This window comes from Haladaptatus sp. T7 (genome assembly GCF_026008575.1).
Lineage (GTDB): Archaea > Halobacteriota > Halobacteria > Halobacteriales > Haladaptataceae > Haladaptatus > Haladaptatus paucihalophilus.
The window spans coordinates 235,027-288,333 of sequence record NZ_BROP01000001.1 but is presented as its reverse complement, the minus strand read 5'-3'; the positions used below and the strand labels follow the sequence as shown (position 1 = coordinate 288,333).

Genomic DNA, 53,307 nt, shown 5'->3' with positions numbered 1-53,307 from the left:
TGTTGAACGAGATGGGGATACCGAGGACGATTGCGAGTTGGGCGATGAGGAAGGCGGGGATGAGCGCGGCGATGGACCGACGCGGACCCAGCGACGCGTACTCCTGTGAGACGGCCTGAATCAGGCGCGGTGCGCGGGTCCACGCGCCGACGAGGATGCCGAGGCCGCCGAGCGCGAGGAGGTACACCGGGGACAGGTGAAGGTCCGTTTCGAAGATGGATTCGAGCGGTCCGGTCGCCAGACCGACCTGCGTCCCGCCGCTCGTGAACACGACCATGAGGCCGAGGACGACCAGAAACCGATTGATTCCCTTCTCCTCGTTACCCGTGAGTGCCCATCGCGTAGCGAGGAGGGCGAGGAGTCCGAAGCCGACGCTGATGACGACCATGCCGAGCGTGTAGCTTCCGAAAACGTGAGTCGGAAGCAGGTGCCAGTCGGTCGAGAGCGCGCGGGCGATGGACCCCGGCGCGCCGTTCGGTTTCGGCGTCACCGTCAGTTGAATGTTGGCGACGGCGTAGCCGACCAGTCCGGCCAACAGAGGGATGCCGACCGATTCCGGCACCGACTCGCTTCTGAGCGTCCGAGCGACGCTGTAGGCGATGATGGCGTTTGCGATAGGAATCGTGAACCAGAAGGCGAGGATTCTGACGTACTCGTCCGTGGCGAACCCGCCGCCGAGCGAGATGCCCGCGCCGACCATCGCCCCCGTGACGGCGAACGCCGAGGGAATCGGATAGCCGCGCGTGTTGCCGATGGTGATGAGCGTCGCGGCGGTCAGCAGGGCCGCCGCGGCCGCGACCGGCGTTATCGTCACGCCGGTCACGAGGTCTTTCCCGATTGTTTCGGAGATGCTCCCGCCCTGGACGATGGCCCCGAGTCCGGCGACGACCCCGACCAAGAGCGCGGCGCGGAGGACGGACAGCGCGTTCGCCCCGACGGCGGGTGCGACGGGCGCCGAATTGCTGTTCGCGCCCACCGTCCACGACATGAACATCGATGCCGTCAGCGCGACGGCGACGACGAGAACTAACGATGCCATTGTGCGTGTGACGACGGGTCGGGTGGTAGTTGTGTCACGATAGTACGAAAGAGATTTTTCTCCTTCATATTCATCGCTACTCCCTACCGAATACAGCGTTAAGTGGCCTTTGGTACGAATTCCGCCGAATTGGTTCGAGAAAAGTTACGGATGGCTTGTACCGATACGGACACAAATTTGAACCCGCGGTCGCGGTGCAGTCGGCATCCACAGACCCTTAACGCTTCACGTCAAAGCGGAGGTATGGTAGATACCGACTCCGTCGAAACGGAAACGTACACCATCGAAGGACCGGACGGCAACAGCGACGAGATCGAACTCCCGCCGGGACTCATCGACCTCCTCCGAGAAGAGGACGAATCCCGAGAAACGGTCGTCGGCGACATGGCTATCGTCTCGTTCGTCCAGCAGGCCCACGCGGCCGTTCACCACACGCAGGGCGAACCCAGCGAGGACATCGTTGCCATCGAGGAAAAGGCGCGAGAACTGTTCGAGGACCGAATCGGCATCACGTTCGAGCAGGCGACCGGCCACTCGCACTAACGGTCAACGCGGTCGCCGATTTCTACGATTTCGAGTGATTCGGGGTAGTCGTAACTCCGCGTGTGGTCGTAGAGCGCGGTCGGGTCCGCCGTCAGTCCTTTCCACATGTCCCAGTGGGTCGGAAGCAGGCAGTCCAGTTGCAGGGCGTCCGCGGCGGCGGCGATTTCGTTTTCGTCGCTGTACCATTTCGTGTACTTCGGCTCGCGGGTTTCCTTGTCGGGAATCCAGCCGTCGGAGCCGAACGCCAACACGCCGAGGTCGATGTCGTACTCCTCGCCGATGGCGGCGAGTTCGTCGCCGGGTTTGGTGTCGCCGCCGTGGAAGAACGTGGCCGACTCGTGTTCGATGACGTAGGAGACGGGGTGGGTTGCGTCGTCGTCGTGAGCGGGTTCGACGTGGACGGTGAACTCGCCGACTTCGAAGGTGTCGCCCTCCTCGACCGCTTCGAATTGGTCGGGAGAAACGTCCCACTCCTCGGTCCACTTCTCGTCGTCGCGCGCGACAGCGAGGCTGTCGTCCGGCGCGTAGAACGTCGCGCCCGTCGATTCGAGGATGGGGGCTTGACTCGGCCCGTGAACGTGGTCGGTGTGTTCGTGGGTCGCCAGCACCGCGTCCGCCTCCGTCACATCGTCCGGGTCGAACGGAACGGGGATCATTCGCACCGTTCGCGGTGGGTCGCCGGTCCCGACGTAGGGGTCGATGAACAGCGTCGTTCCGTCGCTCCCCTTCAGGATGAATCCGTTACAGCCGAGATACCAGAGCGAAAAACCCTCCGGCGTCGCGTCTTCGACCGCGCGTGGCAGCCAGTCTCCCCAGTCGCTGTGAATCGCCATACCGAACACTGCTCGACAAGTGCGCCTAAACCTTGCGTTCGTTCCCCCGTCGGGTCGCTTATATGTCCGAAGAAATACAGTATAAATCGACAACTCCGAATTATTAACCAAAGACATATATCCTACCAGTCACATTCCGAGAACGCCTGCGGACGGTGTTTTCACTGTCACAGCAGGCAGTCGGTACTGCAATGTGTCTCTGACGGGTGCGGCCTCTACCGCCGCACCTCACATTCACCCGAATGTACCAGTAGCACGTTCGAAGGCGGTTTTGAGCGTCGGGTCGTCGAACGCGCGCTCCACGGTGTTCGTGTCGATATCGTACTCGATGCAGCCATGGCAGTCGAGTCGCGGCAGGTGATTGTGGTGCAGTTCGATGGACACGCATCGTCTGTCGTCAGTGCAGACGGCTTCGTGTTCGACGACGAACGTGGCGAGTTCGTCCAACGAAACCGGACACTCGTGGTCCAACAGATAACGGAGGGCGATACGTCGCCGATGGTGTCCGTAGATCGAGAACAGTTCCGATGTCGATGGAACGCGTGTGTCGTCGTGGTGGTTCGTATGTGTGTTCGTAACCATTTCTCCCTCCTTGCAGTCAGGTAGTCCGGCGACGGGGAGTGTCGAGCCTGCACGTAGCGGGGACCGGTGTCCGAACCGAGTCCGAACGACCGAATAATTATACTATGTGATTATTACTTTAATTAATCAAACGGGGTTCGAAGTCGAAAACCCGTCTCGAAAACTAACCGATGTTTATAGTTGTTACTGTTTTTTAAAATCATCTTTTTAAGGGAGGAGAAGAATCGATGGATGAGTATGAACGATTCTGGTGAGCGTCCGGACGCGTTGCTTTCGACAGTCGTCAAGCGTGCCGGATTTCTCACCGCTCTCGCGTCGGGGCCGATACCGAAACGACATCTCAGGGACGAACTCGACGTGTCCCGCTCGACGGTTTACAAAGCGGTTCGGGAACTCCACGAGTACGAACTCGTCGAACGAACCGACGAGGGTCTCGCGTTGACCCTCGCGGGGCGGATGCTCGAATCCGAGTACGGCGCGTTTCGAAGCGTCGCCGAGGACGTCAATCGAACCCGAGAACTGCTCTCGGTTCTCCCGAACGATTCGAGGGTGTCCATCGAACTCGTCGAAGGCGCCACGACGATTTTCGCCGAACGACACGCACCGAACCATCCTCTCCGATATTTCGAGGAGATGGTTTCCGATGCCGACCGGGTGTTGGGTATCTCGCCCGTCGCACTTCCACAGTACGTCGAACTGTTTCACGACCGCACCGTCGGTGAAGGGATGGCCGCCGAACTGGTGCTCGAACGTCCGGTCGTCGAATATCTCATCACCGATTACGGCGAGCGGTTGAACGAAGCACTGGCGTCGAACCACGTCTCGATTTGGGAGCTAGACACGACGCTTCCGTTCGGTCTCATCGTCACCGAAGGGGAACGGGATGGCGTCAGCCTCGTCGTCTACGACGACCGGGGTGAACTCCGCGGTCTCCTCACGAACGACACCTCCGACGCGATGGCGTGGGCGAAAGACGTGTTCGAAACCTACCGCGAGCGAGCGACGCTCATCGGCGGGCCGTAACTACCGCTCTTGCCACTCGGGGTCGCGGTCTTCGAGGAAGGCGTCGATACCCTCGTTTTTGTCCTCGGAGGCGAACAGCAGGGCGAACAGTTCGGCCTCGTACTCGATGCCCGCCTCCAAGTCCATCCGACTGCTCGCTTTGACCGCCTTCTTCGCCAGTTCGAGCGCCGTCGGGCTTTTGTCGGCCATCCGTCCCGCGAGTTCGTACACGCGGTCCTCGAACTCGTCGTCGGCGCACACTTCGTCCACGAGCCCGATGTCGTATGCCTCCTCCGCGTCGATGATTTCCCCGGAGAGAATCAACCGCATGGCCTGCCCCTCGCCGACCAACCGCGCGAGTCGTTGCGTGCCGCCGCCGCCGGGCATGATACCGAGGTTGATCTCGGGCTGGCCGAGTTTCGCGCGTTCGTGTGCGATGCGCACGTCACAGCCCTGCGCGAGTTCGCATCCGCCGCCGAGCGCGTGACCGTTGATGGCCGCGATGACCGGCTTTTCGAGGTCGTCCACGTACTCGTAGACGCGCGGTCGCTTGCTCGCTTCGCGCTGCTCGTGTGCATCCCGCTCCCGGAGTTCCGTTACGTCGGCCCCGGCGACGAACGCCTTCGCCTCCGGTGCGCCAGTGAGCACGACGACGCGGACGTCCGAGGACGCCTCGACGGCATCGAGCACGTCCTTCAGTTCGGCGCGCAGTTGCGCATTCAGCGCGTTGCGGGCGTCGGGGCGGTTCAGCGTGACCGTCCCGACGTGCTCCTCGACGTCGAAATCGACCGTCTCGCACTCGTGTGCGACCTGTTCGGGGCTTCCGGGCGTTTCGCCGTCGGTCATCGGTTCTCGTCCTCCATTTCGCCCGAAACGCCCTCAGACCCCGACTGACGAGCCGTCCGGCTTTCGCCGGAGACTCCCACGATTTCGCCGTCCTCCCACACGTAGAATCCCTCGCCGGTCTTCTTGCCGAGCTTCCCGGCGCGCACCTTTTGCCGGAGAATCTGTGGCGGGCGGAACCGCTCGCCCAGTTCCTCGCGGAGGTGTTCGAGGATTCCGAGGCGGACGTCGAGTCCAACCACGTCGCCGAGTTCGATGGGACCCATCGGGTGGTTGTAGCCGAGTTCCATCGCCGTGTCGATGTCGCGCGGACTCGCCACGCCCTCCTGAACCATGCGAATGGCCTCGACGCCGAGCGCGACGCCCAGACGCGAGGAGGCAAACCCAGGCGAGTCGTTGACTTCGACGCCCACCTTGTCGATGCCCTCCACGAACTCCGCGGCGAAATCGACCGTCTCGCGGTCGGCCTGTTCGGGAATCACGATTTCGACCAGCTTCATGATGTGCACCGGGTTGAAAAAGTGCAGTCCGATGGCCCGCGTCGGGTCGTCCAACGCACTGGCGATTTCGGTCAGCGAGAGCGAGGAGGTGTTCGACGCGATGATGGCGTCGTCGGACGCGAACGCCTCAACGTCCTCGAACGTCTCGCGCTTGATCCCCATCTTCTCGGGCACCGCTTCGACCACCAAATCGGCGTCGCCGACGGCAGCTTCGAGGTCGGTCGTGCCGGAAATCCGGTCGAGCGCGGCGTCCTTCTCGGCTTCCGAAACCTTGTCGCGCTCGACGCCGCCTTGGAGGTTCGCCTCGATGCTCTCGATGCCGTTCTCCACGAACTCCTGTTCGATGTCGCGGAGCGTCACGTCGTGGCCCGCCATCGCCGTCACCTGTGCGATTCCGTGACCCATCGTCCCCGCTCCGAGTACGCCTACCTTCATCGTACAAAAACGCGTGCGGACCCACGAAAAGCGTTTTTCTCCGCCCTCGGTTCGGGACTCCCCGACCACGACGACGCTCAGTCCACCATCGTTCGCCTCGAACGAACGTATCCCAACGCCGACTATTTACAGAAAGCTTTTATCGTACCCGTGAAATCGGTTAATTGTCTCGGGTAGGGGTACACGAGACAGCATTTCTTTCGACGCCGCATATCGGAGACTTGAGTCTCCCTACCGCTCGAATACCTTCCCAATTTCTCCAGACGTGGCAGCTTCGTTATCAATCTGTCGAACCGATTGGTTCGCGTTCGACTGTCCGTTTCTGTATTTCATTTAAAATCTATCGCCGAGATTTCTACCCACCGTGAGTAGCGCCGTGCTTTCCCGCTCACAATCCGTCTGGTGGACGAATTTTGAATCCGTACCTCGTCACGCCTTCCTGCGTGTAGATGCGGCGCATCGTCGTCTCCACGGCGTCGCCGATTTCGAGGCTTCCGGGGGCGGTCCCCGTCACCTGCGCCGGGACGCTCGCTTCGCCGCCGTCCGGTCCCGAGAGGGCGACGACCGCCACGTCGAAGTCGCCCGACTTGGCCTGCTGTTCCGCGAACTCCGGCGGCGCACCGCCCTGCGAGATGGTCGTCACGGCTTCCACCGTCCCTTCGCCGGTGAGTGTCACCGTCTCGTACTCGACCAAGGAGTGACAGCCGTTGCACGCGCCCTCCGGCGGGAAGTTCAGCGCGCCGCAGTCGGGGCACTTCCCGGCGAGCAGTCGGTGTCGTTGGTCGAGCGTACGCCGCCACGACGGCACGCTGACGTAGGCCCCGCCGCCGCTCGGCGGACCGGAGGTGAGGTCGCCGCGCAGTCGGAGGTATTCCGCGTAGGAAACCGGTTCGTCGCCGTCGAGCGCCGTCGAGACGGGAACGTCGCCCGTCGTTTCGAGTACGAGCGCGTCTGCGCCCGCACCGCTGCCGAACGAGGCGGCGAGGATACGCTCACCGCCGTCCGCGAGGGATTTGACGAGGCTCAACGGGACGCTCGCCGCGCCGGTGTCGCCGAGTTCGTGGACGAGCGCACCCGCCCGAATCTCGTCGATACCGACGCCGAGCGCGCCCGCGGCCCGGTAGGGGAGTTTGCCGTTCGGGGCCTGTACCGCCGCGGCGTCCACGTCCCCGACGTCCGCGTCCAATCGCCCGACCGCCCCGGCGAGCGTCTCGGAGAACGCCTCCCTGTCGTAACTCGTGACGCCCAATCCCTCGACGTTCTCGTCGCCGGTGGCCCGGAAGCGCGTGCCGGGGAATTCGGCGGCGTACTCGGCCCGTTCGCGGATGCTGACGGGGCCGTCGGCGGCGAGGACGAAGGCCGCCGCGCCCGCACCCGCCGCGTGGTCTTCCGCGGAATCCGGTTCGCCGCGGGGGGCATCCGCGGCGACGACCACTCCAACGCCGTCGTCCCACGGTCCCGCCGCGAGTCCGGCGACGAGCGCCCGCGTTCCGGCGCGGGTGCTTCCCGTGAACACGTGTCGCGTCGCGTCAGACGGTACGTCGAGCATCCCGCCGAGTCGGGCGGTCACGTCCTCCTCGGCCATCGGCGGGGTGGTAGAAGCGAACGCGAGGAAGGAAACGTCCGGGTTCCCGGCGGCGTCGAGCGCGCGCGTCGCGGCCTCGTAGGCCATCGTCAGGGCGTCCTCGTCGGCGTCCGGGACGGCTTTCTCGTTCACTCCGGCGGCGTGGAACTGCCCCCACGCCTCGGCGAACTCGTCGGCCGAGATTCGGAATCGCGGGGCGTAGGCACCGACAGCGGCGATATCCGGTACCCCTTCGTCGCCCGTCATGCCTCCACCTCCGATTCCTTTTCGAGCACGTGGACGACCGCGGCACCGCCACTCCCGCCGACGTTGTGGGTCAGGCCGCGCGTCGCGCCCTCGACCTGCCGGTCGCCCGCCGTCCGGGAGAGCTGTTTGTACGCCTCGACCATCTGTCCGGCCCCGGTCGCGCCGATGGGGTGGCCCTTCGATTTGAGTCCGCCGGACGTGTTGACGGGGCGCTCGCCGCCGAGTTCGGTCGCGCCGGAGGCGACGAACTCGCCCGCTTCGCCGGGTTCACAGAAGCCGAGGTCCTCGTAGGCGAGCAGTTCCGCGATGGCGAAACAGTCGTGCACCTCGGCGAAGTCGATGTCCTCGGGCGTGACGCCTGCCATCTCGTAGGCGGACTGGGCGGCCTCGCGGGACGCCGGAACGGAGGTGTAGGTGTCGCGCTGGAAGAGTCCCACGCGGTCGCTGGCCGCGCCGACGCCCGCGATTCGGATGGGGTCGTCGGTGTACTCGTCCACCACGTCCTCGCTGGCGACGATGGCGCACGCCGCGCCGTCGGTCGTCGGACAGCAGTGATAGAGCGTCAGCGGGTCCGCGACGACTTGGGCGTTCATCGCATCCTCCAGGGAGCACTCGAAGCCGAGGTGGGCGTGCGGGTTTTTCGCGCCGTTGGCGTGGTTCTTGACCGCGACGCGGGAGAGGTGTTCGGCCGTCGTGCCGTACTTCTCCATGTGCGCGTCGGCCATCTGGGCGTAGACCCCCGCGAACGTGGTTCCCGAGAGTCGCTCCCACTCGGTTTCCCCGGAGACGCCGAGCCAGTACTTCGTCGCGTCGCTAGACGTGTCGGTCATGATTTCGACGCCGCCCGCGAGAACGACGTCCGCCATGCCGCTCTTAACGGCCTGCACGGCCTGCCGGACGGCGTAGCCGCTCGCCGCACAGGCGTTCTCGACGCGGGTACACGGGATTCCGTCGAGTCCGACGTGTTCGGTCACGGCCGGCCCGGACAGGCCGAGTTGTCGCCCGCCGACGCCGAGCGTGCCGACGACCGCCTCGTCCACGTCGTCCGGGTCGATGCCCGCCGGAACGCTGTCGCAGGCCGCCTCGAAGGCGGTGCGGAACAGCGACCGATAGCTTTCGTCGGGGAACGACCCGAAATCCGTCTGGGCCGCGCCGACCAGATACGCATCTCGCATGTCTCCAACTGGCGTTCGCGGGGAGAAATAACTGCCGTCACTTTCACGAGGTCGGTGGCGGTTCCCGCCGTCGTTTCGACCGACGCATCCAGCGGGAGATTCAAGAACCTCGGTGTCCTACGGGCGCACGTGCACGGAAACGCGGCACGAATCAAGGTGAAGAGTCGGCACGGCTGACGTGGTGGGTATCGACATCAGCGGTCGCCACGAGGAGGACGGCGAATACCTGATGGTCGCCGCCGCGGTCCACGCGACAGTCGGCACGACGCGCCTTCACAGCGTCCAAGGGATGGGGTTCGCGGTCAGCTACCACGAACCGACGCTTTCCGCGACGACGGGGGTCGTCGCCGAGGCGGTTTCTGACCTCCCCGACCCGTCGGCGGAACCCATCGTCGCCGAACGGGGCGAATTCTACGAGGAACCGGAGTGGATGGTCGAACAGTATCTCGAACCTGATTTTAAGTACGTCGAGAGCATAGCCGAACGTGAAACCGTGCAGGCCGCACACCACGCCGCGTACGCCGCCCGCAAACTACTCCTATGAAAGCGATACTTGCAAAACGGGTAGACGACGGAACAGCTTCCATCGACGAACTGGCCGAGTTGGCTCGCGCCGCGGGCTACGACGTCGCCGCGGAAGTCACGCAATCCAGAGAGGAAGACGCCGCGTACCAGTTCGGCGAAGGGAAAGTCGCGGAACTCGCGGCCACCGTCACGGAACGGGGCGCCGGGGTGGTCATCTTCGACAACCAACTCGGGCCGTATCAGACGTACAACCTCGGCCAGCGACTGCCGGACGGCACGCGGGTCATCGACCGATTCCGGCTCATCCTCGAAATCTTCGGGCAGCGCGCCCAGACGCGCAAGGCGCAGTTGCAGGTCGAGTTGGCCGAACTCCGCTACGAGTTGCCGCGCGTCGAGGCGAAGACGAGCCTCGCAAAACGCGACGAGCGGCCGGGATTCATGGGGCTCGGAGAGTACGACGAGAGCCACGAACAGGACATCAAGGACCAGATAAGCCGTATCAAGGACGAACTCGACGTCATCGCCGACAAGGAGGCCGACCGCAGACAGAAACGCCGCGAGTCGGGATTCGACCTCGTGGCGCTCGCCGGATACACGAATGCGGGGAAATCCACGCTCCTCCAGCGACTCGCGGCGGAGTTGGAAATCGGCGAGAACGACGAGTTACACCCCGACTTGGACCCCACGGCGGAGGCCGAAGACCGCCTGTTCACGACGCTCGGCACCACGACCCGGAAGGCCGACATCGAGCGGCGTGACGTGTTGGTGACGGATACGGTCGGGTTCATCAGCGACCTGCCGCATTGGTTGGTGGAGTCGTTCAAATCGACGTTGGACGCGGTGTACTACGCCGACCTCGTGTTGCTGGTCGTGGACGTGAGCGAGCCGATAGACGACATCCGGGAAAAACTCGTCACCTGCCACGACACGCTGTACGAGCGCAATCAGGCACCCATCGTCACCGTGTTGAACAAGATAGACGCCGTGAGCGACGAGGAACTCGAAGAGAAACGGCGGGCGCTGTCGGCACTCGCGCCGAGTCCGGTGGCTATCAGCGGCAAGGAAGGGGTGAACATCGAGGAACTGAAACGGCGGATCGACATCGAACTGCCCGCGTGGGAGTTCGAACGGTTGGTCATGCCGATGACCGACGAAACGATGAGCGTCGTTTCGTGGGTTCACGACCATGCTCGTGTGGAGGACGTGACGTACACCGACGACGAAGTGGTCGTGGAGTTCGAGGCCCGTCCGTCCATCGTTCAGCAGTCACGGTCGAAAGCGAGCGACCTGACCGCCGCGCCGTCGGCCTAAAGCATCGAATATAACGATACCGCGCCGTTCGAGCAAATCCATGCCGTGTGATTCTTCTGGTCGTAAATGAGGACTGCGTCGTCCTGCACTTCGAGTTCGGCGTATCGGTCGTCGTCCCGGTCCCGTCGGGGATCGTCTGCTTCGTGCGTGCTCGTGGTCATGCGATTCGGTTGTCTGTCGTTATCGACTTTCTCTCCAATACCCGGTAGCAACCGGTCAGTGATAAGTGTTACCCAGTACCATGATTCTCCACTGTTCGATAGGCGACGGTCGAACGAGAACCTTTCGATTATGCGTACATTCTCCATCCGAAACCGTTGCGTGCAGGACTCTCGCCGTGGTGCGCACGAAATCGCGTTTTCCCCGTGAAAGCCCGACCATACGGTTACCTTTGGTAAGTCGATTTCGTAACGTAACTTTTTAGCGACCGACTTCCTACCTCGCCGTATGAGCGACGAACCGGAACGATTGACGATGTGGTGTGCCGGTGAGGAGTGGTGTCCGATCACCGCGACGGCGACCCTCGTCGGGAAGAAGTGGCACCCCGTCATCGTTCATCGACTGCTGGTGAACGGTCCCCTCGGCTTCAACGCACTCAAAGAGGAGGTGGACGGAATTTCGAGCAAGGTGTTGTCCGACAGCTTGGACGATTTGGGGGAAAAGCGGCTCGTGAACCGCGAAATCGTGAACGACAAACCGGTCCGCGTCGAGTACTCGCTGACCGCGACCGGCGAATCGCTGGAACCCGTCATCCTCGCCATGCGCGACTGGGGGATGGAGTACGTTTCCCCCGCCGAGGACCCGGATTCGGCGACCGTGTGAGTCCCGTCACCCGAGGTCGACGCGCTGGAATCGGAGGTAGCCGAGCGCCGCGGGCAGGACGAACCAGAGCGCCAGAACGACCAGCCCGAACCACGCGTCGAGGTAGAAGGGCGGGTCGCCGATGACGCGCGCCGCGAACGACGTCGCTTGCGCCTTCGGGAAAAAGAGCCCCGACGCCGACGTGTAGGCATTCTTCGGATTCAGCGTCAGAACCAAGAAGTACCACGCCGGAAGCGGTCCTCCGCCCGGTATCGCTCCTTCGACGAGGTAGTAGATTCCCATCGGAACGTAATCCCAGAGAATTTGGAACGTGACGAACACCCCGACGGCGGCGGCCATCGCTCGCGCCCGGGTCGCGGTCGCCGCGGAGATTCCGACGGCGATACTGACGAACACCGCGCCGAACAGCGCGGTCAGGAGGAGCAACGAGAGGTAGTCGGTCAGCGAGACGGTGCCGTATAACGCGGCGAGAACGCCCGCTGTGACGACGAACGCGCCGCCGATGGCGACGGTGACGACGGCGGTTCGTCCGAGGAGTTTCCCGAGCAGGACCTCCAGTCGGGTGTGTGGTAGGCCGAGCAGGAGTTTGATGCTCCCCGACTCGCGCTCGCCCGCGATGGCGAGGTACGCGGCCACGAGCGCCGTGATGGGAATTATCAGCCCCGCCGGGAGGGTGAGCATCTGGAGCGCCGACGTGTTGTTCAACTCCATCACCTGGTTGAGCGCGTACACCGTTCCGCTGGTGAACAGGACGAAGAGCGCCGTTATCGCCCACAGCGTCTTGGAGCGAACCGCGTCTTCGAAGTCCTTGCGCGCGACGACGAGGATGCTCACGACGACACCTCCGCATCGACGTGCGACTCGTCGGCGTGGTTCGTGTAGACCTCGAAGAGGTCTTCGAGCGAGGATTCCTCCATCGTGACGTCGGCGACGGTGACGCCCGCCGCCTCGACGCGGTTTATCACCTTTGCCTTCGCCCTCGAATCAGTGTACGTGACCGTGACGACGGTCCCGTCTATCGTCGCGTTCGTCACGCCGTTGATGTCGTCGAACGAGACGCTCGGCGTCGCGCTCACGGTCAGTTCCATGGTCGCGCCCGAACCGACCGCCCTTCGAAGTCCGTCGATGGTATCGACGGTGACGAGTTCGCCGTCGTCCATGATGGCCACGCGGTCACAGACCGCTTCGACTTGGCTCAAGATGTGGCTGGAGAAGAACACCGCCGTGCCGCGGTCGGCCTCCCGCTGGATGATTTGGCGCATCTCGCGGACGCCGTGCGGGTCCAGACCCGACGAGGGTTCGTCGAGAATCAGCAACTCGGGGTCACCGACCAGCGCCATACCGAGCGCGAGGCGCTGGCGCATTCCCTTCGAGTAATCGCCGGCGGGACGGGCCGCATCATCCGCCGAGAGACCGACGCGTTCGAGAATGTCGTCCGCGTCCTCGCCCGTTCCCTTGGAGTCGATGGCGAACTGGACGTGTTTGCGACCGGAGAGTCGCCCGTAGAGGTCGAACGCGTCTGGAAGGATACCGATGCGTTCGTGAATCGCCTTCGGTTCCCGCTGGGCGTCGTACCCCAGCACGGTCGCACGTCCCTCCGTCGGTCGGACGTAATCCAGAACCATGTTGATGGTCGTCGATTTCCCGCACCCGTTCGGGCCGAGGAAGCCGAATATCTCGCCCTCCTCGACGGTCAAATCGAGCGCTGAGACGGCGACTACATCGCCGAACCGCTTCGTCAGTGATTCCGTTTGGATAGCAGTCATCGCGTTACCGACGGAACGGTGCTCGGACGGGGATACCTGTTCCGATTTGTCGGCCCTCTAACAACAATCCAACTAAAAATTCTTTGTGCTACCTTTATCCGTCGTGGAACTTCCGATTCGCTCGAACGGAACGAACCGGCGATGGCTCAACGAATCTTTTGCTCGCGGATTGTCACGACGTTTCGTCGTTTATAATTCGCGTCTCGACCGCGCGGACGGACGTCACCGACAGCGTTTCGTCCACCTCGACGCGGAGTTCGTCGCCGCCGACGGTCATCGTCACCCTGAATTCGTACGGGTCGGACGAGAGGCACTCCGTCCGCCATCGGTCGGAGTGGATGTACTCGAACAGTTTCCAGAAGGACTCGTCCCGGATGTCCGTCCCGTGCTCCCAGTAGAACGCGACGACCGCCGGGTGATAGACGAGACACAGTTCGACCGGGGCGGTGACACGATACCCACACTGTTCGCACGAGTGGACGCTGAGGTGGCTTTCCGGAACGGGTTCGCGTCCCGGTCGAATCCGATTCGTCATGCGTCCCAGACACTCGGAGCAAACCCCGTCGAGCGCCATCGAGTACTCGTCGCGGACGTACCGGTCGGCGCTGTGCATTATCTCCGTCGGGGTACGATTCCTGGCCTGTGCCGGGGACAACAGAAACGACAGCAGTTGCAGTTCGCACGCCGTACACCGAACCACCAGCGACTCCTCCTCGTACGTCGCGCGGAGCGTCGTCTCGTGACAACTGGGACACATTCCGTCGAGTTCGACCGGCTCGAACTCGGGGCGTTCGTGGTACGTCCCGGCGAGAATCGTTCGCACGATTTTGTCACCCGCGTACGTCAACTTGTATCCGGTTTCTGTTTCGCGGACGAACGTGTCGGTGAGCTTCTGCAAGTGATACGAGAACCGCGACGAGTTCGTCGCATCGACGCGCTCGTAGAGCTGTGAAAACGTCAGGCCGGGACCTCCAGCGACCGTCTCCTCGGACCGAGCCTCCGTGGCTAGCTCGTGGAGGATTTCCACTCGCAACTCGTTTCCGAGTATCGAAAACGCTTCCTCCGGGGTCGTTCGTTCCCGATTCTCCGACGCGTCGGAACGGGGGGCCATCAGTCACCCGTAGTGAACGAGCGGCAAAGACCCTTGCCGAATCACGTCGGTCGCTTTTCCTTTTCGACCACCCGGACGTCACGAATCGCGGTGTCGGGATACCCGCCGTCGTCGTCCTTCTCGACCGCCTTCACCATGTCCCAGACGACGTTCAGCCCCGTCGTGACGCCCTCCAGGGCCTCCATCTCGCATCCGGTCTTCCCCGTCGTCTCGACGGCCACGGATAGGACCACGCGGTCGTCGCGCACGTCGAAGTCGGTATCGACGTTCGTGATGGGTATCTGGTGGCACATCGGAATCGTCTCCCACGTGTGTTTTACCGCCTGTACCGCGCCGATTCGGGCCGTCGCCAGCACGTCGCCCTTCTTCAGGTCGTTCGCCCGAATCGCATCGACGGTCGATTGCTGAAGGTGAATCTCGCCGCGCGCAACCGCTCGACGGGCCGTGTCGGGTTTCCCGCCGACGTTCACCATCTGCACCTCGCCGGAGTCGTCCGTGTGGGTCAATTCCTCGTCCGTCGTCAGTTCCTCGTCGGTCGTCTCGTTTTCACGCATCGTCCTCACCCCACATCGCGGCCGGAATCGTTTCGAGCATGTCGGACGCGAGCAGACCCTCGTATCGCTCGTCGTAGAGCAGGTCGCCCGCCCGCCCATTGACGAACGACCCGACGCACGCGGCGTCGAAGGCCTCCGTCGTGCCGAACAGCCCCGCGACGATTCCGGCGAGCAGGTCGCCCGTGCCGCCTACTTTCATACCCGTGTTGCCCGTTCGAACGACGCGCGTTCGGTCGCCGTCCGAAATCACGTCCGTCGCGCCCTTCGCCAGCACGACGTGCCCGATGTCGTCCGCGAGGGCTTCGATTTCGTCCGTCACCTCGCGCAAGTCGTCCGCTTCCGGGCCGCCCATCTCGGCCAGTTCCTTCCGGTTCGGCGTACAGACCAGCGTCGCGTCCGTGTCGAGGCCGGGAATCGCGGGGAGCGCGTCGGCGTCCACGACCGCCCGACCCTCGAAGGATTCGAGGAAGTCCGTCGCCGCGTCGATGGTCTCGTCGGCGTTGCCGAGTCCAGGGCCGATGATAACCGTGTCGTCGTACGATTCGGCCGTCTCGACCAAGCCATCGACCTGCTCGGGCGTCAGGCGGTCGCCGTCGTAGGGTTGGACGATGAGGTCCTCCGCGTAGCCCTGAATCTCCCCCGCGACGGTGTTCGGCGCGGCGACGAACGAGAGGTCCGCGCCCGCCCGCAACGCCGATTGGGCCGCGAGCGCCGGTGCGCCGGTGAACGGCCCGCCGCCGATGACGAACACGCGCCCCCCGACGTCCCCGCGAACGCTCCGGAGGTCGCCCGGCCCGACGAACCGCTCCGCGGCGGCGGGGATGCCGATGTCGGCCACGGTCACGTCGCCGTCGTGGTCGGCGAGGCCGGGTTTCATGTCGTGGAACGTGACGACCGCATCGGCTTCGACGGCCACGCCCTCGGCCTCGCCGGAATCGGCGTTCACGCCCGAGGGAACGTCCACGGCGAGGACGGCGGCGTCGGCGTCGTTGATGGCCCGGGCGGCGGTCGCGGCGGGTTCCCGGAGCGCCCCCGTCACGCCGGTTCCGAGCATGGCGTCGATAACGAGGTCACAGTCGGGCAGTTCGAACGCGCCGGAGTCTTTCACTTCCGTCGCGTCGTACTCGGCCCGGCGGAGCGCGTCCCAGTTCTCCCGCGCGATGTCGGTTCCGATTGTTTCGGCCCGCCCGAGCAGGAGGACGGACACGTCGTACTCGTCGAGAAATCGCGCGGCGACGAAGGCGTCGCCGCCGTTATTTCCCCGTCCGGCGACGATACAGACCCGCGCGCCCGGCGACACCATCTCGCGGACCCGGCGGGCGATGGCGTTCCCGCTCGACTCCATCAACTGCTTGCGGGGCACCCCGAGGTGTTCGGCGTTCTCGTCCACGGCGGCCATCCGGTCTGCGGTGATCATGGTCGAGCGTTCGGTCGGATTCCGGGTTAACGTTACGGGCCGCGGTGCGAAGTTCGGCCGCCGCGTGGCGCGGAAACGGTCCGCGGTGTGGCGCGGAAACAGTCTGCCGTGTGGCGCGCGAATCGTTTTCAGTGTGGCGCGGAAACGCTCGGACACGACGGCCGTCCGATTCGAGACGGTACGGCGGTTCGACGGCGCGTTTCTCGGATTTCCGAGCACACCGAACCAATAGAATTAACCCACCATAGTTTGACATGTCGAACGAAGCAGACGAGGTATTCGCCGAAAGGCCAGTGGTAGAGCACTGACCTCGTGTGCTTCGACACCTATCGAAGCATGTCCGACAACGAACCTTCTTCGGAAAAGCGTATCGCCATCAAACAGGTCGGCCTCCGGTTCCGCGGCATCGACGCCGACGACGTGGACAAGGAGCTTCTCGGCTCGATTCACGCCGTTCTCGACGAGCAGGGCTTGCCCGTCAGTAGTATTTCGGTCGAACCGCGCGAGCCGTTCGTTCCGCGGCGGACGGGACCGCATCGGCCCTGAACGGGGCTCAAGTCGTCGTTTTTTCGGAAGCGGTGTTCGGGTACGGAGACGACGTTCGAACGTTTTGCGCCCATGGGTACGTCCGCTACCGATTCCACTCCGTTCGACTCCCGTCCGTTCCCCCTACCGTCCGTCACTCCTCGACCTTCTCGCGCATCCACTCGAACTGCTCGCGGAGTCTCGCTTCTCCGACGTCCGTCAGCGAGAACACGTCGTACAGCCCCTCGACGCGCTTTTCGACGTGGCCGCTCTCGACGAGTCGGTCGAGGGTGGCGTAGTAGCGCTTGGGATCGAGCTGTTTGTCGTAGTGCGATTCGAGCCGGGTCTTCAGCTTCTGGCCGCGGAGTTCCCCGGCCTCGGCGAGGAGGATACACATGTCCCGACGGGTGCCGCTCTGGTGCCAGCGAGTCATGTGCGGGTGTGGGGCGGCGGGACTCACGTGGCTTTCGGGTTGGAACCGATAGCTTCGACTGTACCCCCTCCGAAGCGCCGTTCATGACCGCTTCGGACGACATCACGGCACGATACTTCGAAACAGATCACGAACGCGTCCTCGAATTCGACCGGAAGGGACGAACCGCGGCCGTAGCCCAGAACCGCGAAGGGTACGGAATGCTGAAAGTCCGGGAGACGGCGGACAGTCCGGAACTCGAACGGTACTACGGATTCGACATGGCGCTCGACCACGCGGCGGAACTGCTTGGCGTCCGACCGAACGACTTGCCGGTTCCCGACCGCGCATCCGACATGGGTATGTAAGTGTTCGAACACGGATTGGGTCAAAATCGGACTAACATCTCCATTCAACGATGGGAGACAGGTCCGCAAAAAGAGATTTCTGGTGACATATACCCCCACAAACCTTTTCTTCGGTGATTGAGTGCCCTTCTGTAATGGCTACCCTGAGCGAACTTCTGGAGGACCTCGTCGGTGGTGTCGACGCAGTGTTTCTCTTCTCCCCGAGCGGGTCGTACTACGAACGGTTCGCGGACTTGAACGACACCGACGTGGTGGTCGTCGCGCCGGACAACAACGTCGGCGCGGACAACTTCGTGGAACTCCCGCTGGAGTTCGAGAGCGTCAAAGACCGCATCCGATTCGGCATCGAAGGGGCGATAGACCACGGACTCGCGGAGGACGGTGACGAACTGACGTGCATCGCGAACATGTTCGGCGACGGGATCGATACCGTCACCCGCGTCAGGGCCGACGAGGACGTTCACTCGGGAATCTACGACCTGTTCGCCAATTCGCGGGCCGACCCCGGCGTCATCCGCGACGTGTTCGAAGTCGCCATCGAACTCGGAAAGAAGGGACAGAAGGGCAAACCCGTCGGCGCGCTGTTCGTCGTCGGCGACGCGGGCAAGGTGATGAACAAGTCCCGTCCGCTGTCGTACAACCCCTTCGAGAAGAGTCACGTTCACGTCGGCGACCCCATCGTGAACGTCATGCTGAAGGAGTTCTCCCGCCTCGACGGCGCGTTCGTCATCTCCGACTCGGGGAAGATAGTCTCGGCGTACCGCTACCTCGAACCGTCCGCGGAGGGCGTGGACATCCCGAAAGGTCTCGGCGCACGGCACATGGCCGGCGGTGCCATCACCCGCGATACGAACGCGACGGCCATCGTCCTCTCGGAGAGTGATGGACTCGTCAGGGCGTTCAAGGGCGGTGAAATCATCCTCGAACTCGACCCGGAGGCGTACTAGATGGCGGCGGACTGGCAGGTACTCCTCCAACAGGAGTACCGCATCGTCCTCGCACTCCTCATCCTCATCGCGGGCGGCATCGCGGGATATCTGCTCGGCCGGTTGAACATGCGCATCCTCAAGGCCGCCGGCCTCCCCGAGGTCGTCGAGGGAACGCCGTTCGAACGCACCGCCCGAAGCCTCGGAACCACGACGGTCTCGCTCATCGCGCGTCTCACCTCGTGGTTCATCTACGGCGTCACGATTCTCCTCGCGCTCAACACGGCCGAACTGCCGCTGAGCACGCAACTGTTCTGGCAGATCATCCTCTTTACACCGCAGTTGTTCGTCGCGGCGCTCGTGTTCATCGTCGGGTTCGTCGTCGCGGACAAGGCGGAACTGCTGGTGAGCGAACGCCTCCGGAGCGTCAAGCTCCCGGAAGTCAACGTCATCCCCCGAATCGTCAAATACAGCATCGTCTACATCGCGTCGCTCATCGCGCTGAGCCAAATCGGTATCGCGGTGCTCACGTTGCTGGTGCTGTTCGGCGCGTACGTCCTCGCCGCCATCGTCTTCGGCGCGGTCGCGTTCTGGGACTTGCTCCGCTCCTCGGCGGCGGGCATCTACCTCCTGCTCAACCAACCGTACGGCATCGGGGACGAGATTCGCGTCGCGGGCAATCAAGGAATCGTCCAGGAGGTGGATATGTTCGTCACGCACATCGAGAACGACGGCGAGGAGTTCATCATCCCGAACCATCTCGTCTTCCGGAAGGGCGCGGTTCGGCTCCGGAACTAGCGGGTTCGCGGTCAAGGTGGCGGTCGCGGTCACGCGGGATTTTCGACGGACGGCTGAAACGTGGCAGACGAACGTCTGACGGTCTCGGGAGGTTTTATTACGAGCGACTTGCTGGTAGGATGTGTGCCGCTCCGTTCCGACCCACTGGATGAACTCTCGATTCCCGACGGGACGACCGTCGAAGAACACGACCTCGTGACCGACGGGGACATCATCGTCGGTGCACAGACGACCGTCGAGTTCGGCGTGCGCGGGAACAACGTCATCGCGGGCGAACGGGCGACTTTCGGCGGACACATCGAGGCCGAATCGGACTGCCGCCTCGACCTCTGGTGCGACGTGAATGGCGACGTGCTCGTCGGACAGGACGCCTATTTGGGCGAGCGCGTCCACGTCACGGGGCAACTGATGGTCAGCGGCGACCTCGACATCGGCGACGACGTACAGATCGACGAAGGCTTCGAAGCCAACGGGTGGATCGTCATCCGCAACCCGATGCCGACCGTCGTCTTCCTCTTCGTCTACCTCTCACAGCTTCTCCGACTCGGCGAGGAGGAAGCCGCCCAAGGCATCATCGACGAGATGGTGGACGAGAGCGAGGCGGAACCGGTGACGATTCCCCGAAGCGGCCACGTCAGCGACGACGCGTGGCGCGTCTCGACGCCCGCGACGGTCGGCGACGACTGTCGCCTTCACGGCAATATCCGGGCGGAGGAGATTACGGTCGGTGCGGGCAACGAGGTCTTCGGGAGCCTTCGAGCGCGCGGCGACATCGTTGTCGGCGAGCGAACGCGGATTCACGGCGACGTGACGACCCGCAGCGGGACCGTCGTCCTCGAAGACGGTGCGGAGGTGCTCGGCGACGTTTCGTGTACCGACCTCGAATTCCACGAGAACGCGACCGCCGACGGAACCATGCGCGCCCGCGGCGAGATGACGATGGTGCGAGCCGACACGCGAAAATCGACCGACGAGGAGGAGACGAAATCCGAGAATACCGACGAGGACGCTTCGGAAGCGGTCGAGACGACGCATCGGGACCGGAGCGGGTCCGACGGGCCCGCCCCACAAGCCTGAGTGCTGATACCTTTTCGCCGTCGTTTCCGCTGAGCACGAGCCATCAACAGACGATTGTGCCCCGGCCGTATGTCAGATTTTTGTTGACTCTCCGACAGTATAATAACGACTGGCGCAATTGGTAATGATTGACGTATGCATACTAAATACACTCACGGTAGGAGGTACCGATGCACTCGGTCGTGTTGACCAAGGGCGTCCCGGACTTCCGCGAGGGGCAGGTATCGTTCGACGAGGACGGCCACCTCGAACGTGGGAAAACCCCGACGGTGATGAACCCGAACGACCGGTTCGCACTGAACGCCGCCCTCCAGACGAAGGTGAAACACGGCGGGCACGTGAGCGCGATGAGCATGGGACCGCCCGGTTACGGCAACGTGCTGGGCGAGGCGATGGAGGTGTACGCCGACGACCTCTACCTGCTTTCCGACCGTGCGATGGCCGCCGCCGACACGTGGGCGACAGCGATCACGCTCTCGGCGGGAATCGAGAAGATCGGCGACCCCGACCTCGTGTTCGCGGGCTTCAAGACGGCGGACGGGGAGACGGGACAGACCGGTCCCCAGACGGCGTGGTGTCTCGACTATCCCATCATCACGCACGTCATCGCGTTGGAGGTGGACGAGGACGAGGGACGCGTCCGCGCCAAGCGACTCGTCGAGGGCGACGTGGACGAAATCGAGACGGTCGAATCTCCGCTCCCGGCGTTCATCGTCACCGACCCCGAGTACGAGGCGAGTTATCGCACGGCCAGACACCGCCTCCGGCGAAAACAGCTGAAAGCCGAGACGGCGGATCGCGCCGAGGAGTACGAGGAGCACCTCACGACGTGGGACCACGAGGACCTGAATCTCGACCCCGACTACATCGGACTGGACGGGTCGCCGACCATCGTGTCCTCGGTGGACCCGATTCCGAAGGCACCGGCCGAGCGCGAAGCGACGATGGCGACGTTGGACGACGAGGAGGCGATGGCGGACGTGCTCGAAACGATGCGACCATTCGCGGCGGGTGACTGATAATGACCGACACCGACCCCGGCGACCGAACCGTCGAGGAGATAGAAGACGACGTACGCACCATCGAAGACCCCGGCGCGCTGTCCGACCTCCTCACGGCCGAGGAGGAAGGAAAGGACCGCAAGACGGCCAAAGAAGCGATTCAGGCGCGAATCAACGAGGTGCGGGAAGCGACCGACGGCGGCGAGGATACGGTCGATGCGGACGAGGGCGATGGTACGGGCGACGCGGACGACGCAGAAACCGAGGGTGAGTACGAGGCGACGGAAGAAGACGTTCAAGACCCGGACGAAGGGGAGGCGACTCTCGACAAGAAACACGTCCGGGCGCTCGAAAACGGCGTCTACCAGGACATGTGGGTGTACTGCGAGACGCAGGGCGGCGAACTTCTCGACGTGTCCAAGGAGATGCTCGGCAAAGCGCGCGAGCTGATGGACGGCTACGCCGAGGACTACGGTGACGAAGAACGGGTCGTCGCAGTCCTCGTCGGCGACGACATGGAAGAACTCGCAGAGGAGTGTATCACCCTCGGCGCGGACGTGGCGGTCTATCACGACGACGAACGATTAGCACGGTTCCGCCACAAGCCGTACACCGAAATCGTGGCGGACATGGCGCGAACGAAGGCCGACTGGAAGGACTACGACAAGCCGCGATACTTCCTCTTCCCGGCGACGAACAACGGGCGCGACCTCTCGGCGCAGGTACAGGGCGAACTCGACTCCGGGCTGGCGAGCGACTGTTCCGGCCTGACCATCACGGACGAACTCATCTCGAACCCGGTGAAGACCGGCGAACCCGGCGAGAAGGTGGAGTTCGAGCGCATTCTCCACATGCAACGCCCGGACTTCTCCGGCTTCGAGTACTCGACTATCCTCTGTATCGACAACCCGGACCGGGAGTTCCACCCGCAGGGCTGTTCGGTGATTCCGGGCAGCTTCGACGCGATGGCACCCGACGGGGACCGGGAAGGCAAGGTCATCGCACACGACATCGACCTCCCGGAGGATTGGTTCCGCGTGGCGGTCACCGAGTGGGACACGCTGGACACCGGCGTCGATTTGACCGGACGAGAGGTCATCGTCGCCATCGGTCGCGGCATCGGCGACGCCCCGACGAAGGGTATCGAACTCGCGGTGGACCTCGTGGACGCTTTCGACGACGCGGACCTCGGGCTGTCCCGCGGCATCGTGACGGCCTCCTACAACGTCGAGGGACACGTCGAACGGTACGTCACCGAGGAACGCCAAATCGGCGAGACGGGACAGATAGTCCAGCCGCCGCTCTACATCGCGGCGGGTATCAGCGGCGCGATTCAGCACAAGGTGGGGATGGACGAGTCGGAAACCATCGTCGCCATCAACACCGACCCGGAGGCGGACATCCGGGATTTCAGCGACTTCTTCATCGAGGGCGACCTGTTCGACGTGCTTCCCCGCCTGACGGACGCGATAGAGGCGGGCGAACTGGATGCGGTCGTAGCGGAGGACGATGACTGAACGATGAGTGAGGAATACGAACACTACGAAGCCGTCGTGGTCGGTGCCGGTCCCGGCGGGGCCGCCGCCGCCGCGACGCTCGCACGCAACGGAATCGAAACGCTCGTCCTCGAACGCGGTGTCGAGGCCGGGTCGAAGAACGTCTCGGGCGGCCTCATCTACGCCGAGGAGTCGGCCCCCTACACCATCGACTCGCTGTTCCCCGACTTCCGCGAGGAGGCGGCGGAACGGCCGATTACGGACTACCACATCCACAACGTGGCGGGCGACAAGGTGAAATCGTTCGACATCACCCGACTCCACGACCACGACACGGAGTGGTGTGACGCGGTTCTCCGGCGCGAGATGGACTCGTGGCTGGCCGACCGAGTTCACGAGATGACCCATGAGACGGGCGGCGGATTGCTGACCGGCGTCCGGGTGAACGGCCTGCTCCGCGAGCGGGGCAAAATCGTCGGCGTCACGTGCGACGAACTCGACCCCATCAAAGCCGACTTCATCGTCGCGGCGGACGGCGTGAACAGCGAACTCGCCCGGCAAGCGGGACTGATGAACTGGGACGAACCGGACGAGTGGTTCCAAGGCGTCAAGGCCGTCATCGACATGCCCGAGGACGTCATCGGCGAGCGGTTCGACGTCGGTCCGAACACGGGCGCGGCGCATCTCTTCTCGGGCGACCTGTTCGACGGCGTTCGGGGAGGCGGCTTCCTCTACACGAACGAGGAGACGCTCTCCATCGGGTCCGTCTTCCACCTCGACAGCCTCGTCGCGGAGGAGGCGGAACCGCACCAACTGCTCGACAACCTACTCACGCACCCGCTGCTCGCCCAGTGGTTGAATGGCCAGTACGACGAAGTGGAGTACTCCGCGAAACTCGTTCCCGATTCGAAGAAGGTAGCACATCCGGCACCGCACCGGGGGCGACTCGTCCTCGTCGGAGACGCTGGCGGGCAGATGCAGGCGCAAGGCCCCATCATCAAGGGCATGAACCACGCCGTGACCGCCGGGGCGCTCGCCGCCGAGGCCTTCGCTGAATCGCGGATGCGCGGCAACCCCGAGAAGGCCGGACGTCTCTACGAGAAGAAACTCGAAGACGAGGGCGTGATGGGCAAACTCCGTCCGACCCAGTACCGGGCGACGCGCGGCGTCGCCGAGAACGACCGGGTGAGCGAACTCGTGGACGGCGTGCTCTCCTCGTCGCTCGGCCGCGCGGTGCTCAGTTCCGGCGTGATGTCGGGGCAACTCGAACGCCTGTACAGTTCGCCGTATCTCTCCTCGATGATTCCCGACACGCGGACGCCGTACGTCACGCTGCCGACGGTCATCGCGGAGGAGTTGGGAACCGAAATCACGGACGAAAACGAGGTCGAACCCAAGAGCCTCGCCGACCGCATCGGCGACCTGACCTACGACACCGACGTGGGCAATCCGCACATCGAACTGCGGGACAACTCCTACGAAGCGAGCGGTGCGGCGGTGTCGGCCTGTCCGGTCAGCGCGAAGGACTTCGGCGGCGGCTGTTACCGCGAGGAGACGGTGCGGGAGAACGGCAACGAGGAAAAGATCGTCAGCCTCGACACGCAACCCTGCGTCGAGTGCGGGACGTGTGCGCTCGTCGCCGACACGGAGTGGGAACACCCGCGCGGCGGCAAGGGCGTCGAGTTCCGAGAGGGATAACGAGCGAATGAGCGAGTACCGCGACCGAATCGCGTCCCTCGCGGAACGGGCGCGGAACGAGCGCGAATCGTTCGACGCGCCGGATACCTTCCCGGACGAGGAGCGGGCGGTGTCGTACCTCCGGGAGGGCGTCGGTGACGTCGTTTCCGTGTACATCGACGGTCGGACCGGCGAATTCGCGCGGTTCGACGCGGACGAGATGGAACGGATGGAACGGGCGCTCAACGACTGGCTGGCGCTGTACGCACGCTGTTACGGTCGCGAGATAGAAACGGAGTTCACGGTGCGCGAGGTCGCGGAACTGGTGATACAGACTCACGACCTCCGCGACACGGTGCAGTTGCTGACGCGCGTTCCCGACCCGGAAACGCGGCGCGCCCGGCGTTAGTCGAACGCGTTTTCGTTTCCGACGAGTTCGAAGAGCGGGTCGTACTCCGCGGGCAGTTGCCCGCGAATCTGTTCGAATTCGCCTTCGGGAACGACCTCTTCGACGAGCGACATCACGCCCTGCGCGTGAAAGAGCGATTTCTGTCGGTCGATGGTCTCGCGCTCGGCGACGCGGTCGACGAACTCGTCGAAGTGGAACCGCTGGCCGGACTCCGCCTGCAGGAGATACCAGTCTATCTCCATTGGGAGCGGCCCCGCGAGGTCTTTGGCTTCGCCTTCCTGCAATCGCTCGCCGAGCGTCGTCAGCGTGGCCCGAATCGCTCGCACCGCCTGTCCCTGTTTACCCAACTGGAGTCGATGCTGTACCTGTCCGATGAAATCGCTGTAATCCATGCTTCCCCCCAGCGTCACCACGACGCCATGCTACAAGAATCGAGCGGCGGTTCTCACGGTCGCCGGGACTTCCCAGTACGGCGTCAAATCCATCGTTAAAAATAAGTATAGATAGATGGTAACAGTCCTCATGGAGTTCTCCGAGAAACTGGAGTTCGGCCACGAGGACCGCCGACGAATTTACGAGTACGTCGAACGCCACGGACGGGCGAACGCGAACGAGGTGCAGGACTCGCTCCGCATCGACCCGAGCGGGTTCCGTCATCACGTCGCCATCCTTCGTCGGGATGGCTACCTCTCGGAGGACGAGGACATACTCTCCGTCGCGCTGGAAACCGGCGCGGAAGAGGAGTTCGACGTGGACGACGTGGAGTTCATCATCCGCCCCGCGCGGCAGGAGGACCTCTCCGGCATCATCGGCGCGATTCGACAGGTCGCCCAGGAGGGGTCGTACATCGTCGCGGAAACGGTCGCCGACGAAATCGACCATCAGGAGGCCTTACTCCGGCACAACGACCTCGAATCCCGGATGTTCTTCGTCGCAACCGTCAACGACGAAGTGGTCGGGTGGGTCCACCTCAACGCGCCCGAACTCGATAAACTCAGCCACACCGCCGAGTTGACCGTCGGCGTGCTGGACGAGTATCAGGGCCACGGCATCGGCAGCCACCTCCTCGAACGCGGACTGGAGTGGGCGGGCGCGAACGGCTACGAAAAAGTGTACCAGAGCGCGCCCTCGACCAACCAGAACGCCATCGACTTCCTCGAAGCCCACGGCTGGGAAACCGAGGCCGTGCGGAAGAACCACTACAAGATAGACGGCGAGTACGTGGACGAAGTGATGATGGCCGTGAAACTGTGAGTTCGGGAGTCAGAGAGACGGGCGACATCGACTGCTTGCTTTTTGGATGGTTTTGCACGACACAGGGATTCGGGAATCGATGTGGACAGGAGCGAGAGTCGCTTTAGATTGTTTCGAGAATCCCGTGGAGAGCGGGTTGGCATCTCGTAGAGAACTTCCTGTACTCTCGTAGAAAGCTGCTTCGTGAGCAACGACCGACCGGCAATGAAACCGCACCGCACCTCACCCTCCCCAGCCTCCTCGGTCGCTTGCTCGCGGCTAAACCGCGAGCATGAGAGCCACGCAGTGGCTCTCACCGCGTCCTCGTCCCTCGCGCGTTTCTCGCGCGCCGAACAGACGTAAGCCGACACTAGCATCTTCTACTTGTCCGCCGACACGCCGTCGCCAAATCTGAACACTCATTTTCGCGCGGTGATGAAAACGAACCATGAGCGACGAAAGTCACGAACACGTCGTCCCCGGAAGCGAGGAGGAACTCGATTCCGAGGACGTTGCTGGCTACGATTTCAGGGGCGATTTCGACTTCTTCGACATGCTGTCGTCGTACGAGACGACCGGGTTTCAGGCGACCCACCTCTCCGAGGCGATCGAACTGATTCGCGCGATGCGCGAGGAGGGCGCGGAGATATACCTCACCTTCACCTCGAACATCGTTTCTTCGGGGCTTCGGGAGACGCTCGCCTACCTCGCCCGCGAGGACCTCGTGGACGTGATGATAACCACCTCCGGGTCGATAACGGAGGACGTCATCAAGACCGAAAAGCCGTTCAAGATGGGCGAGTGGGACGTGGACGAGGCCGAGATGCGCGAGCAGGGCATCAACCGCCTCGGCAACATCTTCGTCCCCTCCGACCGCTACGTCTGGTTGGAGTCCTACCTCAACGACTTCTTCGAGGACTTCTTCGCCGAGGAGAAAATCCGCACGCCGATGGAGTTCTCCCGCGAACTCGGCGAGACGCTGGACGACGAGGATTCCATCCTCTCGAACGCCGCGGACAACGACATCCCCATCTTCTGTCCCGCCCTGACCGACGCGGAGGTCGGCAACTTCCTCTACTACTACCGACAGGGCTACGACTCGGACATCGGCATCGAAATCGTGGACGACTACGACAGCCTCATCGAGCAGGGCCTGCTCGCGGACAAGACGGGCCTCATCGTCCTCGGCGGCGGCGTCCCCAAGCACCACGCCATCATGACCAACCTCTTCCGCGGCGGCGCGGACTACGCCGTCTACGTTTCGACCGGCATGGAGGGCGACGGGTCGCTCTCCGGTGCCCCGCCGCACGAGGCCGTCTCGTGGGGGAAAATCAAACAGGAAGCGAAAAACTACGTGCAAGTGGAAGCGGAAGCGACCCTCGTGGTTCCGATGCTGGTCGCTGGCGGGTTCAAAGTCGAGTAGCCGCGTTCTCAAACGCTTCTTTGGCCGCGTCCTCCCACGACACCGCCGAGATTCCGAGCACTTCGATGACGTTCACCGCTGCCATGGCACGCGCCCGACGCCGTGGTCGAGATAGCTGATTGCGGCCAGATAGAAATGGCCAGACGTGGTTCGTAGACGGTTGATTCGTTGCACGTGGAGATTCGCTTGAGAAGGGATACGAGAACGCTTCGTGAACAACTACTGGCGGCATACGACCGCACCTCGTCTTCCCCAGCCTCCTCGCGCGAACTGTGGCGGGGGCTTTCGAAGCGGTCTGCTTCTCGGCAACTGAAATCACAAAATCACCGAATACCTCTTCCCGTCGCAAAAATCGAAACACAATTCCGACCCTCTGTGGTACCATCAATCATGATTTCTATCGCGCTGGCGGGCAAACCGAACGCCGGGAAGTCCACCTTCTACAAGGCCGCCACGATGGCCGACGTGGACGTGGCGAACTACCCGTTCACGACCATCGACGCGAATCGCGGCGTGAGCTACGTCCGCACCGACTGCCCCTGTCTCGAACGCGACGAGCGCTGTGGCAACGACAACTGTCACGACGGCAAGCGCTACGTTCCCATCGAACTGCTAGACGTGGCCGGACTCGTGCCGGGGGCACACGAGGGCAGGGGACTGGGCAACCAGTTCCTCGACGCGCTGACCAACGCCGACGCCATCGTCAACGTCGTGGACGCCTCCGGGGGGACGAACGAGGAGGGTGAACCCGTCGAAGTCGGGAGCTACGACCCGGTGGAGGAGGTCGATTTCATCGAGGAGGAGATGGACCAGTGGCTGACCGGCATCATCGACCGCAACTGGGAGGGCGTGGTGCGCCAATCGCGCTCGCCCGGGTTCGACATCGACGAGGCGCTGGCGGACATGCTGACGGGGTTCGGCGCGACGGAACACGACGTGACGGCGAGCCTCCGCGGCTTGGAGTATCCCGACGACCCGCAGAAGTGGACGGACGAGCACCGCGAGGAACTGGCCCGCGACATCCGCGCGCGGACCAAGCCCATCATCCTCGTGGCGAACAAGGCCGACGTCGCGCCCGAGGAGAACATCGAGCGACTCCGCGAGACGGGGAAGATGGTCATCCCCGCGACGGCGGAGGGCGAACTCGCGCTCCGGCAGGGTGTGGAGGCGGGCGTCGTGGATTACGACCCCGGGGACGACGACTTCGAAGTGGTCGGCGACCTGAGCGACCAACAGCGGGCCGGACTCGAACGAATCCGCGACGTCATGCAGGAGTGGGGCGGCACGGGCGTCCAGGGAAGTCTCGACGCCGCCGCCTACGACCTGCTCGACCGTATCACGGCCTATCCCGTTCAGAACGAATCGAAGTGGACGGACGGACAGGGCAACGTCCTCCCCGATGCCTTCCTCCTGCAGCGCGGTTCGACGCCCCGCGACCTCGCCTACGCGGTCCACAGCGACATCGGCGACGGCTACCTCCACGCGGTGAACGCCAAAACGAAGCGCGACATCAGCGACGACTACGAACTCGAAGAGGGCGACGTGATAAAGATAGTCAGCACGGCGAAGTAGTTCGACGGGAGTCGCCGCGAGGGAGGAGAGTCAGGGAACGGGTCGCGGGCGGGTTCAATCGGCGGCGGACTCCCCCGTTGAGCGAGGACGCTCGGACGCGTTTCCGCCGCGCCCGGAATCGGCGGCCAGCGCCGTCCACAGTTCTCGGAGGAAGACGCCCCACGCGAGCGCGACGAGCGAGAACCCGCCGAGCCTGAGCGCGTCGGCGATACCCGAAAACGGCGGCAGCGCGGTCAGCCAGATGGCAACCATCCCGACGTTCAGGCTGCCGAGTTCGACCCACGACGGAGATATCGCCCGTTCGGCCGCCGCTTCGAGGTCGAAGGACCACGGTCGGCCGTCGGCCGAGGCGGCGGCGACCGGAAGGAACGCCATCGCCAACTGGAGCATCCACCCGAACACCAATCCGTTGATGGCGGCGGTTTCGATGGGGGCACCCGGGACGGCGGTCGGAAACAACAGCACCAGCGGCGCGAACGGGACCGGGACGACGAGCCAGAGGTACGCTCCGAGCACGTGGCCGATGCGAGCGTCCGGGCGGCACCCGCTCGCCCGCCTCGTGCCGACGACGTTCACGAGGAGCGCGACGGTCCCGACGACGTACACCGACAGGCCACCGAACGTCAGGGCGTGGAACGCCAGCCACGGACCGGAGACGAGACCGATTGCGCCGAGTGTCAGCCCCCAGTAGGTGACGGGAACGAGCGTCGGATAGCGGAGGGTCGTGCCGTCCAGCGCGGGGACGAGGTGTAACAGGGTCCCGGCGGCGACGAGAGCGAGAAAGCCCCACACGTTCGCGTGGACGTGCGCCTCGATGGAGCCGAAGTAGCCGCCCGGGCCGTGAACGTCGAGCAACATCCCGAACGCCATGGAGACGCCGACGACGAGGAACCACGGAGCCGTCCGGTAGAACCGCCCCAGCCGACCGCGCGGACGGGACGAAAGGCGGAATACCGTGACCGTGAGCGAGACCAGCGCGAGCAGTACGAAACTCCCGCCGACGACGGCGGTCGTCGTCGAACCGGCCGCCATCCCGACGAGGAGGGTCGGAAATCCGACGTTCAACAGCAGCCACTGACGCCAGCGCGAGGCGTTCGTCGGGCGCGATTCCGTGGCCCCGACCGACGCGAGCAGCGACGGGAGGAGTCCGAACAGCGCCTGTGTCATCGCGCCGATGGTGACGAAGTGAATCAACAGCCACCGGAGTCCGGGAAGTGTTTCGGTGAGTCCCATCCCCGTCGTCAGCCGTCCGAGCAACGCCAGAAGGCCGACGGAGAGATAGAGACTCGCCATCGTGAGGAACGGATCGATTCGTTTTTGCATAGTTCTCCGTGCAGTCGCTACGCCGCGTGCTCCGGTATGGCTTGGCGCGAACCGGTCAGCGTCGTGCGAACATGTTCGCACTACCGGTTTCCTTTCCGGCGCACCTCGTGTCCACCACCGACCGATTTCGTATGCCACACACCAAACTCATCGTAACGATACCGGAAGAGACGTGGATACACGGCGTTTCGACCGCACACCCGGACATCGAATTTACGGTCGTCGCCACGCTTGCGGGGGAGACGACGGGTATCGCCCTCCTCGAATGCACCGCTTCCAACGGGTCCGAGGTACTCGTCGATATCGAGCGGCGGGAGGACGTAACCGACCTCGACCTGCTCTGGACGCACGACGACGAACTGTTGTTGCAGGTCGAAACGGAAGCCCCCGTGCTTCTGACGCCGGTGTGGCGGACGGGTGTGCTTCCGCAAACGCCGTTCGTGGTTCGGGACGGCGAGGTCACGTGGGAACTGACGACGACTTCCGGTCGGTTGTCCCGCCTCGGCGACCGTCTCGCTGACGCCGAGATTCGGTTCGACATCGAGTACGTCCGCACATTCGGCACCGACTTCGCGAGCCATCTCCTCACCGACCGACAGCGACAACTCGTCCTCGCCGCCTTCGAACGCGGCTATTACGCGACGCCGCGAACGGCGACGCTCACCGAGGTCGCCGAATCGGTCGGCATCTCGAAAGCGACCGCGAGCGACACCCTCCACCGCGCGGAGGGACGCATCATCGACTGGTTCATCGGCGAACACGTCACGAACGACGGCGGGACCGATCGGCCTCTCGACTAGTCCCACCCGACCGTTCGCCGATTTCACGGCGTTTCGCTCGATGCCGCGGCCGCACCGCATTTATTTTCCGCCCGAACCGAAGCTGTTTATTCTCCGCGAGGCGAGTGTCGAACGTGACCCCTTCAGAGCGCGAGCGAGCCTGTTTCGAGGCGGGTGTGGAAGTCGGAGCGTTGTATCACCAGTTCGTCGGGACGCCGGTCGGTCCGGAAACCACCGCGTCGCTCGAACGAGCCATCGAGGACGCCGGTGAGAACCGACCGAATTGCGGGTCGATAACGGTCGATATCCGCGATGACGAGTTGTTGGACGCCATCGAACACGACAACGGGTACACCGCGCTGGACGGCTACCTGCTGGCGGTCGAGATGACGGTCCGTCGCGGCGAGACGACCGTCGATGCGACCATCGGGACGACGGACGACGATTCGCTGCTGCGCATCGTCGATATCGAATCCGCTCGCCAGTAAAAACCGCGCGTGCCGGTTCGGTCGGCATCGCGCCGATGACGGTCGAATCACCGGATAATCGGTCGAACCACCGGACAGTCGAGCCGGTATCAGTCGGTCGAAAACGCTACTTTCTCTATCAGTTCGCTGTTCGGCGACTCCTCGACGAACTGCTCCACTCCGAAGCTCTGGAAGCGCGAGCCGTTCTCGACCGAGTATACTTCTTCCCCGACGATGCTGTTGATGATGACCGCGTTTCGATGCGAACAGAGGGACAGGTCGGCGACGTTGAACCCGTGGGCGTCCATCCCATCGTTCTGGACGAACAGTCGGCCCGCCAGCTCGTTCGTCTCGACTTCGAAATCGCGGTCGATGGAGAACCGTCCGTCCGCGTCCACCAACGCGTCCTCGACGGGTTCGAGGAAGGAGGGGACCGGACGATGGTACCCGGTCGCTAGAATCACGACTTCGCTGTCGTGTCGAAACTGGCGGTCTTCCTCCCACTGGTGGCATCGAAGCCGATACCGATTCTTGGATTGCGACTCGATGCTCTGTACCGCTGTCTTCGATAGCATGCCGACATCGACGTCGTTCCGTATCGAACGGCGGTAGAGCGTATCGAAGATGGCGGCGCTGGTCCCCGGAGAGATTCCCTTGTACAACAGGTCCTGTTGGGAAACCCGACCGTCGCTCACCTCTCGCGGGAGGTCGTAGAAGTACTCCATGTAATCGGGCGTTCGAAGTTCCCGCGTGAGTTTCGACGGGTCCACCGGATAGAACCCGTCGGAACGCGTCAGCCAATCGAGGCGGTACCCGTTGTCCTCCTGTGCGCGCAACAGATTCAGGAAGATTTCGGCCGAACTCTGCCCGGACCCGACGACGGTGATGGACTCGGTTTCGAGACAGTTCTCCCGCCGCGAGAGGAATTGCGAGGAGTGGAACACGTTCTCGCCAAGTTCCCCGGAGAGTTCGTCGGGAACGTACGGGCGGGAACCGACGCCGAGGACGACGTTGTCGGCCCGGTACTCGTGTCGTTCACCCGTCTCCGGGTTTCTCGCTCGAACGACGAACGTGTCGTCATCCCCCTCGGAAACGGTGGTGACTTCCCGGTCGAAACGACAGTTTTCGAGTCGCTCCGACACCCAGCGACAGTACTCGTTGTACTCCTTTCGGGGGATGTTGAACTGCTCGTAGTTGAAAAACTCCCAATACCGCCCCTTCGTCTTCAGATAGTTCAAAAAGCTGTAAGAGCTCGTCGGGTCCACTGGACTGACCAAATCCCCGGTAAAGGAGTTCTGTAGGTCCGTCCCCGGAATAAGCATGTCCCGGTGCCAATCGAACTCCGAATCCCGCTCCAAGAAACACGTTTTCAGACGTCGATCGGCATCGTCGATGAGGGCGGCGAGACTGAGGTTGAGCGGCCCGATTCCAACCCCGATAACGTCGAAACTATCTGCGTCCATTGGATAATATAAATAATTAACAGAATATAAAATCAATGGTTTTTAAGAAGATATAATTGGTGGGAAGAATGATGGTACCGTCGGGACTCCTCCCCCTCCGTGCGCGAACGTCGTTCAGCCACGCATTCTCGCGCTTTGGAGTAGGTCTTCGACGTGGTGGCGGTCGTCCCAGTCCAGATACACCGTCATCGAATTCGTCCCGATTTCGGCGTCGAATATCTCGATGGACGAATCCAACAGCGATATCGCAAACCGACGGACGGTGTCGAATGCGGCTCCGCGTTCGCCATCGACGACGTGAACGACCGCTACCGTTTCCCTCGTCGAAACGCTCGAAAAGCCGTCGTGCTCCGTCACCAGACGGTGGACGGACTCGACCGCATCGTGCAGGTCGTCCCGACGAACGTAGCACGTGACCGAATCCATATCCGCGAACGCGTTTTTGATCGCGATTCCGGCCGTCGAGAGCGTTTCGACGAGCGGTCCGTCGACGCGTGACCCCGACCGCGAAACGGTCTTGGATACGGTGATTCCGGCGAACGGTACGTCGCGGACGTTCAACACGGTCTCGAACTCGCCGTAGATATCGGTTCCGTCGGCGAGTACGTCGTCGTGCTCGTAATGGACGACGCTGAGTTCGGTCGTCTCGGTCTTGTATTCGAGGGCGGCCGGTGCGACGACCTCCGCACTGCAGGTAGCCAAATCCCGAACCTCCCCGACCGAGATTTCGTCGATCCGTTTCGTCCCGTCAACGGCCTTCGGATCACCGGTGCGTATTCCACGAACGTCGGTGACGAGGACGACTTTATCCGCGTTCATGACGTCGCCGAGCAACGTCGCGGTCGTATCGCTTCCGCCCCTGTTCAGCGTCCGAACGTTTCCCTCGTCGTCCTCCGCAAGAAACCCCGTCACGACCGGGACGCACCCGTCCAGCCGTTCGGAGAGTCGTTCTACGCCCCGTTTCGTTCGTTCGATGTCGATACTGTTCTCGTCGTCCGGACGGACGAATATGGGCCAGTCGTCGTCCCCCGGCTCGACGAACGTGGCGTCCATGCCCGCCGCTGTGAGGTGCGATTTGAGCATCCGAACGCTCGTCCGCTCACCCATACTGACGACCTCGGCACGGTCGAGGTTCGACGAGTCGGGGGCTACGTCGTTCAGAAGCTCGTCGGTCGTGTTCCCCATCGCGCTCGCGACGACGACGACCTCGTGCCCCGCTTCGACCAATCCGGCGACCGTCTTCGTAGCCCGGTCGATGCGACGCCGGTTAGCGAGGCTCGTCCCGCCGAATTTCACCACTAGCTTCATTGTTCGTTCATGAGTTCGTCTTCTCGGAATCGGTTGGCGTTGCCCTCTTGGTTTCCGGCCGTTCGTGGACGCGACGGGTGGTCGTCCACTTCCGCCCGACTCTCACCAGTCGCCTTCGAACGGTTCTCGCGGGAGTCGCTCCCGTCTACACGTCGGCGAAGGAATCCGTCCGACACTTTCGGCAGAACGTCCGTATCAGCCGCTTCCCCGGCGGGGTCAGAACGCTCTCGGGATGGTACTGGATTCCGATGTGGGGTTTCGACTCGTGGCGGACGCTCATCACGACGCGCTCGTCTTCGTCCCCCTTGGTGTTCCCCGTCACCCGGAGCGAATCCGGGAGCGTCCCGCTCTGGACCGCGAGGGAGTGATATCGACCGACGCGGAAAGGACTCGGCACGCCCTCGTAGATTCCCTTTCCGTCGTGGTTGATCTCCGACGATTTGCCGTGCACGACTTCCGGGGCGTGTCCGACCGTTGCTCCCTCCGCCGCACACAGCGCCTGATGGCCCAGACAGACGCCGAGTGCCGGTATCCGCGTCTCCTCGAAGATCGGGATGGAAACGCCCGCCTCTTGCGGCGTTCCGGGACCCGGGGACACGACGATTCCGTCGGGGTCGAGTTCGCGGATTTCATCGATGGTTATCGCGTCGTTCCTGCGGACGACGATTTCTTCGGCGAACTCGCCGATGTACTGCACGAGGTTGTACGCGAACGAGTCGTAGTTGTCTATCACCAGAATCATCGGGCGTCACCCACTTCGAGTTCGAGTTCCGCGTCGTCGTCGAGCGTGTCGCTGACGGCGTTGATGAGCGCGCGCCCCTTGTCGAGCGTCTCGTAAAACTCCGCGACAGGCTCCGAATCGTGAACGATACCCGCTCCGACGCGGAGGTAGTACCGCCCCGACGTCCGAACGAGCGTCCGAATCGTCATGTTCAGCGTCGCTCGCTCGTCGAACCCGAGCACGCCGATAGCGCCGGTGTACGGCCCGCGACGGGTGAACTCCACCTCGTCGATGATCTCCATCGTTCGCGGTTTCGGTGCGCCCGTGATGGTCCCGCCGGGGAAGACGGCGGCGATGGAGTCGGGAATCGATTGGTCGTCTCGCCGAACGCCCTCGACCACCGACACCGTGTGCATCACTTCCGAATAGCGGTCGATGCGCCTGAAATCCGTCACCTCCACGCTCCCGTACTCGGCGACTTTCCCGAGGTCGTTTCGTTCGAGGTCGACGAGCATGGTGTGTTCTGCGTGTTCCTTTTCGTTCGCTAGCAGGTCCGCTTCGAGTTCTTCGTCCTCCTCCGTCGTTTCCCCGCGCGGTCGCGTTCCCGCGATGGGTTCCGTGACGAGACGACGGCCCTCACAATCCAAGAGCAACTCCGGACTCGTGCTGACCAGATCGACACCCGGGAATTCCAAAATTCCGGAGTACGGTGCGGGATTCACTTCCCTGAGCGCGCCGAAGACGTCCGTGGGATGGACCGCGGCGGGTGCGGAGAGCCGCTGGGAGATGTTCGCTTGGAAGGTGTCTCCGTCTCGAATGTACCGTTTCACGGTCCGAATCCGGTCGCTGTACTCTTCCTGCCCGACCTCGTTTCGGAACGATATCGGTCCATCGACGGGCGGGTGCTCGACCGACGGGTCGCCGTCTCGAATCCGCCCCACGTGCGCTTCGAGTCGGCTTCGGGCGTCGGCGTACACCGACGCGAAATCGTCGTCGGGGGCGACCCGCGGACAGCACGTGATTCGAAGTTCCGTCCCGTCGCCATCCCGCGGCTCTTTCCACGCGGAAACCAAATCGTACACGCCGAACTGGAGGCGGGGGAGCGACCTGTCGTCGTCCGTGGTGTCCGGGAGATCCTCCAACTCCCGTGCGATGTCGTACGACAGCCACCCGAACGCGCCACACGGATACGGGACGTCGCAGTCGCCGCGGACCAATCGCTCGCCGTTCAACAACTCCTCCAGTCGCTCGAAGCTGTCCGGTTCGTCGTCGGATTTCGTGAGCCAGTAGGCCGGTTCGATACCGAAATATCCCCATCCGTCCTGACCACCGGTGGTCTCCAGATAGGCACCCTCCGAATCGAACCGCACCTTTCGGTACGCGGTGTAGGGGTCGTCGACGGTTATTCGCACTTCGACCGGGATTCGAGCGTCTCCCTCCAAGCCGCTCGCGACCGATTCGAACTCGTCCTTCCGGGTAATTACAGATATTTCATCGACCATTTAGTAATTGCACCAATGAACGCTGTGTCGTTCATTAACTATCTTTCTGGAACTGTAAACCATAATTGTTTTAATATTTTGTTTTAATACCCAAATATATTCTCTGTATTAATCTGTATATTAATATCTCTGTGGAGAATGGATTATATATTCTGAAGTTTGGTTCGGGAAACATATGGTGAAAAAATATAGGGGGAACCGGTAAGTTTCTTCGGCTGTGAGAGTGAATCGTCAACACACCGCTTTCGGGCGAAACACACCCATCGTTTCGGAACCGGTCGATCACACTGCGGAACGTAGTTCCGTACCATCGAAAATCTATCCATGAGTGAATTGCAGTACTGCGTCGACGGGGAACTCGTTCCGGCATCCGAGGCAACCGTGTCCGTCACAGACAGGGGATTCAAATACGGGGACGCCGCCTTCGAGACGCTCCGGTCGTACGACGGCACTCCGTTCGAGTGGGACCGACACTACGACCGCCTCCAGCGGACCTGTGACCTCCTGAACTTCGACCACGGATACGAACGGGGAGAGTTGCTGGACCACGTTCGGAAGACGCTGCGAGCCAACGGATTTTCGGAGGCGTACGTCCGACTCACCGTCACGCGAGGGGTGCACTCGGGGAAACTCGCCCCGCCGACCGACCCGTCCCCAACGCTGGTAATTCTCGTTTCGGAACTCCCCCGGAGCGGGGTCGGAGGGTCGCCCGTCTGGGATTCCCCCGCCGAAGTCGAAATCGTCGATACCGTTCGAATCCCGGATTCGGCGGTCCCGGCGGCCGCCAAGACGCACAACTATCTCAACGGAATCATGGCTCGAAGCGAGTCGGAGGCGGACGAGACACTCATGCTCGACGTGGACGGAAACCTCACCGAAGGGGCGACCAGCAACCTCTTTTTCTGTGACGACGGGGTTCTCAAGACGCCCTCCCTCGACGGGCCGGTGCTTCCGGGAATCACTCGGGATGTCGTGCTCGAACTGGCGAGGGAACGCGATATCGCGGTGGAGAGAGACACGTATCGCCCGGACGACCTCTACCGTGCGGACGACGCGTTCGTGACGAACACCACGTGGGAAGTGCGGCCGGTCACCCGCGTCGGGGACCGACGGTTCGACACCAGCGAGTTGACCCGAACGATACGGGACGCGTTCGACGCCCGCGTGGAGTCGGAGTACGACGATTCGTAAGCGATGCCGACACGAACTCCGCTGTCCCATCCGTCGTAGAATTATTCTACATGTTCAAAACAGAAATTAATAAAATAATTTAAACAGTGTTAGTAGATATTTCAACCATGGTTGTAGGACCAGCGCACCATTACGGCGTAAACGTGTCCGACCTCGACCGGTCGATCGAATTTTACCGCGACGTACTGGGACTCGAACTGCTCCGTGAGAAAAAGGAACTGAGCGAGCATCACGAGGACCTCCTCGGCGTCGAGGGGGCGAGCGGCGAGTTCGCCGTCATGGAAGGAAACGGAATCAAATTCGAGATGAAGTGCCTCGACGCCCCCGCGAACAAGAACATCAACGCGATGCGAGGGCCACACGACGTCGGCGACGACCACTTCTGCTGGCAAGTCGACGATATCGACGCGAAGTACGAGGAGTTCCGCGAGAAGGGAGTCGAGTTCCTCGGCGAACCCGAATCGGTCGGCACCGTCCAATCGAGGGTGGCCTACTTCTACGACCCCGACGGCAACGTCATGGAGCTCGTGGAACCCGAATAGGACGAACGGTCGAAGACGGCCGACAGTTCGTTTTCGTTTTGAACCCGAACTGAGTCGCACTACTCCTTCGAGAGGTACACCGTCCCGTCTTCGACGAATGCGGCGTAGGTTTCGACGCATAGGTCACCCAAATGAGAGTGTTCGCCCGTCGTGAGGTCGAATTCGAACCCGTGCCACGGACAGAACACGGACGTTTCCTCGACCTTCCCGTCGCTCAGCGGCCCACCTTGGTGGGGACACTTGTTCTCGACGGCGTAAAATTCGTCGCCCGACCGGAAAACAGCGATTTCGCGCCCGTCGAATTCGACCATCGTTCCCTCTCCCTCGGGAAATTCGGCGCGTCCTCCCACTTCGACTGCTGGCTCGACCATACAAATCTCTCCCGCAACTAGCACAAAAAAATTACGAATGAATAAGAAATAGTTAAGAGAACAAAGTGACGATGGAAACGCGCGGTCGAGTCCCACGAACCGCGTCGGCTCGCAGCAGTGTCTCCGGCCGAAACGCCCCCGACGTGACTTCGCACGCTTCGAACAGAGTATCGGTGGATTTTATTTCTTTTTTGTATAATATAATTTAATATTCTATTCAATATTTATTTATCAAAAGAACTATTGGTTTTGTTCCTAAGGTGTAGATATCATGGCCAGTTATGACGTAGACGATGTTACCGTGTACGACATGGAGGTGCATTCGCTAACGAGGTACAACCACCTCTTCGAGTACTTGGACGAGGACCTCAGGGAGCGGGAGGAGTCAGGGTACATGGCTCATCCCGAGATGGGGCCGATGCCGTGGGACGGGTGGGACCGTTCCGCCGGAGGACGAATCAAGTGGTCGCCGCATCCGATAACGCATCCCGACGACTACGACGAAAAGCGCGAGGAGTTCGGAATCGACGTCACCGTCTTCTCGCCGGGACAGTTCAAACTGACGCAGATTCCGAACGTCCCGAAGCGCATCCAGTATCTGTGGGCCATCAACGAGCACATCACCCGGCTGTACGCCGATCCACAGGAGGACAACTACGCGAAACTCCTGATAATCCCGGAACATCCCGAGGAGAGCGCCAAGGTGATAGAGGAGTACGGGAGCGACCCGGGCATCGTCGGGCTGTTCATCGTCGATGTCGGACCGAAACACCCCCTCGGTCACAAGCGGTTCGAACCGATATATGAAGCGGCGGAGAAGCACGATTTGGCGATCTACCTCCACAGCGGGAGCGGGCTGTATCCCGCGTTCCCGATGCCGGGGCTGAACATGGAGACGTTCATGGGGTATCACACGCTCGCCCACCCGATGGCGAAGATGTGGCACGCGACGAGCATCATCTCGCGGGGCATCCCGGAACGGTACGACGTCGATTGGTGTTTCTTGGAGGCGGGTATCTCGTGGATTCAGTTCCTCCGAACGCGCATGGACCGAGAGTATCTGGAGCGGCCCTCGGACGCACCGGAACTCACAAAACTTCCGAGCGAATATCTGAGCGACTTCTACTACGGCGTTCAGCCGCTCGAAGAGCAGCCGAGAAAGCCCGACGACCTCCAGTACATCATAGACATGAACGGATTAGAGGACCAACTCATCCTGACCACGGACTATCCCCACATGGACTTCGACGCGCCGTCCTCGGTGCTCGAACACGACGGTCTCACCGACGTGCAGAAACGGAAGATAATCCACGACAATCCCGAGTCGCTCCTCGGATTCTGAGCGGCGTCGGGTTCAGCGCGGAGCATCGACGAGTCGGGGGACGGAGCGCTACAGCAACCGACCGTCGGCGACGTTCGAAACCCGTCCGCCGACCCGGGAGACGATACCGTCGTCCGTCCGCTCGGCGCGGAGGTGCAGCGTTGATGGGCGGTCCATCTCGTACCCTTGCTCGGCCGTGAATCGAACCGCGGCGCACGACGTCCGTTCACGTAAGCAGTACCCCGCGAGGCTCGTGTTCGCCGATCCGGTCGCCGAGTCCTCCGGGATGCCTTGGGACTCCACGAACACGCGAACGTGCAGGTCGTTTTCGGGGTCGCACGTCTCCGTGGCGAACACCAACACTGCGTTGACACCGAGTCTCTCGACCACGTGCTCGTAGTACGGTTCCCGGTTCGTGGCCGCACGACGTACGGCGTCGAGGCTCCGGAGCGGGAGCAGTAACTGCGGTAGCCCGGTGGAAACGACCTGGCAGGGAAGGGACGGCGCGATATCGTCGTGGGCGACACCTACCACGTCGGCGGCGATTCCCGGGTCGAGGGTGTCGCGGAACGATACCCTCCGCGGTTCGAGCCAGAAGACCGTCCCGTCGCCGTCGCGGTCGGTCGTCACGGTGACGGGACCGTCCGGCAGGGAGAGCGTGACCGTATCCGGGTTGCCGTCGGCGATCACGTCTCGAATCACCGCCGCCGTCCCGAGCGTCGCGTGACCGGCGAACGGCACTTCGGCTTCGGGTGTGAACATTCGAACGCCGTATCCGCCACCGGTCGGCGAGTCGTCGGTTACGAACGCCGTTTCGGAGTAGTCGATCTCCCGCGCGATGCGTTGCATCTTGTCGGATGACAGTCGGTCGGCGTCCCGGACGACAGCGAGTTGATTTCCGGTGTAGCGCCCCCGCGAAAACACGTCGACGATGTGAAACGGCGTCGGTAGGTCGTCGGACATGCTATCGTCGGCTCCGTTCCGAATCGAATTCGCCCGGTGAAACGACCATGAAAATCCTACAATCCCCGGATGCGCTCGTGAAACACGTCGTAGAATCGCTCGCCTGCGTCCACCATCCACGTTTGATACTCGGACCACGACCCCTCCGCGAACAGGTCGCCGTCGCGCCGGAGGGTTATCCGCGCACGGTTGCCCTCGCCCTTCGCCTCGTCCGGCGACAGCCAGATGAGGTCCTCCCCGATATCGCGTTCGATGGCATCACGGTCGTCCGCGAGCGCCTGAAACCCGTCCGGATCGTCACGAACCACGAGTTGGGTCAACAGAACGGACGTGTAGCTGTTGATGGCGAACTGAAGCTTGTACCCGATTTCGCTCATCGAGTTGTTGTACCAGTTGTTCGGTTGTGGCTCGCACGACTCCAAACGGGTCGTTCGCCCTTCGATGCGGTCGCGGAGTTCGGCCCAGTAGCGGAGTTGGAGGAGTTGCTTTTCCGTGAGGCTCCGTTCCGACCGGGTGGACCACCCCGACGGTTCGACGAGCACGTCGGGCCGAACCGCCGAACCGCGGTCGGCGTCGTCGCCTTCGGACACGTCGAACGACACCGCGAACAGGTCGGCGTGCGTGGCTTCGTTCAGCCACCGAAGTAGCGCCACGTGGTCGTCGTCGAACGCCGCTCCGACCAACACGAGGAAGTCCGGGTCGAGCTTCGACGCGGACGCTAGCGTCCGATCCCATCGCTGCTCGCCGCCGACCGCCTCGATGGCGACGGTTCGATTGGCCGTCGTCGTTGCGATGGCGTCGAAGGACAGCGCGTCGTCCACCGTGTTCGAAACGGATTCGAAATCGAACCCGAGTTCGCGGTCGAACCCGGTCGCCCCGTCGGAGCGTACCGCTTCGATGAGGCGGGACGAAGTTTCGGTGCCGTCGCGAGGGGCGGCACCATCGGGACCTGCTGTGCCGGTGTCAGTCATATATTTTCGCTACCGACGCTACACGTATATTTTTAATTGTTTTAATATTACGTCGAGAAGTATGTATTTATGGTGGTAGAACCCCAGTCGTGCAGATAGATGCGCCCCGCGGAAATCGAATCCGTGCAAAAATACTTTAATTTTCAAAAAAGATTGTAATATAATGGCTGATTTCACTCTCCCGTCGAACGGAGACGACCGTTCGTCCGGGGCCGACCGACCGCTCGAACTCTCCCGTGGGGAGAAGGAGGAGATGATACGAGAGACGAAAGCCCACGTGCTGGACCATCTCGACCGGTTGCCGGACGGGCCCGCGTCAAACGTTGACGGTGCACACGAGAAGGCGGAGGAACTGCGCGAACCGCTCCCCGAGGAGACGACGCCGTACGACGAACTCCTCGATACGCTGTTCGAGGACGCCATCGTCCACTCCATCACCAACTCCCACCCGGGATACATGGCGTACACCGCGGGAGGCGGCCTCTTTCACGCGGCGCTCGCCGACTTCATCGCCGACGCAACCAACCGATACGTCGGGACGTGGTTCGCCGCCCCGGCGCTCGTCGCCATCGAAACGAACGTCGTCGAGTGGTTCTGCGAAATGATGGGCTACCCCGACGGCTCCTTCGGCCTGCTCACGTCCGGCGGGTCGATGGCGAACCTGATAGCCACGATAACTGCCAGACGGGAACGCCTCCCGGGGGACTTTCTCGACGGCGTGATATACACCAGCGACCAGTCGCACCACTCGGTGACGAAGGCCGCGGTCCTCGCCGGTTTCCCGTCGGAGAACATCCGTTCGATTCCGACGGGCGACGAGTTCCGCATCGACGTGAACGCCCTCGAATCGGCGGTCGAGGCGGACCGAGCCGCCGGAAAGGAGCCGTTCCTCGTCGTCGGAAACGCGGGGACAACGAACACGGGCGCGGTGGACGACCTCGATACGCTCGCCGACATTTGCGACCGGGAATCCCTCTGGCTCCACGCCGACGGGGCCTACGGCGGATTCTTCGCCCTAACCGAGAAGGGGAAAACGCAACTCGCCGGATTGGACCGCTGTGACTCCGTCACCGTCGACCCGCACAAAGGTCTCTTCCTCCCGTACGGGACCGGCGCGCTCCTGATGCGGGACGGCGGGGCGTTGGCCCGCGCACACGCCGTGGAGGCGGACTACATCCCCGACTGGGACCCCGACTCCGGGACGGTGGACTTCAGCCAACTGGGACCCGAGCTGTCGAGGGACTTCCGCGGTCTTCGCGTCTGGCTGCCGTTGAAACTGCACGGCGTTGACCCATTCCGCGCCGCGCTCGCGGAAAAGATGGAACTCGCGGAACGGGCCACCGACTGCCTCCGTGACCTCGAACCAGTCGAGGTAGTCGCGGAACCCCAACTGTCCACGCTCGCGTTCCGGGTCGAACCGCCGGGCGTCGAGGGAGACGCGCTCGACGAACTCAACGAACGGGTGTTGGAGGAGGTCAACGCCCGTGGCCGGGTTCACCTCTCGGGAACGACGCTCGACGGCCGTTTCGCCGTCCGTATCTGTGTGCTCTCGTTTCGAGTTCATCGGGAGAACGTCGCCGATTGTCTGGAGGACATCGAGGCGGCCGTTTCGGAAGTCACGAAGTGAACCGCGCGCGAACTCACGAAAGATACCTGCGCGTCGGAGGAATTTTATATTATAATTTATATTAATTAAAACGATGTGGAACGTTAGTGAGCTATTTCGAAACACGGTGAAGCGGACGCCCGACCGAACCGCCGTCGTCGATCCGATAACCGACCGACGGTTCACCTATGCCGACGTCGACGAGCGGGTCGAACGGCTTGCCGCCGGGTTTCGAGCGTTCGGCATCGAGAAAGGGGAGAGAATCGGGCTCGCCCTTCCGAACACGCCGGAACACGTCTTTTTGTTCCTCGCGGTGCAGCGAATCGGTGGCATCGCCGTCCCCTTCAACTTCCACAGCAGCGACGAGACGTTGCGATACTTCGTTTCGGACGCCGACCTGTCGATGTTGGTGTTCGGTGGGCCAATCGCAGAGCAGGTGCTCGACCTCCGGGACGAACTCGACTGCGAGACGTTTGTTACGACCGCTGACGCTTCCGCCCCCGACGTGAACGGCTACGAACGATTGGTTCGAGACGTTGACGAGCGGGTTTCGGTGTCGATATCGCCGGACGACGGCAGCGTCATCCAGTACAGTTCCGGGACGACCGGAGACCCGAAGGGAATAGAGATAACGCACCGAGGCGGCGTCGAGAGGGTCTTTCTGAACGTCCACAGTCAGCGGATGTACGACGGGGAGACCGTCCTCGGCAGGATTCACCTCTTTCACACCCTCGGCGTTCACGGGATGTTGCTATCCACGGTACTGACGAGCGGTACGTACATCCCGGTACCCGAATTCGACCGCGAGCAGTATCGGCGGATAATCGAGGAGGAGAACGTCACTGTTCTCCACGAAGCGCCCGTGATGTACGAGCGGTTGCTCGGTTCGGAGGACGGGCACGACACCGACGGGAACCGCGACATGTTCGATTCCGTGGAGATAATCAGCTTCTCCGGCGCGGCGATGAGCGAGGACCTGCTCGACGCGACCAAACGTGTCATCGACCCCGACTACATCTACAACACGTACGGGATGACGGAGATATTCCCGCCGTACACGAAAGTGAATCTCCGACACCGGGACGACCCGCGGACGTTCGGGTACGCGGGGGTGGACGGGATGCGAATCGTCGAAATCGACGAACACGACCCGACGGCGACGGTCGAGGCGGGACGCGAGGGAGAACTCATCGTCCACCGCGACTGTCCCGGAGCGTTCGAGGGCTACCTGCACGACTACGAGAGTGCCGAAGACGCGTTCGAAGGCGACTGGTACTTCACCGGCGACGCCTGCATCGAGACCGAGGACGGCTGTTTCGCCATGACCGGCAGGCTACGCGACCTGATAAAATACGTCGGGGAGAACATCTACCCGGAGAACGTCGAGGCGGTGCTCGCGGAGCATCCAAACGTCGAGGAAACCGCCGTCGTCGGTATCGACGACGACGAGTGGGGGGAGGTGCCGAAGGCGTTCATCGTCGCGGACGGCGACCTCACGGCGGCCGACCTCGACGACCACTGCGTCCGGAGCGACGCGCTCGAGGAGTACAAGCGACCCCGAGAGTACGAATTCGTCGGCGAACTCCCGGAGTGACGACCGGGTTTCACGACCTCCGCGTTCGCAAACGACGACCCGTGTCGAACACGTCAGGGAGTGTCGTCAAGGCCCTGACCGACGAAGGGGTAGTATGCGAGTACTCATCGTCGGCGGCAGCGGGTTCGTCGGAACGGCGCTCACGGAGGAACTGCACGGGCGGGGACACGACGTGACGGTACTTTCGCGCTCGCCGCGGGATTCGGACCTTCCGGCCGGAGTCGAGACGGTCTCGGGCGACGTGACCGACTACGAAAGCATCGAAGGCGCGTTTTCGGGCCGTGACGCCGTGGTCAACCTCGTCGCGCTCTCGCCGCTGTTCAAGCCGCCGAGCGGCGCGAGCCACGAGTCGGTCCACCTCGGTGGGACGGAAAACGTCGTTCGGGCGGCCGAAGAGCACGGCGTCCCGAAACTCGTCCAGATGAGCGCGTTGGGTGCCGACCCGGGCGGAACGACCGCCTACATCCGGGCGAAGGGCGAAGCCGAGGAAGTCGTCCGCGACTCGTCGCTGGAGTGGGTCATCGTGCGTCCGTCGGTCGTCTTCGGCGACGGCGGCGAGTTCGTCTCGTTCACGAAGGTGCTCACCACGCCGTACGTGACGGGACTGCCGGGGGGCGGGAAGACGCGGTTCCAGCCGATTTGGGTGGGCGACCTCGCGCCGATACTGGCCGACTGCGTGGAGGACGACGCCCGCCTCGGACGCGCATACGACCTCGGCGGGCCCGAGGTGCTCACCCTCGCCGACGTGGCGAAACTCGCCTATCGCGCCGACGGGAAGTCGGTCGCCGTCCTGCCGATTCCGATGCCGCTCGCCGGAATCGGGCTGACGGTCGCGGACGCGATTCCGTTCGTTCCCATGGGTTCGGACCAGTATCGGTCGCTGAAGTTCGACAACACGGTGTCGGAAAACGACGTTCGGGCGTTCGACCGCGAGGCGAGCGACTTGCGAACCCTCGCCGATTATCTCGGCGTCGCTGGTGGAGCGAACGGAGCGGAACGGGACACGGCAGCGACGCGAACGGCGTGATTTCGCCGACACGGTGTGCTTTTGACTCCCGCCCCCTTCGTCCCGAGCATGTACGAAGTCGAAGTGAAGGTCCGGGCCGACCACGAGACGGTCCGGGAACGCCTTCACGAACTCGACGCCCGCTCGCTCGGCACGGTGACGCAGGAGGATTTCTACTACGACGCTCCCCACCGTGACTTCGCGGAGACCGACGAAGCGCTCCGCATCCGGCGGGAGGCGGACGACGACGACGCGGTGGAGGTCGTGACCTACAAGGGGCCGTTGGTCGAGCAGGAATCGAAGACGCGCAAGGAACACGAGACCGTGGTCGGCGACGGGGAAACCGTGGACCAACTGCTCTCGGCGCTCGGGTTCGAATCGGCGGCGACCGTCCACAAGGAACGCGAACGCTACGAACTGGATAGCTACGTCGTCAGCCTCGACGTCGTGACGGGGCTCGGCGAGTTCGTCGAGGTCGAAACCGAGACGAACGAAGCGGGTGTCGAATCCGCCCGCGTGGGTGCTTACGAGGTCCTTCACGAACTCGGTCTCGACCCCGACGACCAGATACGAACGTCGTATCTCGGATTGCTGCTCGAAGATGAGTAACGGTAATACCTGTGGTCGAAAGCGTTTCCGCAAGTTATAGAATCCGTGACTGCGAATCCGATATAATGACCGAGCGGAACATTCAGGTGGAACCTATCGACCGTCGGGCGGTCGAAGATCAGGACATCGAAATCGTCGAACGAAAGGGAATCGGCCACCCCGACTCCATCTGTGACGGTATCGCGGAAGCGGTCTCTAGCGCGCTCTCGCAGACGTATCTCGACCGCGTGGGCAAAGTCCTCCACTACAACACGGACGAGGCGCAACTCGTCGCCGGGAGTTCGAACCCGCGGTTCGGCGGCGGCGAACTCGTCGAACCCATCTACATCCTCATCGTCGGCCGCGCGACAAAGGAATACGAAGGAACGAAAATCCCGACCGACACCGTGGCGCTCGACGCCGCGCGCGAGTACCTCCACGAGAACATCCCCGAACTCGACGTCGGCCGTGACGTCATCATCGACGTGAAACTCGGGGAGGGAAGCGGCGACCTCCAAGACGTCTTCTCCGAGGAGGGCGCGACGGTTCCGATGGCGAACGACACGAGTTTCGGCGTCGGCCACGCCCCCCTCTCCGAAACCGAACAAATCGTGCTGAACGCCGAACGACGGCTCAACGGCGAGTTCGCGGCGGACAACCCCGCGCTCGGCCCCGACGTGAAAATCATGGGCAAGCGCGAGCGCGACACCATCGACGTGACCGTCGCCGCCGCGATGGTGGACAAATACGTCGAAAACCGCGAGGAGTACGACGCGATGGTCGAGGCGGTCCGCGATTACACCCATCAGGTCGCGTGCGAGTACACCGACCGCGAGGTGAACGTCTACGTCAACACCGCCGACGACGACGAGAGCATCTACCTCACGACGACCGGCACCAGCGCTGAGATGGGCGACGACGGCTCCGTCGGCCGCGGTAACCGCGCGAACGGTCTCATCACGCCGAACCGCTCGATGAGCATGGAAGCCACGAGCGGCAAGAACCCCGTCAACCACATCGGGAAGATTTACAACCTGCTGAGCACGGAAATTGCCGAAACCGTCGTCGCCGAAGTGGACGGCATCCGCGACATGCGGGTTCGCCTCCTCTCGCAAATCGGCCGCCCCATCGACGAACCGCACGTGGCGGACGCCCACGTCGTCACCGAGGAAGGCGTCGAACTGAGCGACATCGAACCCGAAATCGTGGACATCGTGGACGAGGAACTGGCGGACGTATCGAGCATCACGAAGCGGGCCATCGACGGCGACGTGACGACCTTCTAATACCGGCACGCCTTCGACAGTCGTTTATCTCGCCGCTTGTTATGCCCGGCTATGCATCCGTCGGGAGCCGATACCGTCCTCGTCCGGCACGGCGACGTGGGCGTGAAAAGCGGGAAAGTGCAGACCGAGATGGAGCGACGGCTCCGCGACAACATCGCCGCGATACTCGCGGACCGCGGTATCGACGCCGAGGTCGAACGCCGCTGGTCGCGCCTCCTCGTCCACGCGACCGAGGAGAACGTCGAGGAAGCGACGACCGCGGCGGCCGACACCTTCGGCGTCCAGTCCGCGAGCGCCGCCGCCGTCGTCTCGCCGGAACAGGCGGTCATCGAGGAGACGCTGGCCGACGCCGCCCGCGAGCACTACCACGAGGGGACTTTCGCCGTACGCGCCCGGCGCTCCTCGAAGGACCATCCGTTCACCAGCGCGGAACTCGAACGCGAGGGCGGTACCGCCGTCTGGAACGCCGTCGAGAACCCCGAGGTCGACTTGGACGACCCCGACATCACCTTCTCCGTCGAGGTGCGCGACGACGAGGCCTTCGTCTTCCTCGAAAAACGCGACGGGCCGGGCGGACTCCCGCTCGGCACCCAGACGAAACTCGTTTCGCTCGTCAGCGGCGGCATCGACTCCCCCGTCGCCACGTGGGAGGTCATGAAGCGCGGCAGTCCCGTGATCCCCGTCTACCTGGATTTGGGTGACTACGGCGGTATCGACCACCGTGCCCGCGCCGTCGAAACGGTTCGCAAACTCGCCAAATACGCCCCCGAACAGGACATGCGCGTCCGGAAGGTCCCGGCGGGCGAGGCGATGACACTCCTCGGCGAGGAGGTCGGTCCCGCCCGAATGCTCGTCTTCCGCCGGTTCATGTACCGCGTCGCCGAGCACATCGCCCGCGAGGAGTCCGCCCACGGCATCGTCACCGGCGAAGCCATCGGGCAGAAGTCCAGCCAGACCGCGCGGAATCTCGGCGTGGTCGGTACGGCCACGACCATGCCCATCCATCGCCCCCTCCTCACGATGGACAAGAGCGACATCGTGGCCCGCGCCCGCCGCATCGACACCTACACCGACTCCACGATTCCCGCTGGCTGTAACCGCCTCGCACCCGACTACCCCGAAACCAACGCCACCCACGAAATCGCCCAGAACGCCGAACCCGACGGCCTGTTCGAACTGGCTAAAGCGGCCGCCGAAAACGTCGAACTCATCGACCTCTGACCGGCGAACGCGAAGCGAGAAGCGGTTACTTCGATTTACCAGTTTTCTCCGTCGTAGTTCAGTCGAGACGGACGTGCCGAAATTCTCGAACACCCCCGCCACGCTCGCTACGAGATGAGTTTACTTGCGAGGATGCTCCGAGTGGAGCAACAGTGAACTTGACTCCGAAAGCCCCCGCCCGCTCGCGGTCGCTCAGCCGACATATCGCGGACCTCTCCGCACCGCTTGGTCCGCGATAGTGGCCGCCGAGCCGACCATGCAAGCGCGAGCGTGCGGCCCCTTTCAATCCCACCCAGCACCGCACCGCGACAGCCACACCCTCCCCAACCGATTCACTCCACTTCGTTTCGTTCATCCCTCGCGTGATAACCAAGCAACCCCTCGGACGGAGCGTCCTCGGGGTTGTTGGTGCACGCGCCCGAAGAATCGATTCAGTTCCACGCAACTCGGCGTTCCATCGTGGCGCGCGCTGGCGGGACGACGTGGCCATCCTCGGCCGCGTCGTCCCGCTGAAGCGTGCGAGGGATGAGACTTGCGAGACGCGTCGCGTCTCGCTGACCTGCGGCCGTGGCCCGCAGGTACCGCAACGAAGTTCTCGTGAGCGGAGCGAGCGAGAGCACGAAAGAGCGTGCTCTTTCGGAGTGAGGAACGCGATCGGTTGGGGAGGGTGTGGCTGTTGCGGTGCGGTCGCGGTTTCATCGACGTCTGTAGTTGCAGTCATAGAAAACCAACGCCACCCCGACGCGAACAGACGGAAGCGTTCGAGGTTCGCTCTACACCGATATCGGTGATGTCGAACGGAGACAGTCTTGTTCGTAGCGAATCTGTTCAAAAAAATTCCCGCAATCCCTATCCAACTAACACACGTACCCAGTGCGCCAGCGTTCGACCGAAGCGCTGTGCATGGGGATGTCGTGTTCCTCGAACAAATCGTGAATGTCGAGTAGCAACTCTTCACTCACGTCCTCGGGGGACACCGCGCCGAGGCGGAGCAGCGTCTGTTCGGTGGCGATACGTTTTTCCGAAGAAGGTTCGTTGTCAGACATGCTTTGGGTAAGCGCCTGAAGCAAACGGGGTCAGTGTTCCAGCACTGGCCTTTCGGCGAGTACCCCGATTTGCTTCGTCCGACATATCAAATTCTGACGAGTTAATTCTATTGGTTCGGTAGGATGTGGAAGGTGTCGCGGCCGAACGCAACCGTACGACTGGTCTTCTCTCTAGCCGTCGAACTGTCATCAACCTAGCCGCCAAACCATCCCAACCTAGTGTCGAACCAGTCACGCGCTAGGGGGGCGAGTCACCACTCGCTAGTGGTCGAATCATCGGACGAATCCCATCCCTGTCAAATCCCATTTCGGTCAAATTCCATCCAACTCCCTCTCTTCTCCCGCTTTTCTTCGACTTCCGATTCAATTCCGAATCGGGTTATGCGAGCCGTTGATGTCCCACTCGTGGATGCAGAAAGGTCTGCCTTCCTCGCCAGCGATTCGCCAGTTGTGCGTCGAATCGTCCCACGAATCCTCGCGTCCGCACTCGACGCACTGCCGTCGTTCGGGTCGGTTGAGTTCCGCCATCGACCCGAGGGAAGGACGCCCACGCACTTAAACCGACGGCAACAGGGCATTTTACCGCGCGCCGCGAAATACCACGCAATGCTCCGACGACGAACCGTCCTCGTGGGATTGGGTGGGGGAGGCGTCGCCCTGGCGGGGTGTGCTGGCGTTCGCCGCGACGGAGATGGCCGGGGCGACCGCCCGACGGGAACGGAATCGACGCAAACGACCGAACGGAGTCACACCATGACCGAATTCACGACACCCGCGTTCGAGGACGGTGCCAGCGTTCCGACCGAGTTCACCTGCAGCGGCAGGGACGTCTCGCCGCCGCTCGAAATCGAGTCGGTCCCGGACGACGCGAAATCGCTCGCAATCGTCGTGGACGACCCGGACGCACCGAGCGGGACGTTCACCCACTGGTTGCTGTGGAACCTCCCGCCGGGAACGACGACGGTACCGAAAAACGTGCCACAGCGGCGGACGGTCGGGTCGCTCGACGGCGCACGGCAGGGAACAAACGGGTTCGGCGAAATCGGCTATCGCGGTCCCTGCCCGCCGAAGGGCGACGGGCCGCACACCTACCGGTTCACGCTGTACCTCCTCGAACGCGAACTACAACTCGACGCGGGAGCGAAACGGGCCGCGCTGTTCGGCGCGATGGACGGGAATCGACTCGGCCGGGCGCGGTTCACGGCGGCGTTCGGGCGACGCTAACGGGCGACCGTCGAAGCCAGCCGTCGTCCGTGACCCGCCATCGTCCGTGTCCCGAAATCGATTTCACACCACGGTCTGTACGGAGCACGATGCACGAATTCGACGTGGAGACGGCGGGACCAACCGATACAACGGCAATTCGTGATGTCGTCACCGCCGCATTCGAGCGGGACGACGAGGCAATTCTCGTCGATGCGCTCCGCGAATCGCCCGCGTACCGCCCGGACCTGTCGTTCGTTGCGCGTCACGACGGCGACGTCATCGGTCACGTCATGTTCACAGAAGTCGCCCTTAGCGACCGCGAAACGGCGGAACTCGTTCTCGCTCCGCTTTCGGTTTCCCCCGAGCACCAGCGTTCGGGCGTCGGAAGCCGACTCGTCCGAGTCGGTCTCGACGCGGCACGGGATGCGGGCTACGAACTCGTCTTTCTCCACGGCGACCCCGATTACTACGGGCGGTTCGGGTTCACGTCCGCCGTCGATGCCGGATTCGAGAACCCGTTCGACATGCCCGACGAGGCGTTTCAGGTGTACGCCCTTTCCGAGGACAGCCTCGCGGACGTCGGCGGTGCGCTCACCTATCCGGCCCCGTTTCGGGAGTGAAAACTGAATTTCCGTGGGGCAGTCGATACAACGAAGTCGTCGCGGAACCGACTTCGGGTACCATGATGAAGATGGTCGATCTGCTGGTGCGCAAGGACGGCACGACCCACGAGGAGTTCGAGGAGTACTGGCTCGAAGAGCACTCCGAACTCGCCAAGGAACTGCCCGGCCTGAGGAAGTACGTCACCTCCGTCTCGAAGGACCCCGAGAAGGCGGGCTACGACGGCGTGCTCGAACTCTACTTCGACTCGACCGCCGACATGAAGGCCGCCTTCGACTCCGAGAAGGGAACGGAGGTCATGGCCGACGCCGCCGAGTTCATCGACACGGAACAGGGACCGACGCTCATCCTCGACGAGACGGTCCAGTTGGACGACCTCGACTAGTCGAACCCACGTAGTTCGGCGAAAGGAACACCCTTTTTCGTGTCGTAGCGACCCCATGGAGATAGCACAGCGTTCGTCGTTCTCGCTCCGCGACGTGCCCGCCCTGCTCGTCTGTATCGTCGTCTGTGAACTGGCGGGGATCATCCCGTCGTTTCTGACCGCGAACGACGTGGCGACGTGGTACACGACCCTGCAAAAGCCCGCCTTCACGCCGCCGAGTTGGGTGTTCGGCCCGGTCTGGACGACGCTCTACCTGTTGATGGGTATTGCGCTCTATCTGGTCTGGCGACGGGGGGACAACCGGTTCGCGCTCGCGGTTTTCGCGGTGCAACTCGTCCTTAACGCCGGTTGGACGCTCGTCTTCTTCGGCATGCGCTGGCCCGCTGGCGGACTCGCGGTCATCCTCGCGCTCCTCGCCGCCATCGTCGCAACGATGGTTGCCTTCGCCAGAATCGACCGACGGGCGACCCTCCTGCTCGTGCCGTACCTCTGCTGGGTCGCCTTCGCCACCCTGTTGAACTACGAACTCTGGCGGCTGAACTGAGTGCCGTCGCTCGCCGTGAATGCGTCGCAGGAGCAGAAAACGGGGATGCGGGTGTCCGACTACTCGTCCTGACAGC

60 protein-coding genes (2 of these 60 cut by a window edge) are annotated in these 53,307 nt (G+C 62.9%); 32 read left to right on the top strand and 28 right to left on the bottom strand.

Translation table 11 applies throughout. The features are described 5' to 3' along the window. A protein-coding gene (locus tag OPC11_RS01640) for an inorganic phosphate transporter (RefSeq protein ID WP_264780825.1) crosses the window boundary here: on the bottom strand, positions 1-1,039 show its 5' portion. It extends 182 nt beyond the left edge of the window; 1,039 of the gene's 1,221 nt are visible here — the first part of the coding sequence; the start codon lies at positions 1,037-1,039; its stop codon lies beyond the left edge, outside the window. Positions 1,040-1,282: 243 nt separating this feature from the next. On the opposite strand from OPC11_RS01640, the gene OPC11_RS01635 reads away from it, so the two are divergent. Next, complete coding sequence (locus tag OPC11_RS01635) at positions 1,283-1,582, top strand: hypothetical protein (RefSeq protein WP_264780824.1); 300 nt, start codon at positions 1,283-1,285, stop codon at positions 1,580-1,582. On the opposite strand, the gene OPC11_RS01630 is transcribed toward OPC11_RS01635, so the two are convergent. Further along, positions 1,579-2,415 carry an MBL fold metallo-hydrolase gene (locus OPC11_RS01630; RefSeq protein WP_007977338.1) on the bottom strand — a complete coding sequence of 279 codons (837 nt, stop codon included), beginning with the start codon at positions 2,413-2,415 and terminating at the stop codon, positions 1,579-1,581. The two genes, OPC11_RS01635 and OPC11_RS01630, sit on opposite strands and share 4 nt — an antisense overlap. Positions 2,416-2,649: 234 nt before the next feature. Continuing rightward, on the bottom strand, positions 2,650-2,997 hold the full coding sequence (locus tag OPC11_RS01625; protein WP_264780823.1) for a hypothetical protein: 348 nt from the start codon (positions 2,995-2,997) through the stop codon (positions 2,650-2,652). 237 nt (positions 2,998-3,234) lie between these two features. Between OPC11_RS01625 and OPC11_RS01620 the strand changes: the two genes are divergently transcribed. Next, entirely contained in the window at positions 3,235-4,020 is a 786-nt protein-coding gene (locus tag OPC11_RS01620; RefSeq protein ID WP_049940969.1) for a hypothetical protein, read from the top strand. Here OPC11_RS01620 and OPC11_RS01615 read toward each other — a convergent pair whose 3' ends face one another. From OPC11_RS01615 to OPC11_RS01600, 4 genes are all read right to left on the bottom strand, one after another. Then, positions 4,021-4,845: an enoyl-CoA hydratase-related protein gene (locus OPC11_RS01615; RefSeq protein ID WP_264780822.1), complete on the bottom strand. Its 825-nt coding sequence runs from the start codon at positions 4,843-4,845 to the stop codon at positions 4,021-4,023. It abuts the gene before it with no gap. Beyond that, positions 4,842-5,777: a 3-hydroxyacyl-CoA dehydrogenase family protein gene (locus tag OPC11_RS01610; RefSeq protein ID WP_264780821.1), complete on the bottom strand. Its 936-nt coding sequence runs from the start codon at positions 5,775-5,777 to the stop codon at positions 4,842-4,844. The genes OPC11_RS01615 and OPC11_RS01610 overlap by 4 nt, the downstream gene beginning before the upstream one ends. Before the next feature lie 388 nt (positions 5,778-6,165). Next, on the bottom strand, positions 6,166-7,608 hold the full coding sequence (locus tag OPC11_RS01605) for a zinc ribbon domain-containing protein (protein ID WP_264780820.1): 1,443 nt from the start codon (positions 7,606-7,608) through the stop codon (positions 6,166-6,168). Beyond that, positions 7,605-8,783 (bottom strand): thiolase domain-containing protein, encoded by a 1,179-nt coding sequence (locus OPC11_RS01600; RefSeq protein WP_007977325.1) that lies wholly within the window; start codon positions 8,781-8,783, stop codon positions 7,605-7,607. The genes OPC11_RS01605 and OPC11_RS01600 overlap by 4 nt, the downstream gene beginning before the upstream one ends. A gap of 181 nt (positions 8,784-8,964) precedes the next feature. Between OPC11_RS01600 and OPC11_RS01595 the strand changes: the two genes are divergently transcribed. Both OPC11_RS01595 and hflX read left to right on the top strand, forming a co-directional pair. After that, the gene (locus OPC11_RS01595; protein ID WP_264780819.1) at positions 8,965-9,327 is read left to right on the top strand and encodes a DUF2209 domain-containing protein; all 363 of its coding nucleotides are present in this window, start codon (positions 8,965-8,967) and stop codon (positions 9,325-9,327) included. Next, positions 9,324-10,619 (top strand): GTPase HflX, encoded by a 1,296-nt coding sequence (hflX, locus tag OPC11_RS01590; protein WP_264780818.1) that lies wholly within the window; start codon positions 9,324-9,326, stop codon positions 10,617-10,619. Before OPC11_RS01595 ends, hflX begins: the two co-directional genes overlap by 4 nt. Here hflX and OPC11_RS01585 read toward each other — a convergent pair. Beyond that, the gene (locus OPC11_RS01585) at positions 10,616-10,780 is read right to left on the bottom strand and encodes a hypothetical protein (RefSeq protein WP_264780817.1); all 165 of its coding nucleotides are present in this window, start codon (positions 10,778-10,780) and stop codon (positions 10,616-10,618) included. The two genes, hflX and OPC11_RS01585, sit on opposite strands and share 4 nt — an antisense overlap. A 286-nt stretch (positions 10,781-11,066) precedes the next feature. On the opposite strand from OPC11_RS01585, the gene OPC11_RS01580 reads away from it, so the two are divergent. After that, positions 11,067-11,441 (top strand): helix-turn-helix domain-containing protein, encoded by a 375-nt coding sequence (locus OPC11_RS01580; RefSeq protein ID WP_007977316.1) that lies wholly within the window; start codon positions 11,067-11,069, stop codon positions 11,439-11,441. Positions 11,442-11,447: 6 nt separating this feature from the next. Here the strand turns inward: OPC11_RS01580 and OPC11_RS01575 are convergent, their stop codons facing one another. The 5 genes from OPC11_RS01575 to OPC11_RS01555 all read right to left on the bottom strand — a co-directional run bounded on the left by OPC11_RS01575 (position 11,448) and on the right by OPC11_RS01555 (position 16,289). Further along, the gene (locus OPC11_RS01575; protein ID WP_264780816.1) at positions 11,448-12,275 is read right to left on the bottom strand and encodes an ABC transporter permease; all 828 of its coding nucleotides are present in this window, start codon (positions 12,273-12,275) and stop codon (positions 11,448-11,450) included. Next, a complete protein-coding gene (locus tag OPC11_RS01570; protein ID WP_264780815.1) occupies positions 12,272-13,207 on the bottom strand; it encodes an ABC transporter ATP-binding protein in 936 nt (311 codons plus the stop codon). The genes OPC11_RS01575 and OPC11_RS01570 overlap by 4 nt, the downstream gene beginning before the upstream one ends. A gap of 172 nt (positions 13,208-13,379) precedes the next feature. Then, a complete protein-coding gene (locus OPC11_RS01565; RefSeq protein ID WP_264780814.1) occupies positions 13,380-14,318 on the bottom strand; it encodes an ArsR family transcriptional regulator in 939 nt (312 codons plus the stop codon). A gap of 41 nt (positions 14,319-14,359) precedes the next feature. Next, positions 14,360-14,872 carry a cyclic pyranopterin monophosphate synthase MoaC gene (gene moaC / locus OPC11_RS01560; RefSeq protein WP_007977309.1) on the bottom strand — a complete coding sequence of 171 codons (513 nt, stop codon included), beginning with the start codon at positions 14,870-14,872 and terminating at the stop codon, positions 14,360-14,362. Beyond that, positions 14,865-16,289, bottom strand: coding sequence for an NAD(P)H-hydrate epimerase (locus OPC11_RS01555; RefSeq protein ID WP_264780813.1), 1,425 nt, complete (start codon positions 16,287-16,289; stop codon positions 14,865-14,867). Before OPC11_RS01555 ends, moaC begins: the two co-directional genes overlap by 8 nt. Positions 16,290-16,625: 336 nt before the next feature. Between OPC11_RS01555 and OPC11_RS01550 the strand changes: the two genes are divergently transcribed. Beyond that, positions 16,626-16,835, top strand: a complete 210-nt coding sequence (locus OPC11_RS01550; RefSeq protein WP_264780812.1) for a hypothetical protein — start codon at positions 16,626-16,628, stop codon at positions 16,833-16,835. Positions 16,836-16,968: 133 nt separating this feature from the next. Here OPC11_RS01550 and OPC11_RS01545 read toward each other — a convergent pair whose 3' ends face one another. Beyond that, positions 16,969-17,247, bottom strand: coding sequence for a helix-turn-helix transcriptional regulator (locus OPC11_RS01545; RefSeq protein WP_018128734.1), 279 nt, complete (start codon positions 17,245-17,247; stop codon positions 16,969-16,971). Positions 17,248-17,330: 83 nt separating this feature from the next. Here OPC11_RS01545 and OPC11_RS01540 point away from each other — a divergent pair, with 83 nt between their 5' ends. The 8 genes from OPC11_RS01540 to OPC11_RS01505 all read left to right on the top strand — a co-directional run bounded on the left by OPC11_RS01540 (position 17,331) and on the right by OPC11_RS01505 (position 24,978). Next, positions 17,331-17,594 carry a hypothetical protein gene (locus OPC11_RS01540; protein ID WP_007977300.1) on the top strand — a complete coding sequence of 88 codons (264 nt, stop codon included), beginning with the start codon at positions 17,331-17,333 and terminating at the stop codon, positions 17,592-17,594. 134 nt (positions 17,595-17,728) lie between these two features. Next, complete coding sequence (dacZ, locus tag OPC11_RS01535) at positions 17,729-18,541, top strand: diadenylate cyclase DacZ (protein WP_007977298.1); 813 nt, start codon at positions 17,729-17,731, stop codon at positions 18,539-18,541. Beyond that, positions 18,542-19,318 (top strand): mechanosensitive ion channel domain-containing protein, encoded by a 777-nt coding sequence (locus tag OPC11_RS01530; protein ID WP_007977297.1) that lies wholly within the window; start codon positions 18,542-18,544, stop codon positions 19,316-19,318. 123 nt (positions 19,319-19,441) lie between these two features. Continuing rightward, a complete protein-coding gene (locus OPC11_RS01525) occupies positions 19,442-20,395 on the top strand; it encodes a polymer-forming cytoskeletal protein (RefSeq protein WP_264780811.1) in 954 nt (317 codons plus the stop codon). A 170-nt stretch (positions 20,396-20,565) separates the two neighbouring features. Next, positions 20,566-21,414 (top strand): electron transfer flavoprotein subunit beta, encoded by an 849-nt coding sequence (locus OPC11_RS01520; protein ID WP_007977295.1) that lies wholly within the window; start codon positions 20,566-20,568, stop codon positions 21,412-21,414. Between the two features lie 2 nt (positions 21,415-21,416). Next, positions 21,417-22,913, top strand: coding sequence for an FAD-binding protein (locus OPC11_RS01515; RefSeq protein ID WP_264780810.1), 1,497 nt, complete (start codon positions 21,417-21,419; stop codon positions 22,911-22,913). A 3-nt stretch (positions 22,914-22,916) separates the two neighbouring features. Next, on the top strand, positions 22,917-24,590 hold the full coding sequence (locus OPC11_RS01510) for an FAD-dependent monooxygenase (RefSeq protein ID WP_264780809.1): 1,674 nt from the start codon (positions 22,917-22,919) through the stop codon (positions 24,588-24,590). A gap of 7 nt (positions 24,591-24,597) precedes the next feature. Further along, on the top strand, positions 24,598-24,978 hold the full coding sequence (locus OPC11_RS01505; protein ID WP_069452219.1) for a hypothetical protein: 381 nt from the start codon (positions 24,598-24,600) through the stop codon (positions 24,976-24,978). On the opposite strand, the gene OPC11_RS01500 is transcribed toward OPC11_RS01505, so the two are convergent. After that, positions 24,975-25,370 carry a DUF2267 domain-containing protein gene (locus OPC11_RS01500; protein WP_007977282.1) on the bottom strand — a complete coding sequence of 132 codons (396 nt, stop codon included), beginning with the start codon at positions 25,368-25,370 and terminating at the stop codon, positions 24,975-24,977. The genes OPC11_RS01505 and OPC11_RS01500 overlap by 4 nt on opposite strands. A 130-nt stretch (positions 25,371-25,500) precedes the next feature. On the opposite strand from OPC11_RS01500, the gene OPC11_RS01495 reads away from it, so the two are divergent. After that, positions 25,501-26,232: a helix-turn-helix domain-containing GNAT family N-acetyltransferase gene (locus tag OPC11_RS01495; RefSeq protein ID WP_007980494.1), complete on the top strand. Its 732-nt coding sequence runs from the start codon at positions 25,501-25,503 to the stop codon at positions 26,230-26,232. A 427-nt stretch (positions 26,233-26,659) separates the two neighbouring features. After that, positions 26,660-27,634, top strand: coding sequence for a deoxyhypusine synthase (locus OPC11_RS01490; RefSeq protein WP_007980492.1), 975 nt, complete (start codon positions 26,660-26,662; stop codon positions 27,632-27,634). On the opposite strand, the gene OPC11_RS01485 is transcribed toward OPC11_RS01490, so the two are convergent. Beyond that, on the bottom strand, positions 27,621-27,719 hold the full coding sequence (locus tag OPC11_RS01485) for a dodecin family protein (protein ID WP_264780808.1): 99 nt from the start codon (positions 27,717-27,719) through the stop codon (positions 27,621-27,623). The two genes, OPC11_RS01490 and OPC11_RS01485, sit on opposite strands and share 14 nt — an antisense overlap. A 305-nt stretch (positions 27,720-28,024) precedes the next feature. On the opposite strand from OPC11_RS01485, the gene OPC11_RS01480 reads away from it, so the two are divergent. After that, positions 28,025-29,206, top strand: coding sequence for a redox-regulated ATPase YchF (locus OPC11_RS01480; RefSeq protein ID WP_264780807.1), 1,182 nt, complete (start codon positions 28,025-28,027; stop codon positions 29,204-29,206). 54 nt (positions 29,207-29,260) lie between these two features. On the opposite strand, the gene OPC11_RS01475 is transcribed toward OPC11_RS01480, so the two are convergent. Beyond that, positions 29,261-30,529, bottom strand: a complete 1,269-nt coding sequence (locus OPC11_RS01475; protein ID WP_264780806.1) for a hypothetical protein — start codon at positions 30,527-30,529, stop codon at positions 29,261-29,263. A gap of 131 nt (positions 30,530-30,660) precedes the next feature. On the opposite strand from OPC11_RS01475, the gene OPC11_RS01470 reads away from it, so the two are divergent. Together OPC11_RS01470 and OPC11_RS01465 are read left to right on the top strand one after the other, a co-directional pair. Next, positions 30,661-31,329: a helix-turn-helix domain-containing protein gene (locus tag OPC11_RS01470; RefSeq protein WP_264780805.1), complete on the top strand. Its 669-nt coding sequence runs from the start codon at positions 30,661-30,663 to the stop codon at positions 31,327-31,329. 113 nt (positions 31,330-31,442) lie between these two features. Then, entirely contained in the window at positions 31,443-31,796 is a 354-nt protein-coding gene (locus tag OPC11_RS01465; RefSeq protein ID WP_264780804.1) for a dihydroneopterin aldolase family protein, read from the top strand. Between the two features lie 89 nt (positions 31,797-31,885). On the opposite strand, the gene OPC11_RS01460 is transcribed toward OPC11_RS01465, so the two are convergent. The 4 genes from OPC11_RS01460 to OPC11_RS01445 form a co-directional block, all read right to left on the bottom strand. Continuing rightward, the gene (locus OPC11_RS01460) at positions 31,886-33,238 is read right to left on the bottom strand and encodes a SidA/IucD/PvdA family monooxygenase (RefSeq protein WP_264780803.1); all 1,353 of its coding nucleotides are present in this window, start codon (positions 33,236-33,238) and stop codon (positions 31,886-31,888) included. A 114-nt stretch (positions 33,239-33,352) separates the two neighbouring features. Next, positions 33,353-34,546 carry an aspartate kinase gene (locus OPC11_RS01455; RefSeq protein WP_264780802.1) on the bottom strand — a complete coding sequence of 398 codons (1,194 nt, stop codon included), beginning with the start codon at positions 34,544-34,546 and terminating at the stop codon, positions 33,353-33,355. 145 nt (positions 34,547-34,691) lie between these two features. Next, positions 34,692-35,288 (bottom strand): aminodeoxychorismate/anthranilate synthase component II, encoded by a 597-nt coding sequence (locus OPC11_RS01450; RefSeq protein ID WP_264780801.1) that lies wholly within the window; start codon positions 35,286-35,288, stop codon positions 34,692-34,694. Continuing rightward, on the bottom strand, positions 35,285-36,769 hold the full coding sequence (locus OPC11_RS01445) for an anthranilate synthase component I family protein (protein ID WP_264780800.1): 1,485 nt from the start codon (positions 36,767-36,769) through the stop codon (positions 35,285-35,287). Before OPC11_RS01445 ends, OPC11_RS01450 begins: the two co-directional genes overlap by 4 nt. A gap of 324 nt (positions 36,770-37,093) precedes the next feature. Between OPC11_RS01445 and OPC11_RS01440 the strand changes: the two genes are divergently transcribed. Further along, positions 37,094-37,960, top strand: a complete 867-nt coding sequence (locus OPC11_RS01440) for an aminotransferase class IV (protein WP_264780799.1) — start codon at positions 37,094-37,096, stop codon at positions 37,958-37,960. A 107-nt stretch (positions 37,961-38,067) separates the two neighbouring features. After that, positions 38,068-38,502: a VOC family protein gene (locus OPC11_RS01435; RefSeq protein ID WP_073096498.1), complete on the top strand. Its 435-nt coding sequence runs from the start codon at positions 38,068-38,070 to the stop codon at positions 38,500-38,502. Positions 38,503-38,561: 59 nt separating this feature from the next. Here the strand turns inward: OPC11_RS01435 and OPC11_RS01430 are convergent, their stop codons facing one another. Beyond that, on the bottom strand, positions 38,562-38,873 hold the full coding sequence (locus tag OPC11_RS01430) for a Rieske 2Fe-2S domain-containing protein (RefSeq protein ID WP_018128726.1): 312 nt from the start codon (positions 38,871-38,873) through the stop codon (positions 38,562-38,564). A gap of 271 nt (positions 38,874-39,144) precedes the next feature. On the opposite strand from OPC11_RS01430, the gene OPC11_RS01425 reads away from it, so the two are divergent. Continuing rightward, the gene (locus tag OPC11_RS01425; RefSeq protein WP_264780798.1) at positions 39,145-40,215 is read left to right on the top strand and encodes an amidohydrolase; all 1,071 of its coding nucleotides are present in this window, start codon (positions 39,145-39,147) and stop codon (positions 40,213-40,215) included. 48 nt (positions 40,216-40,263) lie between these two features. Here OPC11_RS01425 and OPC11_RS01420 read toward each other — a convergent pair whose 3' ends face one another. Together OPC11_RS01420 and OPC11_RS01415 are read right to left on the bottom strand one after the other, a co-directional pair. Next, a complete protein-coding gene (locus OPC11_RS01420; RefSeq protein WP_264780797.1) occupies positions 40,264-41,157 on the bottom strand; it encodes a PhzF family phenazine biosynthesis protein in 894 nt (297 codons plus the stop codon). A 56-nt stretch (positions 41,158-41,213) separates the two neighbouring features. Continuing rightward, positions 41,214-42,128 (bottom strand): DUF4268 domain-containing protein, encoded by a 915-nt coding sequence (locus OPC11_RS01415; protein WP_264780796.1) that lies wholly within the window; start codon positions 42,126-42,128, stop codon positions 41,214-41,216. Between the two features lie 163 nt (positions 42,129-42,291). On the opposite strand from OPC11_RS01415, the gene OPC11_RS01410 reads away from it, so the two are divergent. The 6 genes from OPC11_RS01410 (at position 42,292) to OPC11_RS01385 (ending at position 49,429) form a co-directional block, all read left to right on the top strand. Beyond that, positions 42,292-43,755 carry an aminotransferase class I/II-fold pyridoxal phosphate-dependent enzyme gene (locus tag OPC11_RS01410; RefSeq protein ID WP_264780795.1) on the top strand — a complete coding sequence of 488 codons (1,464 nt, stop codon included), beginning with the start codon at positions 42,292-42,294 and terminating at the stop codon, positions 43,753-43,755. 73 nt (positions 43,756-43,828) lie between these two features. Further along, positions 43,829-45,328: a class I adenylate-forming enzyme family protein gene (locus OPC11_RS01405; RefSeq protein WP_264780794.1), complete on the top strand. Its 1,500-nt coding sequence runs from the start codon at positions 43,829-43,831 to the stop codon at positions 45,326-45,328. Positions 45,329-45,422: 94 nt separating this feature from the next. Continuing rightward, positions 45,423-46,355: a complex I NDUFA9 subunit family protein gene (locus OPC11_RS01400; protein WP_264780793.1), complete on the top strand. Its 933-nt coding sequence runs from the start codon at positions 45,423-45,425 to the stop codon at positions 46,353-46,355. Between the two features lie 48 nt (positions 46,356-46,403). Continuing rightward, positions 46,404-46,943 (top strand): class IV adenylate cyclase, encoded by a 540-nt coding sequence (gene cyaB, locus OPC11_RS01395; RefSeq protein WP_007980450.1) that lies wholly within the window; start codon positions 46,404-46,406, stop codon positions 46,941-46,943. A gap of 65 nt (positions 46,944-47,008) precedes the next feature. After that, on the top strand, positions 47,009-48,208 hold the full coding sequence (locus OPC11_RS01390) for a methionine adenosyltransferase (protein WP_007980443.1): 1,200 nt from the start codon (positions 47,009-47,011) through the stop codon (positions 48,206-48,208). A 51-nt stretch (positions 48,209-48,259) separates the two neighbouring features. Next, positions 48,260-49,429, top strand: coding sequence for a tRNA sulfurtransferase (locus OPC11_RS01385; RefSeq protein WP_264780792.1), 1,170 nt, complete (start codon positions 48,260-48,262; stop codon positions 49,427-49,429). A 431-nt stretch (positions 49,430-49,860) separates the two neighbouring features. On the opposite strand, the gene OPC11_RS01380 is transcribed toward OPC11_RS01385, so the two are convergent. The 3 genes from OPC11_RS01380 to OPC11_RS01370 form a co-directional block, all read right to left on the bottom strand. Beyond that, on the bottom strand, positions 49,861-50,016 hold the full coding sequence (locus OPC11_RS01380) for a hypothetical protein (RefSeq protein ID WP_232423720.1): 156 nt from the start codon (positions 50,014-50,016) through the stop codon (positions 49,861-49,863). Between the two features lie 270 nt (positions 50,017-50,286). Beyond that, complete coding sequence (locus tag OPC11_RS01375) at positions 50,287-50,475, bottom strand: hypothetical protein (RefSeq protein WP_264780791.1); 189 nt, start codon at positions 50,473-50,475, stop codon at positions 50,287-50,289. Between the two features lie 363 nt (positions 50,476-50,838). Then, a complete protein-coding gene (locus OPC11_RS01370) occupies positions 50,839-51,003 on the bottom strand; it encodes an HEWD family protein (protein WP_007980440.1) in 165 nt (54 codons plus the stop codon). A gap of 78 nt (positions 51,004-51,081) precedes the next feature. On the opposite strand from OPC11_RS01370, the gene OPC11_RS01365 reads away from it, so the two are divergent. From OPC11_RS01365 to OPC11_RS01350, 4 genes are all read left to right on the top strand, one after another. Continuing rightward, on the top strand, positions 51,082-51,699 hold the full coding sequence (locus OPC11_RS01365) for a YbhB/YbcL family Raf kinase inhibitor-like protein (protein WP_264780790.1): 618 nt from the start codon (positions 51,082-51,084) through the stop codon (positions 51,697-51,699). Between the two features lie 89 nt (positions 51,700-51,788). Next, positions 51,789-52,301, top strand: a complete 513-nt coding sequence (locus OPC11_RS01360; protein WP_264780789.1) for an N-acetyltransferase — start codon at positions 51,789-51,791, stop codon at positions 52,299-52,301. Positions 52,302-52,363: 62 nt separating this feature from the next. Further along, entirely contained in the window at positions 52,364-52,687 is a 324-nt protein-coding gene (locus OPC11_RS01355; RefSeq protein WP_264780788.1) for an EthD family reductase, read from the top strand. A 55-nt stretch (positions 52,688-52,742) separates the two neighbouring features. Further along, entirely contained in the window at positions 52,743-53,231 is a 489-nt protein-coding gene (locus tag OPC11_RS01350) for a TspO/MBR family protein (RefSeq protein WP_007980435.1), read from the top strand. A 59-nt stretch (positions 53,232-53,290) separates the two neighbouring features. On the opposite strand, the gene OPC11_RS01345 is transcribed toward OPC11_RS01350, so the two are convergent. Then, a protein-coding gene (locus OPC11_RS01345; RefSeq protein WP_264780787.1) for a YlbF family regulator crosses the window boundary here: on the bottom strand, positions 53,291-53,307 show its 3' end. It continues 382 nt past the right edge of the window; 17 of the gene's 399 nt are visible here — the last part of the coding sequence; the start codon falls outside the window, past its right edge — the gene reads right to left on this strand; the stop codon is at positions 53,291-53,293.

What these genes read in the sequence shown, in the direction of transcription:
- OPC11_RS01635 (WP_264780824.1), top strand. Translation starts at nt 1,283, where the DNA reads ATGGTAGATACCGACTCCGTCGAAACGGAAACGTACACCATCGAAGGA.
- OPC11_RS01630 (WP_007977338.1), bottom strand. Translation starts at nt 2,415, where the DNA reads ATGGCGATTCACAGCGACTGGGGAGACTGGCTGCCACGCGCGGTCGAA.
- OPC11_RS01625 (WP_264780823.1), bottom strand. Translation starts at nt 2,997, where the DNA reads ATGGTTACGAACACACATACGAACCACCACGACGACACACGCGTTCCA.
- OPC11_RS01620 (WP_049940969.1), top strand. Translation starts at nt 3,235, where the DNA reads ATGAACGATTCTGGTGAGCGTCCGGACGCGTTGCTTTCGACAGTCGTC.
- OPC11_RS01615 (WP_264780822.1), bottom strand. Translation starts at nt 4,845, where the DNA reads ATGACCGACGGCGAAACGCCCGGAAGCCCCGAACAGGTCGCACACGAG.
- OPC11_RS01610 (WP_264780821.1), bottom strand. Translation starts at nt 5,777, where the DNA reads ATGAAGGTAGGCGTACTCGGAGCGGGGACGATGGGTCACGGAATCGCA.
- OPC11_RS01605 (WP_264780820.1), bottom strand. Translation starts at nt 7,608, where the DNA reads ATGACGGGCGACGAAGGGGTACCGGATATCGCCGCTGTCGGTGCCTAC.
- OPC11_RS01600 (WP_007977325.1), bottom strand. Translation starts at nt 8,783, where the DNA reads ATGCGAGATGCGTATCTGGTCGGCGCGGCCCAGACGGATTTCGGGTCG.
- hflX (WP_264780818.1), top strand. Translation starts at nt 9,324, where the DNA reads ATGAAAGCGATACTTGCAAAACGGGTAGACGACGGAACAGCTTCCATC.
- OPC11_RS01585 (WP_264780817.1), bottom strand. Translation starts at nt 10,780, where the DNA reads ATGACCACGAGCACGCACGAAGCAGACGATCCCCGACGGGACCGGGAC.
- OPC11_RS01580 (WP_007977316.1), top strand. Translation starts at nt 11,067, where the DNA reads ATGAGCGACGAACCGGAACGATTGACGATGTGGTGTGCCGGTGAGGAG.
- OPC11_RS01570 (WP_264780815.1), bottom strand. Translation starts at nt 13,207, where the DNA reads ATGACTGCTATCCAAACGGAATCACTGACGAAGCGGTTCGGCGATGTA.
- OPC11_RS01565 (WP_264780814.1), bottom strand. Translation starts at nt 14,318, where the DNA reads ATGGCCCCCCGTTCCGACGCGTCGGAGAATCGGGAACGAACGACCCCG.
- moaC (WP_007977309.1), bottom strand. Translation starts at nt 14,872, where the DNA reads ATGCGTGAAAACGAGACGACCGACGAGGAACTGACGACGGACGAGGAA.
- OPC11_RS01555 (WP_264780813.1), bottom strand. Translation starts at nt 16,289, where the DNA reads ATGATCACCGCAGACCGGATGGCCGCCGTGGACGAGAACGCCGAACAC.
- OPC11_RS01550 (WP_264780812.1), top strand. Translation starts at nt 16,626, where the DNA reads ATGTCCGACAACGAACCTTCTTCGGAAAAGCGTATCGCCATCAAACAG.
- OPC11_RS01545 (WP_018128734.1), bottom strand. Translation starts at nt 17,247, where the DNA reads ATGACTCGCTGGCACCAGAGCGGCACCCGTCGGGACATGTGTATCCTC.
- OPC11_RS01540 (WP_007977300.1), top strand. Translation starts at nt 17,331, where the DNA reads ATGACCGCTTCGGACGACATCACGGCACGATACTTCGAAACAGATCAC.
- dacZ (WP_007977298.1), top strand. Translation starts at nt 17,729, where the DNA reads ATGGCTACCCTGAGCGAACTTCTGGAGGACCTCGTCGGTGGTGTCGAC.
- OPC11_RS01530 (WP_007977297.1), top strand. Translation starts at nt 18,542, where the DNA reads ATGGCGGCGGACTGGCAGGTACTCCTCCAACAGGAGTACCGCATCGTC.
- OPC11_RS01520 (WP_007977295.1), top strand. Translation starts at nt 20,566, where the DNA reads ATGCACTCGGTCGTGTTGACCAAGGGCGTCCCGGACTTCCGCGAGGGG.
- OPC11_RS01515 (WP_264780810.1), top strand. Translation starts at nt 21,417, where the DNA reads ATGACCGACACCGACCCCGGCGACCGAACCGTCGAGGAGATAGAAGAC.
- OPC11_RS01510 (WP_264780809.1), top strand. Translation starts at nt 22,917, where the DNA reads ATGAGTGAGGAATACGAACACTACGAAGCCGTCGTGGTCGGTGCCGGT.
- OPC11_RS01505 (WP_069452219.1), top strand. Translation starts at nt 24,598, where the DNA reads ATGAGCGAGTACCGCGACCGAATCGCGTCCCTCGCGGAACGGGCGCGG.
- OPC11_RS01500 (WP_007977282.1), bottom strand. Translation starts at nt 25,370, where the DNA reads ATGGATTACAGCGATTTCATCGGACAGGTACAGCATCGACTCCAGTTG.
- OPC11_RS01495 (WP_007980494.1), top strand. Translation starts at nt 25,501, where the DNA reads ATGGAGTTCTCCGAGAAACTGGAGTTCGGCCACGAGGACCGCCGACGA.
- OPC11_RS01490 (WP_007980492.1), top strand. Translation starts at nt 26,660, where the DNA reads ATGAGCGACGAAAGTCACGAACACGTCGTCCCCGGAAGCGAGGAGGAA.
- OPC11_RS01485 (WP_264780808.1), bottom strand. Translation starts at nt 27,719, where the DNA reads ATGGCAGCGGTGAACGTCATCGAAGTGCTCGGAATCTCGGCGGTGTCG.
- OPC11_RS01480 (WP_264780807.1), top strand. Translation starts at nt 28,025, where the DNA reads ATGATTTCTATCGCGCTGGCGGGCAAACCGAACGCCGGGAAGTCCACC.
- OPC11_RS01475 (WP_264780806.1), bottom strand. Translation starts at nt 30,529, where the DNA reads ATGCAAAAACGAATCGATCCGTTCCTCACGATGGCGAGTCTCTATCTC.
- OPC11_RS01470 (WP_264780805.1), top strand. Translation starts at nt 30,661, where the DNA reads ATGCCACACACCAAACTCATCGTAACGATACCGGAAGAGACGTGGATA.
- OPC11_RS01460 (WP_264780803.1), bottom strand. Translation starts at nt 33,238, where the DNA reads ATGGACGCAGATAGTTTCGACGTTATCGGGGTTGGAATCGGGCCGCTC.
- OPC11_RS01455 (WP_264780802.1), bottom strand. Translation starts at nt 34,546, where the DNA reads ATGAAGCTAGTGGTGAAATTCGGCGGGACGAGCCTCGCTAACCGGCGT.
- OPC11_RS01450 (WP_264780801.1), bottom strand. Translation starts at nt 35,288, where the DNA reads ATGATTCTGGTGATAGACAACTACGACTCGTTCGCGTACAACCTCGTG.
- OPC11_RS01445 (WP_264780800.1), bottom strand. Translation starts at nt 36,769, where the DNA reads ATGGTCGATGAAATATCTGTAATTACCCGGAAGGACGAGTTCGAATCG.
- OPC11_RS01440 (WP_264780799.1), top strand. Translation starts at nt 37,094, where the DNA reads ATGAGTGAATTGCAGTACTGCGTCGACGGGGAACTCGTTCCGGCATCC.
- OPC11_RS01435 (WP_073096498.1), top strand. Translation starts at nt 38,068, where the DNA reads ATGGTTGTAGGACCAGCGCACCATTACGGCGTAAACGTGTCCGACCTC.
- OPC11_RS01430 (WP_018128726.1), bottom strand. Translation starts at nt 38,873, where the DNA reads ATGGTCGAGCCAGCAGTCGAAGTGGGAGGACGCGCCGAATTTCCCGAG.
- OPC11_RS01425 (WP_264780798.1), top strand. Translation starts at nt 39,145, where the DNA reads ATGGCCAGTTATGACGTAGACGATGTTACCGTGTACGACATGGAGGTG.
- OPC11_RS01420 (WP_264780797.1), bottom strand. Translation starts at nt 41,157, where the DNA reads ATGTCCGACGACCTACCGACGCCGTTTCACATCGTCGACGTGTTTTCG.
- OPC11_RS01415 (WP_264780796.1), bottom strand. Translation starts at nt 42,128, where the DNA reads ATGACTGACACCGGCACAGCAGGTCCCGATGGTGCCGCCCCTCGCGAC.
- OPC11_RS01410 (WP_264780795.1), top strand. Translation starts at nt 42,292, where the DNA reads ATGGCTGATTTCACTCTCCCGTCGAACGGAGACGACCGTTCGTCCGGG.
- OPC11_RS01405 (WP_264780794.1), top strand. Translation starts at nt 43,829, where the DNA reads ATGTGGAACGTTAGTGAGCTATTTCGAAACACGGTGAAGCGGACGCCC.
- OPC11_RS01400 (WP_264780793.1), top strand. Translation starts at nt 45,423, where the DNA reads ATGCGAGTACTCATCGTCGGCGGCAGCGGGTTCGTCGGAACGGCGCTC.
- cyaB (WP_007980450.1), top strand. Translation starts at nt 46,404, where the DNA reads ATGTACGAAGTCGAAGTGAAGGTCCGGGCCGACCACGAGACGGTCCGG.
- OPC11_RS01390 (WP_007980443.1), top strand. Translation starts at nt 47,009, where the DNA reads ATGACCGAGCGGAACATTCAGGTGGAACCTATCGACCGTCGGGCGGTC.
- OPC11_RS01385 (WP_264780792.1), top strand. Translation starts at nt 48,260, where the DNA reads ATGCATCCGTCGGGAGCCGATACCGTCCTCGTCCGGCACGGCGACGTG.
- OPC11_RS01375 (WP_264780791.1), bottom strand. Translation starts at nt 50,475, where the DNA reads ATGTCTGACAACGAACCTTCTTCGGAAAAACGTATCGCCACCGAACAG.
- OPC11_RS01370 (WP_007980440.1), bottom strand. Translation starts at nt 51,003, where the DNA reads ATGGCGGAACTCAACCGACCCGAACGACGGCAGTGCGTCGAGTGCGGA.
- OPC11_RS01365 (WP_264780790.1), top strand. Translation starts at nt 51,082, where the DNA reads ATGCTCCGACGACGAACCGTCCTCGTGGGATTGGGTGGGGGAGGCGTC.
- OPC11_RS01360 (WP_264780789.1), top strand. Translation starts at nt 51,789, where the DNA reads ATGCACGAATTCGACGTGGAGACGGCGGGACCAACCGATACAACGGCA.
- OPC11_RS01355 (WP_264780788.1), top strand. Translation starts at nt 52,364, where the DNA reads ATGATGAAGATGGTCGATCTGCTGGTGCGCAAGGACGGCACGACCCAC.
- OPC11_RS01350 (WP_007980435.1), top strand. Translation starts at nt 52,743, where the DNA reads ATGGAGATAGCACAGCGTTCGTCGTTCTCGCTCCGCGACGTGCCCGCC.